The following is a 55,745-nucleotide window of genomic DNA, read 5'->3' as shown; positions in this document are numbered from 1 at the left end:
TGTTGGTCTCGTCTTCTTCGTAGCCGCTGTAGAAGTGGGCGCCGTCGAAGCCGGGCACCGAATCCTTGAGCGACAGACCCATCTCGGTGAGCTTGTCCTTGACCTCGTCCACCGACTTCTGACCGAAGTTGCGGATGTTCATGAGCTGCGTCTCCGAGAGCGAGACGAGCTCGCTGACGGTGTTGATGCCCTCACGCTTGAGGCAGTTGTACGAGCGGACCGAGAGGTCGAGATCTTCGATCGGCATCGACAGCTCCGAGCTGAGAACGGCGTCGACCGGCGCCGGGCCGATCTCGATGCCCTCTGCAGCCGTGTTCAGCTCACGGGCGAGGCCGAACAGCTCGGTCAGGGTGCGACCGGCAGAAGCGATGGCGTCGCGCGGGCTGATCGCCGGCTTGGTCTCGACGTCGACCACGAGGCGGTCGAAGTCGGTGCGCTCACCGGCACGGGTGGCCTCGACACGGTAGGTGACCTTCAGAACGGGCGAGTAGATCGAGTCGATCGGGATCTGGCCCGCTTCGCTGTACTCGTTGCGGTTCTGGGTGGCCGACACGTAGCCGCGGCCGCGCTCGATGGTCAGCTCGACCTCGAACTTCGCCTTGTCGTTCAGCGTGGCGATCACGAGCTCGGGGTTGTGGATCTCCACACCCGCCGGAGCCGAGATGTCGGCCGCGGTGACCTGGCCGGAGCCGGTCTTGCGGAGGTAGGCCGTGATCGGCTCGTCGTGCTCGCTCGAGACGACGAGACCCTTGATGTTCAGGATGATCTCGGTCACGTCTTCCTTGACACCCGGAACGGTGCTGAACTCGTGCAGAACACCGTCGATGCGGATGCTCGTCACGGCAGCGCCGGGGATCGAGGAGAGGAGGGTGCGGCGGAGCGAGTTGCCGAGCGTGTATCCGAAGCCCGGCTCGAGCGGCTCGATCACGAACCGCGAGCGGAACTCGGAAATGTTCTCTTCGGCGAGCGTAGGACGCTGTGCAATGAGCACTGTTTATTCCTTTCGGCTAAGTGTCCGCTATATGACACTTGCGTGAGTTAGGTATTGAGTTGTCGCACGTAATCGGCGACGACCGCTTCGCGGCCGCCGCCGATTGCGGCGGAAGAGAACGTGCTTAGACGCGGCGACGCTTGGGCGGGCGGCAACCGTTGTGCGCCTGCGGGGTCACGTCGTTGATCGAACCGACCTCGAGACCGGCGGCCTGAAGCGAACGGATCGCCGTCTCGCGACCCGAGCCCGGGCCCTTCACGAAGACGTCGACCTTCTTCATGCCGTGCTCCTGGGCCTGACGAGCGGCCGACTCTGCGGCGAGCTGTGCGGCGAACGGGGTCGACTTGCGCGAACCCTTGAAGCCGACGCCACCCGAGGATGCCCAGCTGATGACCGCACCGGTGGTGTCGGTGATCGAAACGATGGTGTTGTTGAACGTCGACTTGATGTGGGCCTGGCCCACGGCGATGTTCTTCTTCTCTTTCTTACGCGGCTTGCGAACGGCCGACTTGGGTGCTGCCATGATTTCTCCTGAATCCTAAAGGCGAGGCTGCTGGCGGAGGCCTAGCGAGCCTTCTTCTTGCCGGCCACGGTGCGCTTCGGGCCCTTGCGGGTGCGAGCGTTGGTCTTGGTGCGCTGTCCGCGGACCGGGAGGCCCTTGCGGTGGCGGATACCCTCGTAGCTGCCGATCTCGACCTTGCGGCGGATGTCGGCGGCGACCTCGCGTCGGAGGTCACCTTCAACCTTGAAGTTGCCTTCGATGTAGTCGCGGAGAGCGACGAGCTGGTCGTCGGACAGATCCTTGACGCGGATGTTGCCGTCGATCGAGGTGTCGGCAAGGGTCTTCAGTGCCCGAGTGCGGCCGACGCCGTAGATGTAAGTGAGTGCGACCTCCACGCGCTTCTCGCGCGGGATGTCAACGCCTGCTAGACGTGCCATTGTGGCTTTCTCCTGTGAGTGAGTGGAGGTGTGGGACGACTCCGGTGCTCCGGCCTCCAACCGGGGGTGTCCCCTGCTCGCGCAGGTTCTGGAATCGCCTTTTCATCGATGTTGAGTTGTGGAGCCGGGGTGTGCCGGCTGACTGCGATCAGCCCTGGCGCTGCTTGTGGCGCGGGTTCTCGCAGATGACCATGACCCGTCCGTTGCGACGGATGACCTTGCACTTGTCGCAGATCTTCTTGACGGAAGGCTTGACCTTCATAGTTGTTTCGTACCTTTGTTCGCTGTCCTCGTACCGCGCCAGGGGCTACCCGGTGGCGCGGCCGTTACTTACAGCAGCCTTTACTTGTAGCGGTAGACGATCCGGCCGCGTGTCAGGTCGTAGGGGCTCAGCTCTACGATCACCCGGTCCTCGGGGAGGATCCGGATGTAGTGCTGACGCATCTTGCCGGAGATGTGGGCAAGAACCTTGTGGCCGTTCGTCAGCTCGACGCGGAACATCGCGTTGGGCAGCGCTTCGACAACAGATCCTTCGATCTCGATGACACCGTCTTTTTTGGCCATAGCCTCACTGTCGCTAAAAGTATTGTTTGCTGGTCGTGCGTAGAGATGGTGACGGCACGCAAAAGCGCGCCCAAGACACCAAGGATCAATCTTAGGTGATTCAGCTGCGTTTCGCCAATCGGAGTGTATGATTCCGATTCGCCGGAGGAACGGACGCTACGCGATCGGCGTGGGAGTGATCCCGAAGGGGGCCAGCCCGGCGGCGCCGCCGTCGTGCGCGGTCAGCACCCAGATGCCGTCCTTGTGCACTGCGACGCTGTGCTCCCAGTGGGCGGCTGCTTTACCGTCTTCGGTGGCGACGGTCCAGCCGTCGTCCTTCACGTAGGTGTCCGGGCCGCCGAGTACGACCATCGGCTCGATCGCGACGACGAGACCCGGCTTCACTTCTGGGCCTTTGGCGCGCACGCGGTAGTTGAACACCGGCGGCTCCTCGTGCATCCGACGCCCGATGCCGTGTCCGATGTAGTCGGTCAGGATGCCGTACTCGCCTTGCGAGAGGATGTAGTCCTCCACGGCCTCCCCCACCTCGTTGAGGTGGCTCGCCGTCGTCAGTCTCGCGATGCCGCGCCAGAGCGACTGCTCGGTCACGTCCGAGAGCTTCTGACGTTCGGCGACGACCTCGGGGCGGGCCGGGTCGGGCAGGACGAAGCTGCGCGCCGCATCCCCGTTCCACCCGTCGAGGATGGCGCCGCTGTCGATCGACACGATGTCACCGGGCTGCAGTATGCGCCCACCGGGGATGCCATGTACGACCTCGTCGTTCACCGACGAGCAGATCGTGTGGTGGTAACCCTGCTCGAGCTTGAAGTTCGACGTGCCGCCGGCAGCGATGATCGCCTGCTCGGCGATGGCGTCGAGCTCGAGGGTCGACACTCCCGCCGCGATCGCGTTCTGCACGGCCTCGAGCGAGGCGGCGGTCGCGAGTCCCGGCGCCACCATCAGCCTGAGCTGTGCGGGCGACTTGTACAACGAGCGCTTGAAGACCAAGGAGCTCTATGCCACCGACTCGTCGGAGACGGCGTGACGCGCGCCCACCGGGTTGATGCCCCGTTCGGAGAGTGCGGCCTTGATACGGCCGGCGACCTCGTCCATGTCACCGAGACCGTCGACCTCGACGAGCAGGCCGCGGTCGCGGTAGACGTCGATCAGCGGGGAGGTCTCGCGCAGGTAGACCTGCTGACGGTGACGGATGGCGTCTTCGGAGTCGTCTGCGCGACCCTGCTCTTTGGCACGCTTCGTCAGGCGGGAGACGATCTCGTCCTGATCGGCGACCAGCTGGATCACGGCTTCGAGCTTCTGACCCTTGGACTCGAGCAGCTCGTCCAGGTAGCGCACCTGGTCGAGCGTGCGGGGGTAGCCGTCGAGGAGGAACCCGGCCTGCGCATCCTGCTGCTCGAGGCGGTTCTTCACGAGCTCGTTGGTGAGCGTGTCCGGAACGTAGTCGCCCGCATCCACGATCGCCTTGACCTGAACGCCGAGCGGCGTCTGGTTCTTGATGTTCTCGCGGAAGATGTCGCCGGTCGAGATATCCGGGATCCCGTACGCGCTGGTGATGCGGCCCGCCTGCGTGCCCTTGCCTGCCCCGGGGGGCCCCACGATCAGCATTCGGGTCATCGCAGCAACCCCTCGTAGTGCCGTTGCTGGAGCTGGGAGTCGATCTGCTTGACCGTCTCGAGTCCGACACCGACGATGATCAGGATCGAGGTGCCACCGAACATGAAGTTCTGACTCGCCCCGATGAGGGCGAACGCCACAAGGGGTATCAGTGCGATCAACCCCAGATAGATCGCACCGGGGAGGGTCACTCGGGTCAGCACGTAGTCGAGGTACTCGGCAGTGGGGCGACCTGCTCGGATGCCCGGGATGAAGCCGCCGTACTTCTTCATGTTGTCCGCGACCTCCTCGGGGTTGAAGGTGATGGCCACATAGAAGTACGTGAAGCCCACGATCAGGAGGAAGTACAGGAGCATGTAGAGCGGGTGGTCGCCCTTGGTGAGGTAGTTGGTGATCCACTGCACCCACGGGGCAGGTGCCTGACCCGCCGGCGGCTGGTTGAACTGCGCGATCAGTGCGGGCAGGTACAGCAGCGAGGACGCGAAGATCACGGGCACGACACCGGCCATGTTGACCTTGATCGGGATGTACGTGTTGTTGCCGCCGTACGTGCGTCTGCCGACCATCCGTTTGGCGTATTGCACAGGGATGCGCCGCTGCGACTGTTCGACGAACACCACCGCCATCACAATGAGCAGTCCGATGGCGATCACGATCAGCAGGGTCTCGATGCTCTGCGACTGCGCGATGGCGATCAGCGAGGTCGGGAACTGAGCCGCGATCGACGTGAAGATCAGCAGGGACATGCCGTTGCCGATGCCGCGCTCGGTGACGAGCTCGCCCATCCACATGATGAGGCCGGTGCCGGCGGTCATCGTGACGACCATCAGCATGATCGCGTACCAGGAGTCGTCGGTGATCAACTGGGTGCACTGCGAGACCGCCGTGGTGCCGAAGAGGGCGCCGCTGCGGGCGACGGTGATCAGCGTGGTGGACTGCAGGACGCCGAGCGCGATCGTCAGGTAGCGCGTGTACTGCGTGAGCTTGGCCTGACCGGCCTGGCCCTCCTTGTAGAGGGTCTCGAAGCGCGGAATGACCACGCGCAACAGCTGCACGATGATCGACGCGGTGATGTACGGCATGATGCCGAGCGCGAAGATCGAGAGTTTGAGGAGCGCGCCACCTGAGAACAGGTTGACGAGCGAGTAGAGACCGGAGGTGTCCTGGTTGGCGTTCAGACACGCTTGCACGTTGCCGAAGTCGACGAACGGCGCCGGGATGAACGACCCGAGACGGAACAGGGCGATGATGCCCAAAGTGAAGAAGATCTTCCGGCGAAGATCTGGCGTGCGGAAGATCCGCGCGACGGCGCTAAACAAGTTGCGTCCTGCTTTCCTGTAAGGAGTCAGCCGGGTGACCAGATGACCTGATCACCCGACTGCACTACTTTACGGGGTCGAACTGGGCCTCGCGGCCCACGCGACCCTGGTGGCTACTTGACGGAGCCCCCAGCGGCGACGATCTTCTGCTCAGCGGAGCCGGAGACCTTGTCGACCGTGACGTTCAGCTTAACCGCAATGTCACCGTTGCCGAGAACCTTGACCTTCTCGTTCTTACGAACAGCGCCCTTCGCGACGAGATCGGTGACAGTGACGTCACCACCCGACGGGTAGAGCTCCGCGAGCTTCTCCAGGTTCACGACCTGGTACTCGACGCGGAACGGGTTCTTGAAGCCGCGAAGCTTCGGAGCCCGCATGTGGAGCGGCAGCTGGCCACCCTGGAAGCCGGGGCGAACCGAGTAGCGCGCCTTCGTTCCCTTGGTACCACGGCCGGCCGTCTTACCCTTCGAGCCCTCACCGCGTCCGACACGGGTGCGGTCCTTCTTGGAACCGGCGGCGGGACGGAGGTGGTGGACCTTGAGCACGTGCTCGCGGTTCTCCGTGGCCTCGGCCTTCTTGGCAGGAGCCTTCGCGGCAGGCTTGTCAGCCTTGGCGACGGTCTCGTCCTTCGAAGCGGCAGCAGCCTTGGGAGCCGCAGCCTTCGCGGGCGCCTTGGTGGTGCTCGCCTTAGCGGTCGCCGGCTTGTCGGCAGCGGCCTTCGCCGGAGCCTTCTTGGCCGGAGCCTTCTTCTCGGCGGCCGGCTTGTCGGCGGCAGCGGCCTTGGTGGTTGTTTCCTTTTCGGCGGCGTTCTTAGCGTCGGCCATTAGTCAATCTCCTCGACCTTGACAAGGTGAGCGACCGTGTTGACGTAACCGCGGTTCTGCGAGTTGTCCTCGCGAACCACGACGTCACCGATGCGCTTCAGACCCAGGCTGCGAAGCGTGTCGCGCTGGTTCTGCTTCTCACTTACTTTGGACTTGATCTGCGTGATCTTCAGACGAGCAGCCATCAGGCACCTGCCTTAGCGGTCGCGGCGGCCTCGGCCAGCGCTGCCTCGGTACGAAGCAGGCGCGCCGGGGCGACCTGGTCGTAGTCGAGCCCGCGACGAGCGGCGACGGCGCGCGGCTCTTCGAGCTGCTGCAGCGCCTCGACGGTCGCGTGCACGATGTTGATCGTGTTCGACGAGCCGAGCGACTTGCTGAGGACGTCGTGGATGCCGGCGCACTCGAGTACGGCGCGCACGGGACCACCGGCGATAACACCGGTACCGGCAGCGGCGGGGCGCAGGAGCACCACACCGGCAGCGGCCTCACCCTGAACCGGGTGCGGGATGGTGTTGCCGACGCGAGGAACGCGGAAGAAGTTCTTCTTCGCCTCTTCGACGCCCTTCGAGATCGCCAGCGGCACCTCGCGGGCCTTGCCGTAGCCGACGCCCACCAGGCCGTTGCCGTCACCGACGACAACCAGGGCGGTGAAGCTGAAGCGACGTCCACCCTTCACGACCTTCGAGACGCGGTTGATGGTCACAACGCGCTCGAGGAACTGGCTCTTGTCAGCGTCGCGGCTGCCGCGATCGCGGTTGGGGTTGCGCTCACGGCCACCGCGACGAGCCTCACGAGGCTCGTTCTGCGTGCTGGTCGTGGATGCGGCGGTTTCCACCGGCGCCTCTGCGGCCACGGTCTGCTCCTTGTTGTTCTGTTCGTCGCTCACAGGTTCAATCCACCCTCTCGAGCTCCTTCGGCGACAGCTGCGACGCGACCTGCGTACTTGCTGCCACCACGGTCGAATACGACGGCTTCGACGCCGGCGCTCTTCGCGCGCTCGGCGACGAGCTCGCCGACCTTGCGGGCCTTGGCGGTCTTGTCACCGTCGAAGCTGCGGAGGTCGGCCTCCATGGTCGACGCCGACGCGAGGGTGTGACCCTTGCTGTCGTCCACGACCTGCACGAAGACGTGACGGGCCGAACGGTTGACGACCAGACGCGGACGGACCGCGGTGCCCTCGACCTTCTTGCGAAGGCGCGTGTGACGACGGTCACGCGCGGCGGACTTGCTCTTTCCTCTGGTTCCGAGAGCCATGGTTACTTACCAGCCTTTCCGGCCTTGCGACGGACAACCTCGCCGGCGTAACGCACACCCTTGCCCTTGTAGGGCTCGGGCTTGCGGATCTTGCGAATGTTGGCGGCGACCTCACCGACGGCCTGCTTGTCGATGCCACTGACGGTGAGCTTGTTGTTGCCCTCCACCGTGAGCGTGATGCCCGCGGGCGGCTCGACGTTGACCGGGTGCGAGAAGCCGAGCGCGAACTCGACGCCCGCGCCCTTCTGAGCCACGCGGTAACCGGTGCCGACGATCTCGAGGCCCTTGGAGTATCCCTCGGTGACGCCGATGATCTGGTTGTTGATCAGGGTGCGGGTCAGGCCGTGCAGCGAACGCGAAGAGCGCTCGTCGTCGGGGCGGGTGACGAGCACCTGGCCCTCTTCCAGCTTGACCTCGATCGGGCTGGCGACGGTGAGCGAGAGCTCACCCTTCGGGCCCTTGACGGTGACGGCCTGGCCGTCGATCTTCACATCGACCCCAGCAGGGACGTCGATGGGCAGTCTTCCAATACGCGACATGTCGAACTACCACACGTAGGCGAGGACTTCCCCACCCACGCCCTTCTTCTCAGCCTGCCGGTCGGTCAGAAGACCGGAGGAGGTGGACAGGATGGCGACGCCGAGCCCGCCGAGCACCTTGGGGATCTCGGTGGACTTCGCGTAGACGCGGAGTCCGGGCTTCGAGACGCGCTTGATGCCGGCGATGGAACGCTCGCGGTTCGGTCCGAACTTGAGGCTCAGCGTGAGGGTCTTGCCGACCCGCGCATCCTCGACGTCCCAGGCCGCGATGTAACCTTCGGCCTTGAGGATGTCGGCGATGTGCGCCTTGAGCTTCGAGTGCGGCATCGACACGGTGTCGTGGTGCGCCGAGTTCGCGTTGCGCAGTCTGGTCAGCATGTCTGCGACCGGATCTGTCATTGTCATTTGCAGTGTTTCCTTTGTTCACCAGGTTTCGTTCAGCCGTTACACGACTGACGACCTGTGGTGGTAGCGGGCCGGCCGGAACGACCGGCCCGACAGTGTGAGGACTAGTTGGCCTCGTTCGAACGGAACGGGAAGCCGAGCTGCTTGAGCAGCGCGCGGCCCTCGTCGTCGTTCTTCGCGGTGGTCACCACAGTGATGTCCATTCCGCGAACGCGGTCGATCTTGTCCTGGTCGATCTCGTGGAACATAGCCTGCTCCGTGAGACCGAAGGTGTAGTTGCCCGTGCCGTCGAACTGCTTGTCCGACAGTCCGCGGAAGTCGCGGATACGGGGAAGTGCGAGCGAGAGCAGGCGGTCGAGGAACTCCCACATCCGGTCCCCGCGCAGCGTGACGTGCGCGCCGATCGGCTGACCCTCGCGCAGCTTGAACTGAGCGATGGACTTGCGAGCCTTGGTGACCTGCGGCTTCTGGCCGGTGATCTTGGTGAGGTCGGCGACCGCACCGTCGATGATCTTGCCGTCGCGAGCTGCCTCGCCGACACCCATGTTGACGACGATCTTCACGAGACCCGGCACCTGGTGCGGGTTGGTGAAGCCGAGGTCCTTGGTCAGCTGGGCTGAGATCTCGTTCTTGTACTTCTGCTTGAGGCGCGGCTGGATTTTGCCAGCAGCGGTGGCAGTGTCCGTCATTACAGGTCCTTACCTGACTTCTTGGCGTAACGAACGCGGACCGTCTTGGAGACGCCGTCCTTCGTCACGGTCTCGGTGCGGAAGCCGACGCGGGTCGGCTTCTTGGTGTCGGGGTCGATCAGCGCGACGTTCGACACGTGGATCGGAGCCTCGTGCGTCTCGATGCCGCCGGTCTTCGTGCCACGCTGCGTCTGGCCGACGCGAACGTGCTTGGTCACGAAGTTGACGCCCTCGACGATGACGCGGTTCTTCTCGACCAGCACCTCGATGACACGACCCTGCTTTCCGCGGTCTCCGCCACGGGCCTGGCTCGCACCAGAGATGACCTGAACGAGGTCACCCTTCTTGATGTTCTTCGCCATGACTTAGATAACCTCCGGTGCCAGCGAGATGATCTTCATGAACTTCTTGTCGCGGAGTTCGCGACCGACCGGTCCGAAGATACGGGTGCCGCGGGGGTCACCGTCGTTCTTCAAGATCACTGCGGCGTTCTCATCGAACTTGATGTACGAGCCGTCGGCGCGACGGGTCTGCTTGACCACGCGCACGATGACAGCCTTGACGACGTCGCCCTTCTTGACGTTGCCGCCCGGGATCGCGTCCTTGACCGTGGCGACGATCGTGTCGCCCAGGCCGGCGTAACGACGACCCGAACCGCCGAGAACACGAATCGTGAGGAGCTCTTTGGCTCCCGTGTTGTCTGCGACCTTGAGTCGGGATTCCTGCTGAATCACTTGGCCTTCTCCAGAATCTCAACCAGGCGCCACCGCTTGGAGGCGCTCAGCGGACGGGTCTCGTTGATGAGAACGAGGTCGCCGATGCCGGCGGTGTTGTTCTCGTCGTGCGCCTTCACCTTGGAGGTGCGGCGGATGACCTTGCCGTACAGGGGGTGCTTCACGCGGTCTTCGACCTCGACGACGATGGTCTTGTCCATCTTGTCGCTGGTCACGTAGCCGCGGCGGGCCTTGCGGTATCCACGGACGAGGGCCTCGTCGGCCGCCGACTCCGCGGCCGCAGCCTTGGTGGTCTCAGCCATTACTTGGCCTCCTCAGTCTCGGCCTCGGCGGCGGCCGGAGCCGCCTCCTTCTTGGCCTTGGTGGTCTTCTTCTCGGCCTTCGGAGCGACCTCGGCGGGGGCCGGGGTGGCCCGGATGCCGAGTTCACGCTCACGGATGACCGTGTAGATGCGAGCGATGTCGCGCTTCACGGCGCGCAGGCGGCCGTGGCTCTCGAGCTGGCCGGTGGCCGACTGGAAGCGCAGGTTGAACAGCTCTTCCTTGGCCTTCTTCAGCTCGTCGACGAGTCGCTCGTCTTCGAAAGTGTCGAGCTCAGCGGATGCGAGCTCCTTGGATCCGATCGCCATTACGCGTCGCCCTCCTCGCGCTTGATGATGCGTGCCTTGAGGGGCAGCTTGTGGATTGCACGGGTCATGGCTTCACGAGCGAGTTCCTCGTTGACGCCCGAGACCTCGAAGAGGACTCGACCCGGCTTGACGTTGGCGACCCACCACTCGGGCGAACCCTTACCGGAACCCATGCGGGTCTCGGCAGGCTTCTTCGTGAGCGGACGGTCGGGGTAGATGTTGATCCACACCTTTCCACCACGCTTGATGTGACGCGTCATCGCGATACGAGCGGACTCGATCTGACGGTTGGTCACGTAAGCGGGGGTCAGTGCCTGGATACCGAACTCACCGAAGCTCACTTTCGTGCCACCAGTGGCCTGGCCGGAACGGCCGGGGTGGTGCTGCTTGCGGTGCTTGACTCTGCGTGGGATCAACATGGTTATGCCTCAACTCCTGCCGCCGCCGGCGCGGACTCGGCCGGAGCGTTGCTCCGGCCGCCGCGACGCGGACGGTCGTTGCGCTCGGGGCGGGTCGACTTGGTGTTCGCCTGCTCGCGAGCGAGTTCCTTGTTCGTGATGTCGCCCTTGTAGATCCACACCTTGACACCGATGCGACCGAAGGTCGTCTTGGCCTCGTAGAAGCCGTAGTCGATGTTCGCGCGGAGGGTGTGCAGGGGCACGCGGCCCTCGCGGTAGAACTCCGAGCGGCTCATCTCAGCGCCACCGAGGCGGCCCGAGACCTGGATGCGGACACCCTTGGCGCCGGCACGCTGGGCGCCCTGCAGGCCCTTGCGCATCGCGCGGCGGAAGGCCACACGTGCGGAGAGCTGCTCGGCGATGCCCTGCGCGACGAGCTGAGCGTCGGCCTCGGGGTTCTTGACCTCGAGGATGTTCAGCTGGATCTGCTTCTTCGTGAGCTTCTCGAGGTCGGCACGGATGCGCTCGGCCTCGGCGCCACGACGACCGATCACGATGCCCGGACGGGCGGTGTGGATGTCGACGCGGACACGGTCACGGGTGCGCTCGATCTCGATGCGCGAGACTCCCGCGCGGTCGAGCGACGTCTGAAGCAGACGACGGATCTTGACGTCCTCGGCGACGAAGTCGCTGTAACGCTGGCCCGGCTTGGTGCTGTCGGAGAACCAGCGCGACACGTGGTCGGTGGTGATTCCCAGACGGAAGCCGTATGGATTGACTTTCTGACCCATTACTTGCTCGCCTTCTTCGAAGCCTTGGCGTCCTGGACCTCATCCGGCGTCGCGAGGACGACCGTGATGTGGCTGGTGCGCTTGTTGATGCGGAAGGCCCGGCCCTGCGCACGCGGCTGGAAGCGCTTGAGGGTCGTGCCCTCGTCGACGAATGCGCTGCTCACGTACAGGTCCTGCTCGTCCAGGTAGGTGTTCGAAGCGTCGGCCTTGACTCGCGCATTCGCGATCGCCGAAGCGACCAGCTTGTACACCGGCTCGCTCGCACCCTGCGGGGCGAACTTCAGGATGGCCAGGGCCTCCTGAGCCTGCTTGCCGCGGATCAGGTTGACGACGCGACGAGCCTTCTGGGGGGTCACGCGGATGTGTCGCACGCGTGCGATCGACTCCACCATTTCTCTCCTCCTTACGTCACCGCGTTAGCGGCGACGACCCTTCTTGTCGTCCTTCACGTGTCCACGGAAGGTGCGGGTGGGCGCGAATTCGCCGAGCTTGTGCCCGACCATCGTCTCGGTGACGAACACCGGGATGTGCTTGCGACCGTCGTGCACCGCGATGGTGTGACCCAGCATGGCCGGGATGATCATCGAGCGGCGCGACCAGGTCTTGATCACGTTCTTGCTGTTGGCCTCGTTCGCCACAACGACCTTGCGAAGCAGGTGGTCGTCGACGAAGGGGCCCTTTTTGAGACTGCGTGGCATCTTCTACTCCTACTTACGCTTCTTGCCGGCGGTACGGCGACGAACGATGAGCTTGTCGCTTTCCTTGTTGGGGTGGCGGGTGCGGCCTTCCTTCTGGCCCCACGGGCTGACCGGGTGGCGTCCACCGGAGGTCTTGCCCTCACCACCACCGTGCGGGTGGTCGATCGGGTTCATGGCGACACCACGGACGGTCGGGCGGACGCCCTTCCAGCGCATGCGGCCGGCCTTGCCCCAGTTGATGTTCGACTGCTCGGCGTTGCCGACTTCGCCGATGGTGGCGCGGCAGCGGGCATCGACGTTGCGGATCTCACCCGACGGCAGACGGAGCTGCGCGTACGGGCCGTCCTTGGCGACGAGGCGAACCGAGGCACCGGCGGAACGGGCCATCTTGGCGCCGCCGCCCGGCTTCAGCTCGATCGCGTGGATCACGGTACCGGTGGGGATGTTGCGAAGGGGCAGGTTGTTGCCCGGCTTGATGTCCGCTCCGGCGCCCGACTCGACGATGTCGCCCTGCGACAGCTTGTTCGGGGCCAGGATGTAGCGCTTCGTGCCGTCCACGTAGTGGAGCAGCGCGATACGAGCGGTGCGGTTGGGGTCGTACTCGATGTGAGCGACCTTGGCGTTGACGCCGTCCTTGTCATTGCGACGGAAGTCGATGACGCGGTACTGACGCTTGTGGCCACCACCGATGTGACGGGTCGTGATGCGACCCTGGTTGTTGCGGCCACCGGTCTTCGACAGCGGACGGAGCAGCGACTTCTCAGGCGTCGAGCGAGTGATCTCGGCGAAGTCGGCAACGCTCGAACCGCGACGGCCGGGGGTCGTGGGCTTGTACTTACGAATAGCCATTGTCTGTTTTCCTCTAGATCCCGGCCTTAGCCAACTGCCGTGAAGATGTCGATGGAACCGGACTTCAGCGTGACGATGGCACGCTTCGTGTCCTTACGCTTCCCGGTGCCGAACTTGGTACGGCGGGTCTTGCCCTGACGGTTCAGGGTGTTGATCGACGCGACCTGGACCTTGAAGATGCTCTCGATTGCGAGCTTGATCTCGGTCTTGTTCGAACGGGGGTCGACGATGAAGGTGTACTTGCCTTCGTCGATGAGGCCGTAGCTCTTCTCGGAGACGACGGGGGCGATGATGACGTCGCGCGGGTCCTTGTTGACGGGCATTACGCGTTCACCTCTTCCTTCTTGGACTTCGACGCGATGAAGCCCTCGAGCGCGCCCTTGGTGAAGACGATGTCGTCGCTCACCAGCACGTCGTACGCGTTCAGCTGGTCGAAGTGCAGCACGTGCACGGTGGGGATGTTGCGGACGCTCTTGGCGCTCACCTCGTCGTCACGCTCGAGCACGATGAGAACGTGCTTCGAGGAGGCGACACCGGTGAGGTACTCGACGACGGCCTTGGTCGACGGGGTCTCACCGAGGGCGAGCGACTCGACGGCGTGAAGACGGCTGCCGCGGGCGCGGTCGCTGAGAGCTCCGAGCAGAGCGGCGGCGATCATCTTCTTGGGGGTGCGCTGCGCGTAGCTGCGGGGCACCGGTCCGTGGACGATGCCACCACCGGTCATCTGGGGAGCGCGGATCGAGCCCTGACGAGCGCGACCGGTTCCCTTCTGCTTGAACGGCTTGCGGCCGGCACCGGAGACCTCACCACGACGCTTGGTCTTGTGGGTACCCTGACGCGCGGCGGCGAGCTGGGCCACGACCACCTGGTGGATCAGCGGGATGTTGGTCTGGACGTCGAACAGGTCGGCGGGAAGCTCGACCGAGCCCGCCTTCTTGCCCTTGACGTCGAGGACGTCAATCGAGGTAGCCATACGACTAGGCCCCCTTCACTGCGTTGCGGACGAAAACGATGCGGCCGCGGGCGCCGGGAACGGCTCCCTTGACCAGCAGCAGGCCCTTCTCGGCGTCGATCGCCTGAACCTTGAGGTTCAGCACGGTCACGCGCTCGCCACCCATGCGACCAGCCATGCGCATGCCCTTGAAGACACGGCTCGGGGTCGAGGAGGCGCCGATGGAACCCGGCTTGCGGTGGTTGCGGTGAGCACCGTGCGAGGCGGAGACACCCTTGAAGTTGTGGCGCTTCATGACACCGGCGAAACCCTTACCCTTCGACGTTCCGACGACGTCGACCAGCTGGCCGGCCTCGAAGGTCGCGTCGACGGTCAGCTCCTGGCCGGCGCTGTAGTCAGCGGCATCGGCGGTGCGGACCTCGGTGAGGTGACGGCGCGGCGTGACGCCCGCCTTCTCGAAGTGACCGGCGGACGGCTTGTTGACCTTGCGCGGGTCGATCTGGCCGTAGGCGATCTGGACGGCGTTGTAGCCGTCGACCTCGGGGGTGCGGACCTGGGTCACGACGTTCGGCGTGATCTCGATGACGGTCACGGGGATGAGCTTGTTGTTCTCGTCCCAGACCTGCGTCATACCGAGCTTCTTGCCGAGGAGTCCCTTGGACGTCTTGGTATCGATGTTCGACATGGCACTCCCCCTTAGAGCTTGATCTCGATGTTGACGTCGGCCGGCAGGTCGAGACGCATGAGCGAGTCGACGGCCTTGGGCGTCGGGTCGATGATGTCGATCAGCCGCTTGTGCGTGCGCATCTCGAAGTGCTCGCGGCTGTCCTTGTACTTGTGGGGCGAACGGATGACACACACCACGTTCTTCTCGGTCGGAAGCGGCACGGGGCCGACAACGGTAGCGCCCGCACGGGTCACGGTGTCGACGATCTTGCGCGCCGAGGTGTCGATGACCTCGTGGTCGTACGACTTAAGCCGAATGCGGATCTTCTGTCCCGCCATGTCTGACTCACTCTCTTGTTATGGCGTCTTACGAGCCGAGGCTCGCATTGGACGCGGGCGACGAACGCTGGATAGCGGACGCCGCTGTGTTTGCAACCACTTTTCTTCTGTCAACCTCACCGACTGCGCCCCGCGATGAAGACATAGGTGACCTACGGCTTCTGAGGCTGTCGATTAAGCTTTGTCCTTCTACCCGCGGCCTAACCATCTGCCGCTGATCGATCGAACGACCTCGCGGTGGGCTATGCACTGCCTGGCAGTGATCCGTTCAAAGCACACGTCGGTGCACTCGTTCCGGAATGTTGAACTAGACAAGTTTGCCAGAGTATCGCCATTGCTGCAACCCGGGCGTGTCGCGTCGGCGTGTCGCGCACAGGAGAGGGGCCGGGCATACGCCCGGCCCCTCTCGAGTGGCGCCTCGCGCCGTCACTCCTTGCTGATGCCGATGGTCCGCTCAGGCGGTGCCTGAACTATCCGTTCGAGGCCCGGTCAGCGGTTCGGCTTGGTTTGCGAGGTCATGGTTACCCATACGCTCTCCCTTCGTCTGCGGGCCGTTCTGTTTGAACGGTTCACCCATTCTGCGCCGGGTGCGCGGCAAGGTAAACCCCTGGTGAACATCCGGAGGCTCGCGATCGGAATCGCACAGCGCAGACACAGAAAGCAGACACAGAAAAGGGCCGGACCCGAAGGCCCGACCCTTTTCTTCAGAAGTCTCGGAAGACTACTTGATGATCTTCACGACGGTACCGGCGCCGACGGTGCGGCCACCCTCACGGATGGCGAAGCCGAGGCCCTCCTCCATGGCGATCGGCTGGATGAGCTCGACCGTCATGTCGGTGGTGTCGCCGGGCATGACCATCTCGGTGCCCTCGGGCAGCGTGATGACGCCGGTGACGTCGGTGGTACGGAAGTAGAACTGCGGACGGTAGTTCGCGTAGAACGGGTTGTGACGTCCACCCTCGTCCTTCGAGAGGATGTAGGCGGTGCCCTCGAAGTTGGTGTGCGGCGTGACCGAACCCGGCTTCACGACGACCTGACCGCGCTCGACGTCCTCGCGCTTGGTTCCACGGAGGAGCAGACCACAGTTCTCGCCGGCCCATGCCTCGTCGAGCTGCTTGTGGAACATCTCGATACCGGTGACCGTGGTCTTCTGCGTCGGGCGGATGCCGACGATCTCGACCTCGGAGTTGATGGCGAGGGTTCCACGCTCGGCGCGGCCGGTGACGACGGTTCCACGACCGGTGATCGTGAAGACGTCCTCGATCGGCATCAGGAACGGCTTGTCCTTGTCGCGGATGGGGTCGGGGATGGAGTTGTCGACGGCATCCATGAGCTCGACGATCGACTCGACCCACTTCTCGTCGCCCTCGAGAGCCTTGAGGCCCGAGACGCGAACGACGGGGGCGTTGTCGCCATCGAAGTTCTGGCTGGAGAGCAGCTCGCGGACCTCGAGCTCGACGAGCTCCAGGATCTCCTCGTCGTCGACCATGTCGGACTTGTTCAGCGCGACGAGCAGGTACGGAACGCCGACCTGCTTGGCGAGCAGAACGTGCTCACGGGTCTGAGCCATCGGGCCGTCGGTGGCGGCGACCACGAGGATCGCGCCGTCCATCTGAGCGGCACCGGTGATCATGTTCTTGATGTAGTCGGCGTGCCCAGGGGCGTCAACGTGCGCGTAGTGGCGCTTCGGGGTCTCGTACTCGACGTGCGAGATGTTGATCGTGATACCACGCTGACGCTCTTCCGGAGCCGAGTCGATCGACGCGAAGTCGCGCTGCACGTTGGTCGCCGACGGGTACTTGTCAGCAAGCACCTTCGAGATAGCCGCGGTGAGCGTGGTCTTGCCGTGGTCGACGTGACCGATGGTTCCGATGTTGACGTGCGGCTTAGTCCGCTCGAACTTGGCCTTAGCCACTGGGTCCTCCTCAGGACTCTCGTGTAGAAACCCCGGCCGATGGTTTTCGGCCGGCAACTCTACGGGATTGGTTACCTATGTTAGTTGATACTGCTGCAGGGGAGGTGACCGAGGTCACTCGCCCTTGTTCTTCTGGACGATCTCGTCGGCGACAGCCTTCGGGACCTCCGCGTAGCTGTCGAACGTCATCGAGTAGACGGCGCGGCCCGAGGTCTTCGACCGAAGGTCGCCGATGTACCCGAACATCTCCGACAGCGGGACGTTGGCACGGATCACCTTGACACCGCTCGCGTCCTCCATCGACTGGATCTGGCCTCGACGTGAGTTGAGGTCGCCGATCACATCGCCCATGTACTCTTCCGGCGTGCGCACCTCGACGGCCATGAGCGGCTCGAGGAGCACGGGATTCGCCTTGCGCGCGGCCTCCTTGTAGGCCATCGAGCCGGCGATCTTGAACGCCATCTCCGAGGAGTCGACGTCGTGGGAAGCGCCGTCGACCAGGGTGGCCTTGACGCCGACGGTCGGGAAGCCGGCGAGGACGCCGACCTGCATGGCGTCCTGGATGCCGTGGTCGACCGAGGGGATGTACTCGCGCGGAACGCGGCCACCCGTCACGGCGTTGACGAACTCGTAGCTCGTCTCCGGGGTGACGTCCATCGGCTCGATGCTGATCTGGATCTTTGCGAACTGACCCGAACCACCGGTCTGCTTCTTGTGCGTGTAGTCGTACTTCTCGACGGCGCGGCGGATCGTCTCGCGGTAGGCCACCTGGGGCTTGCCGACGTTCGCCTCGACGTTGAACTCGCGCTTCATCCGGTCGACCAGGATGTCGAGGTGGAGCTCGCCCATTCCCTTGATGACCGTCTGACCGGTCTCCTGGTTCTGCTCGGTGCGGAACGTCGGGTCCTCTTCGGCCAGCTTCTGGATCGCGGTGCCCAGCTTCTCCTGGTCGGCCTTGGTCTTCGGCTCGATGGCGACCTCGATGACGGGCTCGGGGAACGTCATCGACTCGAGGACGACCTGGTTGTCCGGGTCGCACAGGGTGTCACCGGTGGTGGTGTCCTTGAGGCCGATCACCGCGTAGATGTTGCCGGCGGTGACGAAGTCGACCGGGTTCTCCTTGTTGGCGTGCATCTGGAAGATCTTGCCGATGCGCTCCTTCTTGCCCTTGGTCGAGTTCACGACGCCGGCACCGCTCTCCACGCGACCGGAGTAGACCCGGACGTAGGTGAGGCGGCCGAAAAACGGGTGGACGGCGACCTTGAACGCGAGGGCCGAGAACGGCTCGGTCGCGTCGGCGTGACGGAGGATGACCTTCTCTTCGTCGCGCGGGTCGTGTGCCTCGATGGCGGGCACGTCGAGCGGCGACGGGAGGTAGTCGATCACAGCGTCGAGCATCGGCTGGACGCCACGGTTCTTGAACGCGGAGCCGCAGAGGACCGGGTAGATCTCGCTGTTGACGGTCAGCTTGCGGATCGCAGCCTTGATCTCCGGAACGGTGATCTCTTCGCCGCCGAAGAACTTCTCGAGCAGCGCGTCGTCGGTCTCGGCGACGGTCTCGAGGAGGGCCTGACGGTACTCCTCGGCCTTCTCGACGAGGTCGGCGGGGATCTCTTCGATCGCGTACTTGGCGCCCATCTGGACGTCACCCTTCGCGTCGCCGCGCCAGGTGAGGGCACGCATCTCGACGAGGTCGACGACACCCTCGAAGTTCGACTCGGAGCCGATCGGCAGCTGGAGCACCAGCGGCTTGGCGCCGAGGCGCTTCACGATGGTCTCGACCGTGAAGTAGAAGTCGGCGCCGAGCTTGTCCATCTTGTTGACGAAGCAGATGCGCGGAACGTTGTACTTGTCGGCCTGACGCCACACGGTCTCGGACTGGGGCTCGACGCCCTCCTTGCCGTCGAAGACGGCGACGGCGCCGTCGAGGACGCGGAGCGAACGCTCCACCTCGACGGTGAAGTCCACGTGACCCGGGGTGTCGATGATGTTGATCTGGTTCTTGTTCCAGAAGCAGGTCACAGCGGCCGACGTGATGGTGATGCCGCGCTCCTTCTCCTGCTCCATCCAGTCGGTGGTCGACGCACCGTCGTGGGTCTCACCGATCTTGTGGTTGACGCCCGTGTAGAACAGGATGCGCTCGGTCGTAGTGGTCTTGCCGGCATCGATGTGGGCCATGATGCCGATGTTGCGGACCTTATGCAGGTCAGTGAGCACGTCCTGTGCCACAGGGTTCCTCCGAAAAGTTGAAAGTGGAAGGGGCGCCGGTCGGGTGCCGCACCCCAAGGGGTACAACACCCGAACCCGGCACTGTATTGCCTGACGCCGGTGTTACCAGCGGTAGTGCGCGAAGGCCTTGTTCGACTCGGCCATCTTGTGCGTGTCTTCGCGACGCTTGACGGCGGCGCCGAGACCGTTGGACGCATCCAGGATCTCGTTGGTGAGACGCTCGGTCATCGTCTTCTCGCGACGGCCCTTGGCGTAGCTGGTCAGCCAGCGCAGCGCGAGCGTGTTCGCGCGGTGCGGCTTGACCTCGACGGGGACCTGGTAGGTCGAGCCACCGACACGGCGGCTGCGGACCTCGAGGGTCGGGCGCACGTTGTCGAGCGCCTTCTTGAGCGTGGCGACGGCATCCTGGCCGTTCTTGGCTGCGACGCCTTCGAGCGCGTCGTAGACGATGCGCTCAGCGAGGCCCTTCTTGCCGTCGAGCAGGATCTTGTTGACGAGCTGGCTGACGATGGGGGCGCCGTATACGGGGTCGGCGACGACGGGGCGCTTCGGGGCTGGTCCCTTGCGAGGCATTACTTCTTCTCCATCTTCGCGCCGTAGCGGCTGCGAGCCTGCTTGCGGTTCTTCACGGCCTGGGTGTCCAGCGCGCCGCGAACGATCTTGTAACGAACACCCGGGAGGTCCTTAACACGACCGCCGCGGACGAGCACCATCGAGTGCTCCTGCAGGTTGTGGCCCTCGCCCGGAATGTAGGCCGTGACCTCGGTTCCGTTGGACAGCTTCACACGAGCCACCTTGCGGAGAGCCGAGTTCGGCTTCTTCGGGGTGGTGGTGTAGACGCGCGTGCACACGCCGCGCTGCTGGGGGTTGGCCTTCAGGGCGGGCGCCTTGGTCTTGGTGACCTTGGGGCTGCGGCCCTTCCGAACCAACTGCTGAATGGTTGGCACTGAATACTCCTTTTATGGACTGCACGGTGACAGCTGTTGCTTTTTTTCCCCGAGTCTCAGCGCGCCCTCGCGGGCATGTCGGGATTCAGGGGGACCGATCGACGCCCGCCTGTTCTGAACAAGACCAGGGTTCGTCATCGATATGCCGTGGGGGCGCGATTCTTCCGTGCGGTAGATTCGGCCCATCGGATGAGTACGTGCCTGCCGCTCGTGGGCATCCATTTCTGGGCACCGAACGAGCGCGCGACAGAGCGCACACCCGATAAATCTTAGCCTGTGGGCCGGTTCGGGTCAAATGGATGCGCGTCCCCTCGGCGCGCCTCCTTGCGTGCCGCTATCCCTGCAACCCCTGCTGTCCGCCGAAGTACGGCGAGAAGACCGCGCCCTGGTCGTCGAACGTGATCATTCCACGGATCGGGAAGGCGATCTCGCCGGTGGTCCCGATCCCGGTGGCACCGTCGGATGTTCTCGTCAGAGTGGCCGTCGCGGACACCTGACCGGTGCCAGAGCTCTCGACGGGCCAGCCACCCGTGGTCCAGGCCTGTTCGACGGAGAGGGCCGGACGGTCGTCGAGCCGCCAGTGCACCTCGCTGAGCGAGATGCCGTTCGCCGGGGCGAGCAGGAACGGGCACTGCAGCGGTTCCGCCTCCGTCGATGCGACGCAGGCATCCAGCCAGGCATCGACCGCCGCACGGGCTTGCGCCGTGCCGTCGGAGGAGAGCTGCGCGACGAAGGTCGTCGGCGTCAGCTTGGACCCGGTACGGATGGACGGGGCGTCGGCGTCCCAGAGGACGAACGACGTGCTCGGGGAGTGGGTCTTCACGGGGTAGGTGCCCGGGAAGGCCCGCAGTGTGACCGGCGTGCTGAGGGTCATGTTCGTCGGAGTCCTGCCGGCAATGGTGAAGGTCAGGCCGGCCGGACCGTCGACGACGACGTCGACCACGTCGGTCTCGACGTGCGCCAGCTTCCACAGGGAAAGGCCGGGAAGACCTCCCGCGCGCTCGAGGGAGAAGGACTGCCGATACTGCTCGTCACCGCGGTGGATGGTCGCCACGACCGTCGCCTTCGAACCGTGGATCACGGCCGGGGCGAGGGTGAAGGAGCGGATGCGATCCGTGGCGTGCGCGAACGCAGCATCGGTGAGGAGCACATCCGACGAGTTGGTCGTGATGCCGGCCACTCGCAGAGCGTCTGCCGCACGACCGTGCTCGAGGTCGGTCAGATAGCGGCCGACCAGCGACTTCGGCAGGTTCTGATAGGCGGCGACGGTTCGGAACGAGAGTGCGACGGCGGCCACGGTCACGAGGAGCGCGCCTCCGATGACCAGCCACCAGAACCAGCGGATGCGCGGAGTCGGCGCAGTCGGCACGGCATCGGCCATGGTGTTCCCCTCAGTCGGACGAGCCTGAGTGTATCGGCCGGAAACGCCGGGCCGCGGGCACCATTTCGGGGGTCCTGCGGTCCCATGTCCGGGGCCCACCGCGGGATTCCGCCGGGGCGACGGATGCGTCACTCGTCGTCGTCGCGCTCCCACGGCCACCGCGGGCGCCCACGATCGCGGAAGCGGCCCACGAGGACGAGCTGGTAGAGCAGCGTCACGACGAAGGCGGCGATTCCTGCGACGATCGCGTACAGGCTGCCCAGCTGGCCGAAAGCGAAGACGACGGCGCCCAGCGGCTGCGACGGTTCGCCCGCTCCCCCGGCGATTCCGCCCGCCGCGGCGTAGACGAGGTACGCGCCGACGCCGACGCCCAGCGCTGCGAGCGGGGAGATCCGCAGCCTGTCGGCATGTGGCCTGGTTCCGAGCGCGATCAGGAACACCAGGACGAGCACCGTGGCGGAGCCGATCATGACGGGGCCGACCAGCGGACCCGCATCCGGATCGTCGATGACGTCGGTGTCGGTGGCGAGCGAGATGAGTCCGAACGACGCGATCACGATCGCGAGGTAGAGGAAGGCCGCGAAGACCGCTACGGCGGCGGCATACCCACGATCGTCAAGCATCTGGCTCCGGGATCAGCCGCTCAGTACCCGCTCTGCTGCGGTGCGACGTACGCAGCGACGGCCTGGTTCTGGGCGTCCGCGAGCTGCTGGTCGTAGTCGGCCTGAGCCTCGGCGTTGCGCGCCTTCAGCGTGCGGCCGCGGGCGGCCAGCCAGGCGCCGGTCCAGACGGAGACCTCGCGGGCGACCACGCCGGCGAGGATCGCGAAGGGGTTCACCCACTGGCGGCCGATGAACAGCCCGGCCTCCTCGGCGGTCAGGCGCGTGAAGTCCTGGTCGAGGAGTGAGGACCCGACGTAGGAGGCGTACACCAGCACCGCGACGACGAGTCCGCCGAGGATGTAGGCCCACCAGCGCGCACGGTTGAGGATCTGGATGAGCACCACCATGCCCACGAAGAAGACGATGACCGGTCCCCGGAACGCCCACGACCCGAGGAAGCGTACGAACAGGTCGACGAACTCGCGGCCGGGCGTGAGCATCCCGCCGACCAGGGCGACGACGGCGGCCCAGAGAAGTGCGAAGACGACGGTGCCGACGAGGGCGATGAGGATGCCGAGCCCGCGATTGCTCCGCTTCTTGGGCGGCTCGGGGCGCTGCACGTAGATCGGGGTGACCGGCTGCGCGGCGTACGCGGGGGGCGCTGCGGCTGCTGCCGCTGCGGCGGCTGTTGCCGCTGTCGTCGGCTCCGGAGCCCAGGTGGCCTCGCCGGTGGCGGCGGGAGCTGCGTCGTAGGTGCGGGTCGCTGTTTCGTCGGCACCCGGATGCGCGGCCTGCTGGGCGGCGATGGTGACGGGTGCCGCAGACTCGGCGGGCGAAGCGGTGTCGATGGTCGCGCTGCCGGCGGCGGCAGCCGGGGTCTCACCCGTGTTCGAGCGGGCGACGGCGGCGGCGACATCGTCGTCGGAGGAGACGACCGGCTCGGGCTCGATGGCCGGAGCGGGGGTTGCGGCGGCGGATGCGGCGGGGCCCGTTGCGGGTTGGGACGCCGCCGCTTCGGCGGCGACCTCGCTGGGAGCTGCGTCGGCCTCGGGGTTGTTCACGTGACCGCGTGCCGGCACCGGGTCGGACGGCGGGTTGGCGATTCCGGGGTCGGTGTCGGGGGCGGAGCCGGCGGCATCCGGGACGGAAGTTGGCTCTTCCGGCGTCGCTTTGCTCATGGTGTCACTCCTCGATCGGCCTGGGTAGGCATCCACTGATGCTGACACTGTAGCAATCGGGCCCGCCGATGGAGGGGACGGCGGGCCGCTAACGCATGCTCTCCTTCTATTTGCCCGCGGGGGTCGTGTTGGCGGGCTTGAGGGTGTAGATGAAACCGCTGACCGTGCCATCGACACCCGGTCCGGTGCTCGACTCCTTGGTGACGAAACCCGTCACCAGGAACAGTCGCTGACCCGATTGCGTGCCCTTCAGGAACCCGAGAACGTTCGCATACGGTCCGTTGACCGTCACGGTGACGGGAGTGGCGGTGAAGTTCTCAGCGGTGATCAAGGAACTCACGACAGGGGGCACGCCGGCGACCTGAACAGGCGCCGTCGGAGCAGGGGTGGGCGTCGGCGTCGCTGCCGGCGTCGAGCTGTCGGTCGAGGCAGCGGCGGGAGCCTGCGCGGGGGCAGCGGGCGCCTCGACGGGCGTGTATGCCTGCCCGTCAGCGGCCGTCCACTTCGTGAAGATCACGCCGTTCGCACCAGCTATCGCGGTCAACTCATCGATGAATGCGGGCATCTGCACGTCGGCAGGAACGGAGGACGTAAGCCCGGCGAGCTTCTCTTTGAGCGCAGGCAGATCCTTGTACTGCTTCTGCAGCGTAGCCAGGACGATGGCGTTCTTCTGATTGAGCGCCTGTACTTCCGCGGTCTGCGCGTCGGCGGCCGAGGCGGCGGTCAGCTGCGGCTGGACGCCGACCACCCAACCGAGCGCCACGATGGCAACCATGGCGACTGCCGATCCGATGATCCAGAGACGGGTCTTGTCCATCACTACTTCTCCTTCGGTTCGAAGCGCTTTGCGAAGGCACGCTGATCGACGTGCAGAGTGACACCCGCCGTGTAGATGTTCGTGGTCTGGTCGAGAGTGATCGTCCCGGCAACCCCATCCGCGAATCCGGGGAGCTTCTCGAGCGAACGCAACCAGGCAGGCACGTCGGGGAGCGTGCTCGTCTCCGCGGTGAACGCGACCGTCGCCACGCGCGGCTTCTGCGTGGGGTCACTGGACTGCCCATAGAGGGCGAGCGGAGAGGACGAATCGACGTTGACCGTCTGCACGGTGACGCTGGGCGGCAGAATCGACTGGATACTGGCGAGGTACGGGCTCCAGTCGATCTCCGTCGAAGCGCCGACCTGCTGTGCGGCTTGCGCGGTCGCCACTTCGTTCTGAACGGTACGTGCATCCATGAACTTCTGCTGCTGCGCCAGGATGGAAACCGTCTGAGACTGCGTGACGAGAAGTTTCGCCTGTGCCGCCACGTTCAGTGCGAAGCCGCCTCCGACGGCCACGACCATCACGAGGACAGTCGCCAGCACGCCGTAGCCCAGTGCCCGCCGGGTTCCCTTGGAGCGGCGAGAGGCGCGCACCTCTGGGGGGAGCAGATCGACGCGCGGCTCGTCGCCCACGACGATGATGCTCGCTCCGCGCTTGGGCGGGGCCTTCTGCGTCTTCGGCTGAGGCTTTGCCTTGGTCGGCTTGCCGGCTTTCACGGCCGAGTCGCCTCTGCCGCCCTTGCCGGGACGCTTCGTGTCCTTCTCGGTCGGTTCGGTCGTGGCGTCGGTGGGACGCCGAAGGGTGATGCTCATGCTGCACTCCCTAGTGCGAGGCCGAGCGCCACTGCGAGGCTCGACCGGTTCTGGCGCAGCACGTCGGCGCTGAGGTTGCGCGACAGTGCGACGGTGTGGAAGGGATCCCCGACCTCGACAGGGAGGCGGGTCATCTCGCTCAGCGCGTCCGTGAGGCCGGGCAGTTGCGCCCCGCCGCCGGTTACGACGAGCTCTCGCACTGGAGCATCCGGATGCGTGTTCACGAAGTAGTTCACCGTGTTCCGAAGGCTGGTGAGGAGTTCGCTCGTGACCCGGTAGATGACCTCCACTACGCGCTGCTCCTCGACGCTTGTGACCTCGCGGGCGAGCCCGATGGTCGCTTTCAGCCGCTCGGCCTCTCCGGACTCGATCTCGAGCTCGAGCTTCAACGCCTGGGTGAGATCGGCTCCCCCGGTCGGGATGATGCGGACGAACTGCGGGACCCCGTCGGTGGCGATCACGACGCTGGTCGTGTTGGCCCCGATCTCGATCAGTGCGACGGTTCCAGGAACTCGGCGACGACCGAGGAGAACTCGTGTCAGGGCGAAGGGGATGAGGTCGACTTCGACGGTCGTCAGACCCGCGAGCTGCGTGGCTTTGACGTTGCCGAGCACCGCATCCTTCACCGCCGCGACGAGAAGGCCGTGGATCACCGGCCCGGCGTCGCTCTCGCTCTCGGAGATCGGGTAGAAGTCGAGCAGAGCATCTGCGACCGGTACGGGAAGCATCTCCTGCACCTGATAGGGAAGGGTCTCCCGGATGCGTGCGCGCGACATCTTGGGGACGGTCAGGTCGCGGGCGAGGACCCGTTGGTTGCCCATCCCGAGGACGACGTCCTTGCTCTTGAAGCCACCCTGGCTCCAGAGCTGCCGAAGGGCTGCTGCAACCGTGTTCGGCTCCAAGACCTCGCCGCGACTGACGGCGCCTTCGGGGAGTGGCACCTCGAAATGCCGCACCAGGGTCGGGCGTGCCTTGCCGGCGTCCGCCACTTCGACGGCACGAATCGTCGAGCTTCCGACGTCGATGCCTACGATGCTCGTGGCCATGCGATCTCCTTACCTATGCGATTCCGAGGAGCGACAGGTAGGCGCCCCACACTGTATTGCCGAAAAGAATTCCGATCCAGGCGCCCGCGAGCATCCAGGGACCGAAGGGGATACCGCTCTTGCGGCCGGCGCGACGCGACGCGACGAGAGCAAGGGCGAACAGTCCGCCCAGCAGGAAGGCCGCGAAGGCTCCCACGATGAGTGCGCCCCACCCGACGTAGCCGAGGAAGAGACCGAGCACGCCGGCGAGTTTGACGTCGCCGAGGCCCATTCCTCCTGGATAGGCGAACGCCATGACCAGGTACGCGACGAACAGCGCAACCGCACCGATCGCTGCTCGGAGCAGCGCGCCCCCGTCGGCGTCGATGGCGCCGGCCGTGCCGAGCAGCACTGCGCCGACGAGATAGGCAGGCAGGACGATCGAGTTCGGAAGACGCTTGACGTCCAGGTCGATCAGGGCGAGCGCGACGCTCACGCCGGCGAGATAGAGGAATGCGATGAGCTCGAGGATCGAAGCGATCAATGCCGGGGTGGAGGTAGCAGTCAGGATCTCCGGTAGACGCCAGAACGCGACGACCGCGAAGAACACGCTTGTCGCAGCCTCGACGAGCGGATACCGCTTCGAGATGGGAGTGCGGCAGTCGCGGCACTTGCCCCGCAGTGCCAGCCAGGAGAGAACGGGGATGTTGTCCCACGGCCGGATCGCATTGCCGCACTGCGGGCACGCGCTCGGCGGCGACACGATGGAAGCGCCGATCGGGACCCGGTAGACCACGACGTTGAGAAAGGAGCCGATGAGGAGGCCGAGCACGCCGACGGTCACGATCCCGAAAACGGTGGCCCAGAGAGCAGGGATGATGTCGATCATGGGATGGGCGTCCCGTCTGGCGAGAATGCCGTCTTGACCTCGACGAGCACGTTGACGCCATAGGTCGTCGACACCGGTGACAGGAACTTCGGCGGTGCGATATTGCGCAGGCGGGGGTCGTAGACGTACTGCTTCGTGTATCCGGTGGTGCCGTTCCCGGTTCCGACCGTTCCGCGGAACTTCTGGGCGATGGCTCCGGTCACCTGCAGCTGGCCGCGGTATCCCCCGGTTGTGTAGTTCTGCACCTGGAAGGCATGCGCGACCGAGAGGATCGCCGCCTCGATCTTGCGACCGTTGTTGTTCAGGAGCGATTTGCCTGATGAATCGACAGGGTTCCACACCCAAACCGCACCTGTTCCGACGAGCCCGAGGATGTCGTCCTGCGGGTCCTCCCGAACGAGGTCACCGGTCACATACACGTAGTGCGAGGCGGCGACGGTGATCGCGGCGTCGACAGTGCCCTGAACGAACACGTCGCCGGCCTGGCAGTCGTACGACTTGCCCATCGCCGTATCGTTGGGTACGTCTTCGTTCGTCCGGGGGAAATCGAGGCCGTTGCCCGCGTCGGTCGAGGTCTGCCCGACGCACTTGAACGAGTTGTTGTTCGGTGACTTGTTGGATGCCCAGTAGTTGGGGTCGGTCGACACCGTCTTGACCACACCTTGCACGTAGACGAGGTTGTGATCGAGGATCTTGTTGGTGATGGTGATGGTCTGACCGTTCGCGCCCGAAAGAGTGTTCGCGTTTGCGCTCAGCGACTTGTTCGGATCACCCGGTGTCCCGCAGTCGGCAGGTGCGCTGCCACCTGTCGGCGGGTCGCCGACGATCTGCGTCTTCTTCGTCCAGGGCGAGCGAACGGTCATGGTCCCGTCCGAGTTGAATTTGATCGTCGTCGGACCGGTGTAGAGGCAGCCCGGTCGCTGTACCGTCTGCGGCAGATCTGTACGCGTCTCCTGAATCATCTTCGAGTTCGTCGCCGGCATGCCGATCGGCTTCGCGTAGCCGACGCTGAGCGGTGCACCGACGCCGTCGGTCGGCGTATAGGTGGGCGAGCATCCGATGGTCGTGTAGCGCACGCCGTTCTTGAGGGTCGTGTTCGACGAGGTGACGGTCTGATCGAACTTGCCGCCGCAGATGTCGAGGGTGTCGTTCGAGTGCAGCGGCCCCTTGATCTCGTCGGCCTTGACGAACTGGATGACGCAGTTCGACGGTCGCGCGGACGACAGCTCCCAGGCGTGGGCGACCGTGCACCCCGTGCTCGAGTTGATGTCGGGGTCGAGCATCTCGTAGTCGGTGAAGTAGAGGAAGTCGATGAAACCCTGCTGCTTGAGGTCGGCGACGATGGTGCGGGTGACGTTGCCGACCTTGCCGGTCGAGCGAAGGCGCAGGATGCCGGTGGACGAGTACTTGGAGTTGTCGACCTCGTAGCGATAGAACGCGCGATTCGCGCCACCCACCGTGTCATTGCTTCCGGCGATCGATGCCCACGTTCCGGTCGGACCGACGCCGAAAGCCGGGTTGGCGAACGCCGTGGGCGGGAGTGTGACGGAGTTTCCGGGAACGTCTTTGCCGAACAACGCCGCGGGGTTGCCGTACTGAACATACGAGTAGTCGTTGGCGAGCCGGCTCTGGTAGTCGCCGATCCCCGCATACGCGGCAGAGATCGCGCCCGCCCAATCCTGGTCGTTGGTGGCCTTCGTGATCCCCGAGATAGCGACGCTCGTGACCGAGGTGACCAGGAGGATCATCACAGCGCCGATACCGACGACCATCGCCATCGCGAGGCCATCGTCACCGTTCTTCCGCCGCAGGCGGCGGAACCAGAAGTCGCGCATCACGAACCCGTTCCTGGTCGGGACAAGCCGAGATTCGGCATCCCCACCGTGTTCTGCAAGGTGATCGCCGGCAAGTTCGAGCCAGCGGACTGGACCTGAAGGGTCACCCGGATCGACCGAATCGACAGGAGGGTCGTCGCATCCTGGATTCCGTTCGCCGGCACTTGGATCGTGTCTCCCGTGGCAGTGAAGTAGGTGAAGAGCACCGATCCGGGAACGACCGAGTCGCTGAGGATCCGATCGGGCTGGGCTATCGCGTTGAAGGTCCAGTGGTTGTTCGTCAGGCCGGTCGCCGAGTACTTTCTTTCGACGAGCTGGTTCTGCGCGTTGACGAGGAACCGGACCTTGACCGGTGTCTCGCTCGACGAGTCGAGGTTCACGTATGCGTAGAGCGCGACCGACCTGGTCGACGTCCAGCCCGGATCGCCGATGATCGCGGGGTCGTTCGGGTAGACCCCGACCGCAGGGTTCTGCAGCGGGTTCTCCGTCGCCGCGCGGATCATGCGGGCCATCTCGTTCATCCCGTCGGAGGCCGAGCGGGTGTCCTGATTGATCTTGTTGTTCTCCGACGAGCCGCGCGAGACGCTCACGAACATGGCGAGCACGACCGCCGAGACAAGGCTGAAGAGGAAGACCACGACAGTGATCTCGACCAGGGTGATGCCCTGCTCGTCGGCGGCGAGCCGGCGGGCGCGGGAGCGGAGTAGCGACCGGATCATTGGATCACCCGAGGATCGATGGTGAAGACACCGGGCGTGACGACATTGACCGGGCTCCCCGACGGAAGCGCGATCTGAGTCAGGGGAACCACCGAGGTCTTGGCGCCGGAACTGCTTCCCGAGTAGAGGATCCAACTGCCGAACGGGAGCGCGAGATTGACGTTGCTGGTGCTGACCTTGGTCGTGAAGGTGTACGTCATCGGAACAGCGCATCCCGGGTCACCGGTCAGGGGGTCGGCGGTCGCGGACACCGCTGTCAGGAATTTGCCCGACATGTTGGAGACGTTCACGACGCCCATCCGCACATTGACGGTGTCGGGGTCACCTGGCTGTGTGGCGACGTGCTGGTCGTCCAGCCGCTGACCGACGACGCCCGCCAGGTTCGGAGTCTTCCACTGTCCAGGATCAGGCGAGATGCAATCGGGCGCCTTGGCGCCGCCCGGCGTGAGCGATGGGGCCACGTAGGTTCCCGCGAACACGTCGTACCCACCAGTGAACGGATGCAGCAGATACGGGACCGTTTTCGACACCGGAACGGTGACGGGCGTCGAATAGATTGAATTCTCACTGGCCCAGTTGACGACCAGGTTGCTCGGGAACCAGATCCCGGAAGTGCCCACGTTCCCGGCGAAGACGGCGCTGATATTGCTCGCCTTGTCGAATTGGAAGTCGGCCTCCACCGAGTCGCCCGCGACGACCGGCTTGGTCTGGGTCTCGGTCGTCTTCTGCTTCTCGTTCACGTAGTTGCCGGCCGTGGTGCTGATCTTGACGTCGTAGTTGCCCGGAGGTACCTTCAGCGCGTAGCTGCAGCCTTGGACGTCCGTCGCGGCCGGGCCGGGAATGACGGGCTGAGCGCCGTTGGGGTTCACAGCGGCCGGAGTCACCGAGACGGTGATCCCGGGAATGCCCGCACCACTGACACCCGTGACGGAGACCAGGATCGTTCCCATCGACGGGTCGTTGATTCGGCCGTTCGGGGCGATCAGGGTGTCCGCCTGCACTTCGGGAATGACCTGGCTGCGACCCTGCCAGTCGACGCGCACATTCACGTGCTTGTACTGGAGGGCGCCGTCGGCGGTGCCGCAGGCGCCGTCGCCGCCGCCGGTGGTGACCCAGGCCACGGAACGGGTGATGGTGTATCTCAGCCCGTCGACGACGACGTCGGTCTGAGCGGGGACGATGGTCATCACGTCGTTGATGGAGCGGGCGACGTCGATGTCTTGAGCTGCGAGGTTCGCGGCGACTTCACGCGAACGGGAGTCTTTGGTGAGGGTGAGGCTGCTGGTGAGAGCCGCGGCGACGCCGACGGCGATGATCATGAAGATCATCATTGCGACCATGACCTCGATGATGGTGAATCCTGCCTCGCGGTCGGCGGGCTGGTTCAGACGGGCACGGAGCGAGTTCACGATTCACCTCCTCGGGTGTTGGGAATCGATGGTGGTGCGGGTGGAGCTGGGTGTGTGGCGGGGCTCTGACGACGGGTCGGGTGTGCCGCCAGGGCCTTTTACGCCTCAGGTGGGGCGCCGCTTGTGCGACGCCCCACCTTCGGATTGGTGGAGAAGTACTACTTCTTGGTGAACACGCCTGCGGCGGAACAGGTGCCTTCAGCGACGCCGGTGGAATCGCTGGCGCCGAATGTCGCGCCGGTCACGCTCTTCGCCTCGATGCAGAAGGAGTTGGAAGTACCGGTCAGGGTGGGGATGTCGCCTGCAGCGGAGTAGTTCGGGTCACCATTCGTGCCGGTGGCCGGAGCCGTGTATCCGTAGGTCGAGAGATCTTCGGTGGCTGACGGGAATGCGCCGTTCTTAGCCGTCGAGAACGCGACCACTGCGGTCTTGTAGTTCGAGATGTCGGACTTGACTGCGCTGTCCTTCGCGCTGTTCTGGATGCCCAGGTAGACCGGGATGGCGATCGCGGCGAGGATGCCGATGATGATCACAACGACGAGAAGTTCGATGAGCGTGAAGCCCTTCTCGTCCTGTTCGAGGAGTCCCTTGCGGCGAGCGTTCAGTTTGCCCATGAGTCGGAAGTACATTGCGGTGTCCATTCAGTCGGGTGCGGGTGTTGCGGTCGGGATGAACGGCTGCGAGCTTTCCGTTCGGTGCTTGATGCTATTTGCCAGAAGATTCCCGGCAGAATCCCACGTGTGGGGGTGTTTTTGTTCAGTTGTTACCCCAGTTAGAGGGAGGAAATGCGCAACACGTGCCCAGGTTGGGGGCGTTTTACTTGACGAGCGTGGCAATCTGGAAGATCGGCATGTAGAGCGCCACGACCATCCCGCCGATGACGACGCCGAGGAAAGCGATCATCAACGGCTCGATCATGGCGGTCAGCTGCTCCGTCGCAGACTCGACCTCCTGGTCGTAGAAATCGGCGATCTTGTCGAGCATCATCTCGAGCGAGCCGGAGTCTTCGCCCACGGCGATCATCTGGATCACCATCGCTGGGAAGACGGGCTGGTTCGCCAGCGGAGCCGCGATGGATTCGCCCTGTCGCACCGATTCGGCGACCTTGACGAGTGCATCCTCGATGACCCAGTTCCCGCTCGTCTCACCGACGATTCTGAGCGCTTGGAGGATGGGTACGCCGGAGCCGATCATGTTCGAGAAATTGCGACTGAAGCGCGCGACGGCGATCTTCTTCAGCAGCGGCCCGAACACCGGCAGCTTCAGCTTGATCGGATCTATTCGCCGGCGGACCTTCTCTTCATTCTTGTTCCGGCCCCACCAGATGGCCACGACGACGATGATGATGATCAGTGTCGGAGCCAGCCACACCATCGCGTGCGAGAGCACGACGAGGATCTGGGTCGGAAGCGGCAGCTGCCCGCCCATCTGGGAGAACATCTTCTCGAAGACGGGCACGATGAACAGCAGCATGGCGATGACGGCGACCAGCGACATGATCAAGACGATCACCGGATAGGTCAGCGCCGACTTGATCGTCCCCCGCAGCTTGACTTCCTTCTCGAAGTTCGTCGCGATGGACTCCAGCGATTGATCGAGGAAGCCGCCGGTCTCGCCGGCGCGCACCATGTTGATCATCAACGGCGGGAACACTTCCCCGTGTTTACGCATCGAGTCCGAGATCGAGACGCCCGTCTCGACGTCGTCGCGCACCGTGCCCAGGATCTTCGCGAGCTTCTTGTTCTCCGTCTGCTCGGCCAGGATGTTGAGCGTACGCAGCAGGGAGAGCCCCGACCCGATCATGGTCGCCATCTGACGGCTCATAATGGCGAGGTCCTTCAGCTTGACGCCGGAACCGAAACTGATGTTGAGGTCGCGATTGAGCCCCGTGCCCTCGGCCGCCTCGTTGATCGACACAGGCGACAGCCCCATGGTGCGGAGCCGTGAGGCGACCGCGGACTCGCTGGGCGCATCCACCCGCCCTTTGACGATCTTGCCTTCGGCGTCGCGCCCCTTGTAGGCGTACGCGGTCGGTCCAGCCATGGGTTACCTCACCATTCCTGAGAAGTTGTCGCCGAAGTCGGGCCCGCTGGCCGCGATGGCGCGCGCTGACGCCTCGGTGGGCGACTCGACGCGCTGGATGAGACGGTGGATGCCCTCGACGTCGTGCGCCTTCTCGAGGGCGGCCCTGCGGGTGATCGTGCCGTTGTTGACCAGGTCGGCCAGATGCTGGTCCATCGTGTGCATCCCGGAGTCGCGGCCCGCCTGCATCATGGACGCGATCTGGTAGGTCTTGCCTTCGCGGATGAGGTTGGCGATGGCCGGGGTCATCATCAGTACCTCGGTGGCCACGGCCCGACCCTTGCCGGATGCGCGTTTGATGAGGGTCTGGCAGACGACTCCCTGCAGGGTGGCGGCGAGCTGGGCGCGCACCTGGTCCTGCTGGTGGGGCGGGAAGACGTCGATGACGCGGTCGATCGTCTGCGGCGCATCCTGGGTGTGCAGGGTCGCGAAGACGAGGTGGCCGGTCTCGGCAGCGGTGAGGGCGACGGAGATCGTCTCCAGGTCGCGGAGCTCACCGATGAGGATGACGTCGGGGTCCTGGCGCAGCACGTGCTTGAGCGCATTGTTGAAGCTGTGAGTGTCATGGCCGACTTCGCGCTGGTTGACGATCGACTGCTTGTGCACGTGCATGAACTCGATCGGGTCCTCGACCGTCACGATGTGGTCGGCGCGGGTGCTGTTGACCAGGTCGATGAGGGCGGCGAGGGTGGTCGACTTGCCGGAGCCCGTCGGGCCGGTGACCAGCACCAGACCTCGGGGCAGCTGCGAGAATCCGCCGATGCTCTCGGGCACGCCGAGTTCGCGCAGCTGCTTGATCTCGGTGGGGATGAGACGGAACGCCGCGCCGACAGAACCGCGCTGCTGGTAGAGGTTCACGCGGAAGCGGGAGTTCGCCGAGATGGTGAACGCGAAGTCGAGTTCGAGCTCCCTCTGGAACACCTCGAGCTGACGCGGGGTCAGGAGGCTGGTGAGGGCGGCGAAGGTGCGCTGCGTGTTCCACGGCTCCGTGGACCCGGCGGCCGTGAGAGAGCCGTCGATGCGGACCATCGGGGCGGCGCCCACCGTGACGTGGAGGTCGGAAGCCCGCTGGTAGACGACCTCGCGCAGGGCGGCGACGAGTTCGGGGTCGGCCTTCTGCAGCGCCTCGCGCTCGGCCGGCGACAACGTCTCGTCGATGGGCACGGCGGGGCGGGATGCGGGTTGCTCGGCCGGCGCGCCGACCTCCGCGATCTGCGCGGCACGGCGACCCTCCGGCACGAGACGCGGGCCGGCGAGCGCGGCCGCGGCGGGGGCGGGAGCCAGAACGGGAGCCGGTTCGGGGACGGTCGGCGAGAACACGGGAGGCTCGAACGCCGGCTCGAAAGCCGGCTCGAATACCGGCGTCGCCGCCGGTGCCGGCACCGTCGCGGTGGGCCCGGTCAGGCCGAACCGTGCGGCGATCCCTTCACGCGGAGCGGCGGCCACCGGAGCCGGCTCCGGGATCGGCACCGGCGTTCCCGGCGCCCACCCGTCGGCCGCGGATCCCGGCGGAATCACCGGGATCTCGTAGACGGGCTTCGCCTGCGGCGCTCCCCACTGCTGACCGTTCGCTGCGTCCGTGTCCATGCGCCCTCCTAGGCGACCACTCTGAGGATTTCTTCGACCGAGGTGAGGCCGAGCTTGGCTTTCTCCCAACCGTCCTGCCGCAGGGTGAGCATCCCCTGCTCCTGTGCAGTCCGGGCGATCTCGGCGCTCGAGGCGCGGGTGACGGCGAGGCGTTCGATCTCCTCGGTCACCGCCATGACCTCGTGCACGGCGATGCGGCCGCGGTAACCGGTGTTGGAGCAGGTGGCGCACCCGACAGGCGCGTACACGACGGGCATCTCCGCCTCGTCGAGACCGAACCGCAGGTGCCGCAGCTCCGCGCCCGAGTACTGCGCGGGCTGCTTGCAGCGGTCGCAGAGCCGGCGGGCCAGACGCTGGGCGACCACGCAGTCGAGCGCAGACCCGACGAGGAACGGCTCGATGTCCATCTCGGTGAGACGGGTGACCGCGCTCGGCGCATCGTTGGTGTGCAGGGTCGAGAGCACGAGGTGGCCGGTGAGGGAGGCTTCGATCGCGATCTGTGCGGTCTCGTGGTCGCGGATCTCGCCGAGGAGGACCACATCCGGGTCGCTCCGCAGGATCGAGCGCAGCGCGCTGGCGAAGGTGAGCCCCGCCTTCGGGTTGACCTGCACCTGGTTGATGCCGGGCATCCGGTACTCCACCGGGTCTTCGACGGTGATCACGTTGATCTCCGGGCGGGCGACCGCGTTGAGCGTCGTGTACAGGGTCGTCGACTTGCCGGATCCGGTGGGACCGGTGACCAGGATCATCCCGTACGGCTTCGAATACGAAGTGCGGTAGGTCTCGAAGTTGCGCTCGAGCAGATTCAGGTCGCGCAGTGTCATGCCGGTGTTGGTGTTGTCGAGGATGCGCATGACGACCTTCTCGCCCCACACCGTCGGCAGCGTGGCGACGCGCAGGTCGATCTGCCGGCCGCCGTGCACGACCGACATGCGGCCGTCCTGCGGCTTGCGGCGCTCGGCGATGTCGATGTCGCTCATGATCTTGAGGCGGGAGATGACGCCGTTCTGGATGCTCTTGGGCGCGCTCTGCATCGCGTGCAGCACACCGTCGATGCGGTACCGCACCCGCACGTCGTGCTCCGCCGGCTCGATGTGGATGTCGGAGGCGTGATCCTGGATGGCCTGGCTGACCAGCAGGTTCACGAAGCGCACGATCGGTGCGTCGTCCTCGGCGTCGCCGCCGATGCTGAGGTTGACGTCCTCGGAGGGGGCGTTCTCCTCCTCGAGCGTGGTCGTCAAGTCGCTGAGCTCGTCGTCGGCGCGGATGTAGCGGTCGATCGCTGCGAGCAGGTCGGCGCTCTCCGCCACTGCGGGTGCGATCTGCATGCGGGCTGCCGCCCGGACGTCGTCGACGGCGAACACGTTGCCCGGGTCCGCCATGGCCAGGATGACCGCGCCGTCGGCGAATCCGATGGGAAGCACCATGTGCCGGCGGCAGATGGCGCCGTTGACGAGGGAGACGGCCGTGCGGTCGACCGGGTAGTCGACGAGTTCGACGAACGGGATGCCGGCCTGCGCTGCACGCGCCTTCGCCAGCTGCACCTCGGTGATCGCGCCGCGAGACAGGAGTTCGCGAACGGCCGCATCGTCGGCGGCGGGCTCGCTGGTCACCGCATCGAGGTACTCGATGGGCAGATGGCCATGAAGAATCAGAATCTCGGTCATAGAGGCCACGGGGGTACCTCCTCGGGCAAGGACGATGCCGAGGGTCGGGTCTCGGCACGGTGCAGCGGGGGTGGAACGTTGCTTCTTCGGGTGGAAGCGTTGTCACACTATGCGCAGGCGTCACTGCCGCACATCCCCCGTTTCCGGTGCCACGCGCACGGGGGTCAAGCGATGAGGCGCGCCGAGAATCGACGAAAACCGTCAATTCGGGGTCGTCTCGGCTCTCGTGACGCCCCTCGGCATCAGGCCGAGCTCGTCAGCGGCGCGGGATGTCGGCGCGGCGGCTCGCGAGATAGACGAGCACGCCGGCGACGACCGCGGACCCCATCGTCGTCAGCCAGAACGGCAGGGTCGTGGCCGCCAGGCCGGTGGATGCGCGCACCACGCCGACCACGAACGACACGACCGCGACGACCAGCAGCACGCCCGCGGCGCCGACCATCGCTCGTCCTGCGGTGTCGGTGTATTCGAGGAGCTGGCGCCACATGGTCCCCATTCTCCCGCATCCGGAACCAGGGCCCGACCACCGCGGGAGAACGAGAACGGCCCCCGGAGCCGAAGCGCCGGGGGCCGTTCTGGTACGGGTGACCTAGTTGTAGGTTCCCGGGGTGTAGTCGTCAGAGCTGAAGCTGTCGAAGTCGACGAAGCTCAGGTCGTTCTCGCTGAAGGCCGAGTCGTCGGCGAAGATGCGGTTCGGGTAACGCTCCGCCTTCGCCTCCTCGGTGGCTTCGACCGTGACATTGCGGTACCGAGGCAGGCCGGTACCGGCCGGGATCAGCTTTCCGATGATCACGTTCTCCTTCAGACCGATCAGCGGGTCGGACTTGCCCTCCATGGCCGCCTGCGTCAGAACGCGGGTGGTCTCCTGGAAGGACGCGGCCGACAGCCACGACTCGGTTGCGAGCGACGCCTTGGTGATACCCATGACCTCCTGGCGAGCAGACGCGGTCTTCTTGCCCTCGGTCAGAGCGGCACGGTTGACCTCGTTGTACTTCGAGCGGTCGACCAGCTCGCCGGGCAGCAGGTCGGTGTCGCCGTGCTCGACGACGGTGACCTTGCGCAGCATCTGGCGGACGATGACCTCGATGTGCTTGTCGTGGATCGGCACACCCTGCGAGCGGTACACGCCCTGCACACCACCGACGAGGTGCTTCTGCACCTCGCGGACACCCTTGACTCGAAGAACTTCCTTCGGGTCGACGGCGCCGACGATGATCTGCTGGCCGAGCTCGACGTGCTGACCGTCCTCGACGAGGAGGGTCGAACGCTTGAGCACGGGGTAGGCGTGCGGCTCGTCACCGCTGTCGGGGGTCAGGATCACCTTGCGGCTACGATCCGTGTCCTCGATGGTGATGCGGCCGGCGGCCTCGGCGATCGGGGACGCACCCTTGGGGGTACGGGCCTCGAACAGCTCCTGCACGCGGGGCAGACCCTGCGTGATGTCGTCGGCGGAGGCGGAACCACCCGTGTGGAAGGTACGCATCGTGAGCTGGGTTCCCGGCTCACCGATCGACTGGGCCGCGATGATGCCGACGGCCTCGCCGATGTCGACGAGCTTGCCCGTGGCGAGCGAGCGGCCGTAGCAGGCAGCACACACACCGACGGCCGACTCACACGTCAGAACCGAGCGAACCTTGATGTCGGTGACGCCGGCAGCGACCAGGCGGTCGATGAGCACGTCTCCGACGTCGTCTCCGGCCTTCGCCACGACGGTGCCCTCGGGGGACACTGCGTCGGCGGCGAGCGTACGGGCGAACACCGAGTTCTCGACGTTGGCGTCGCGAACCAGCACTCCGTCGGCACCGGCGGCAGCGATCGGCAGATCGAGGCCCTTGGTGGTGCCGCAGTCGTCCTCACGGATGATGACGTCTTGCGAGACATCCACCAGACGACGGGTCAGGTAACCCGAGTCGGCGGTACGGAGGGCCGTGTCGGCCAGACCCTTGCGGGCACCGTGCGTCGCGATGAAGTACTCCGCCACCGACAGACCCTCGCGGTACGAGGAGATGATCGGGCGGGGGATGATCTCACCCTTCGGGTTGTTCACCAGACCACGCATACCGGCGATGTTGCGAACCTGCAGCCAGTTACCACGGGCGCCCGACGTGACCATGCGGTTGATGGTGTTGTCGGCCGGGAAGTTGGCGCGCATGGCCTCGGCGACCTCGTTGGTCGCCTCGGTCCAGATCTTCACCAGTTCCTGACGACGCTCGAGGTCGGTCGTGAGACCCTTCTCGAACTCGGCGGTGACCTTGGCGGCCTTCTTCTCGTAGCCCGCCACGATCTGCGGCTTGTTCGGCGGCGTGAGGATGTCGCTCAGCGACACCGTCACACCGGACCGGGTGGCCCAGTAGAAACCGGCGTCCTTGATGCGGTCCAGCGCAGCCGCGACCTCGACCTTCGGGTAGCGCTCGGCGAGCGCGTTCACGATGCCGGAGATCACGCCCTTGTCGGCGACCTCTTCCACGTACGGGTAGTCCGCCGGAAGCGTCTCGTTGAAGAGCGCGCGACCGAGGGTCGTCTCGACGATGGCGGTGACGCCCTCGACGCCCTTGTCAGCGGCGTCGGACGGCACGTAGTCGTTCAGACGGATCTTGACCTTGGCGTTGAGGTGCAGCGAACCCTGGTCCTTGGCGAGGATCGCCTCGGAGACCGACGAGAACGCACGGCCTTCACCCTCGGCGCCTTCGCGCACGGTGGTGAGGTGGTGCAGACCGATGATCATGTCCTGCGAGGGCAGGGTGACCGGACGGCCGTCCGACGGCTTCAGGATGTTGTTCGAGGCGAGCATCAGGATGCGGGCCTCGGCCTGGGCCTCGACCGAGAGCGGCAGGTGCACAGCCATCTGGTCGCCGTCGAAGTCTGCGTTGAACGCAGCACACACGAGCGGGTGCAGCTGGATGGCCTTGCCCTCGACGAGCTGAGGCTCGAAGGCCTGGATGCCGAGACGGTGCAGGGTCGGTGCGCGGTTCAGCAGAACGGGACGCTCGCGGATGATCTCCTCGAGCACATCCCACACCTGCGGGCGCGAACGCTCGACCATGCGCTTGGCTGCCTTGATGTTCTGAGCGTGGCTCAGGTCGATCAGGCGCTTGATCACGAACGGCTTGAAGAGCTCCAGAGCCATCTGCTTGGGCAGACCGCACTGGTGCAGCTTCAGCTGCGGGCCGACGATGATGACCGAACGGCCCGAGTAGTCGACTCGCTTGCCGAGCAGGTTCTGGCGGAAGCGACCCTGCTTTCCCTTGAGCATGTCGCTCAGGGACTTGAGGGCGCGGTTGCCGGTGCCGGTGACGGGGCGACCGCGGCGGCCGTTGTCGAACAGCGCGTCGACGGCCTCCTGCAGCATCCGCTTCTCGTTGTTCACGATGATCTCGGGAGCCCCGAGGTCGAGCAGACGGCGCAGACGGTTGTTGCGGTTGATCACGCGGCGGTACAGGTCGTTCAGGTCGCTCGTCGCGAAACGGCCACCGTCGAGCTGCACCATCGGGCGGAGCTCCGGCGGGATGACCGGGACGACGTCGAGCACCATCGCAGCCGGCGAGTTGCCGGTGGCGAGGAACGACGAGACGACGCGCAGGCGCTTGATGGCGCGGATCTTCTTCTGACCCTTGCCGTTGGCGATCTGGTCGCGCAGCAGCTCGGCTTCGGCCGCGAGGTCGAAGGAGAGCAGGCGGCGCTTGATCGCCTCGGCGCCCATGTACGCCTCGAAGTACAGGCCGAAGCGGTCGACGAGCTCGTTGAAGTCCGCGTCCTCCGGCTTGAGGTCGCCGACCTTGAGGGTGCGGAACGACTCCCACACACGCTCGAGACGGGCGATGTCCTCGTCGTAGGACTTGCGGATCTGGCCCATTTCCTTCTCGGCCGTGTCCTTGACGCGACGCTTCTGGTCGGCCTTGGCGCCTTCCTCCTCCAGTGCGGCGAGGTCGGTCTCCAGGCGCTGCAGACGGTCCGCGATGCGGGCGTCGCGCTGGTCGGACAGCGTCTTGATCTCGAGGCGGAGCTCGTTCTCGAGGCCGGGCATGTCGGCGTGACGGCCCTCCTCATCGACCTCGATCACCATGTAGGCGGCGAAGTAGATGACCTTCTCGAGGTCCTTCGGCGCCATGTCGAGCAGGTAGCCGAGACGGGACGGAACACCCTTGAAGTACCAGATGTGGGTCACGGGAGCGGCGAGCTCGATGTGGCCCATGCGCTCGCGGCGCACGGAGGACTTGGTGACCTCCACGCCACAGCGCTCACAGACGATGCCCTTGAAGCGCACGCGCTTGTACTTGCCGCACGAGCACTCCCAGTCACGGCTCGGCCCGAAGATCTGCTCTCCGAAGAGGCCGTCCTTCTCGGGCTTCAGCGTGCGGTAGTTGATGGTCTCGGGCTTCTTGACCTCGCCGTACGACCAACGACGGATGTCGTCAGCAGTGGCCAGGCCGATACGCAGTTCATCGAACGTTGTTGCGTCGATCAATTTTCCTTCTTTCCTGGAAAAGATGTGTCAGTAGGGTCTGGCTGCTTAGATCTCGTCGATCGACGACGACTCGAAGCGCGAGGAAATGTTGATGCCGAGCTCTTCGGCGGCACGGAACGCTTCGTCGTCCGCGTCGCGCAGGCTGACCTGCTGGCCGTCGGCCGAGAGGACCTCGACGTTCAGGCAGAGCGACTGCATTTCCTTGATGAGAACCTTGAAGGACTCCGGGATGCCCGGCTCCTGGATGTTCTCGCCCTTGACGATGGCCTCGTAGACCTTGACGCGGCCGAGGATGTCATCCGACTTGATGGTCAGGAGCTCCTGCAGCGCGTACGCCGCACCGTAAGCCTCGAGGGCCCACACCTCCATCTCACCGAAGCGCTGTCCACCGAACTGTGCCTTACCACCGAGCGGCTGCTGGGTGATCATGGAGTACGGTCCGGTCGAACGGGCGTGGATCTTGTCGTCGACCAGGTGGTGCAGCTTCAGGATGTACATGTAGCCGACCGAAACCGGGTCGGGGTACGGCTCGCCGGAACGGCCGTCGAACAGCTGCGTCTTACCGGAGGATCCGATCAGACGGTCGCCGTCGCGCGTGACGTTCGTGGAGTCGAGTAGACCCTCGATCTCAGCCTCTGCGGCACCGTCGAACACCGGGGTCGCAACCTTGGTGTTCGGCTCGGCGCGGTGAGCGGCCTCGGGCAGACGGGCGGCCCACTTGGGCTTGCCCTTGACCTCCCAGCCCTGCTTGGCGATCCAGCCGAGGTGAATCTCGAGCACCTGCCCGAAGTTCATGCGGCCGGGGACACCCAGCGGGTTGAGGATGACGTCGACCGGCGTGCCGTCGGCGAGGAAGGGCATGTCTTCGACCGGAAGGATCTTGGAGATGACACCTTTGTTGCCGTGGCGGCCGGCGAGCTTGTCGCCCGCGGTGATCTTGCGCTTCTGGGCGATGTAGACCACGACGCGCTGGTTGACGCCCGAGCCGAGCTCGTCGTCGCCGTCCTGCGAGTCGAAGACCTTGACACCGATGATCGTTCCCTCTTCACCGTGAGGAACCTTGAGCGAGGTGTCGCGCACCTCGCGGCTCTTCTCGTTGAAGATCGCGCGCAGCAGGCGCTCCTCGGCGCTCAGCTCGGTCTCGCCCTTCGGCGTGACCTTGCCGACGAGGATGTCGCCGGGGCGCACCTCGGCGCCGATGCGGATGATGCCGCGCTCGTCGAGGTCGGCCAGGAGGTCCGGGCTGACGTTCGGCAGGTCGCGGGTGATCTCTTCCTTGCCCAGCTTGGTGTCGCGAGCGTCGACCTCGTACTCCTCGATGTGGATCGAGGAGAGGGTGTCGTCCTTCACCAGGTTCTGGCTGAGGATGATCGCGTCTTCGTAGTTGTGGCCCTCCCACGGCATGAACGCCACGAGGAGGTTCTTGCCGAGCGCGAGCTCGCCGTTCTCGGTGGCCGGGCCATCGGCGATGACCTCGCCCGCTTCGATCCGGTCGCCTTCGGAGACGATCACGCGGTGGTTGTACGACGTGCCCTGGTTGGAGCGGTCGAACTTGCGCAGGTAGTACGTCTTGGTGCCGCCGTCGTCGAGCTGGATGGTGACCGCGTCAGCGGAGACCTCCGAGACCACACCGGCCTTCTCGTTGATGAGCACGTCACCGGCGTCGATGGCTGCGTAGCCCTCCATACCGGTTCCGACGAGCGGGCTCTCCGAGCGGACCAGCGGCACCGCCTGGCGCTGCATGTTCGCACCCATGAGGGCGCGGTTCGCGTCGTCGTGCTCGAGGAACGGGATGAGCGAGGTCGCGACCGACACCATCTGGCGCGGCGAGACATCCATGTAGCCGATCTCCTCGGCGGGGATCAGGTCGACCTCGCCACCCTTCTGACGGGCCAGCACGCGGTCTTCTGCGAAGTGGTTGTCAGCGGTCAGCGGAGCGTTGGCCTGGGCGACGATGAAGTCGTCCTCCTCGCTCGCGGTGAGGTAGTCGATCGTCTCGGTGACCTTGCCGCCGACGACGCGACGGTAGGGGGTCTCGATGAAACCGAACGAGTTGATGCGCGCGAAGGACGCGAGCGAACCGATCAGGCCGATGTTCGGGCCTTCCGGGGTCTCGATCGGGCACATGCGGCCGTAGTGCGACGGGTGGACGTCACGAACCTCGACGCCGGCACGCTCACGGCTCAGACCACCCGGGCCGAGCGCCGAGAGGCGGCGCTTGTGGGTCAGACCCGCGAGCGGGTTGTTCTGGTCCATGAACTGCGAGAGCTGCGAGGTTCCGAAGAACTCCTTGATCGCGGCGACGACGGGGCGCACGTTGATCAGGGTCTGCGGGGTGATGGCCTCGATGTCCTGCGTGGTCATGCGCTCGCGGACGACGCGCTCCATGCGGGACAGACCGGTGCGCACCTGGTTCTGGATGAGCTCGCCCACCGCGCGGATGCGACGGTTGCCGAAGTGGTCGATGTCGTCCACGTCGAGGCGGATGTCGACGGGCTTGCCGTCGCGCACGCCCTTGAAGGTGGTCTGGTTGTCGTGCAGCGAGACGAGGTACTTGATCGTGGCGATGATGTCGCCCACGGTCAGCACGGAGTCGCTCAGCGGCGCGTCGATACCGAGCTTGCGGTTGATCTTGTAGCGGCCGACCTTGGCGAGGTCGTAGCGCTTCGGGTTGAAGTAGAAGTTGTCGAGGAGCGCACGTGCGGCCTCGGCAGCGACCTGCTCACCCGGACGCAGCTTGCGGTAGATGTCCTTGAGCGCCTCCTCCTTGGTGAGGATGGCGTCCTTCTCGAGGGTCAGCTCGATCGACTGGAAGCCCTTGAACTCCGAGAGGATCTCTTCGGAGCTCAGACCGAGTGCCTTGAGGAACACGGTGACGGACTGCTTGCGCTTGCGGTCGATGCGAACGCCGACCTGGTCGCGCTTGTCGATCTCGAACTCGAGCCAGGCGCCGCGGCTCGGGATGATGCGCGCCGAGTAGATGTCCTTGTCGGAGGTCTTCTCGGGGGTGCGCTCGAAGTAGACGCCCGGGGAGCGGACGAGCTGCGACACGACGACACGCTCGGTGCCGTTGATGACGAAGGTGCCCTTCTCGGTCATCAGGGGGAAGTCACCCATGAAGACGGTCTGCGTCTTGATCTCACCGGTGAGGTGGTTCATGAACTCGGCCTCGACGTAGAGAGGCGCGGAGTAGGTCTTGCCCTTCTCCTTGCACTCGTCGATCGAGTACTTCTTCTCTTCGAGGAAGGGGTTCGTGAACGAGAGCTGCATGGTCTCGCCGAGGTCTTCGATCGGAGAGATCTCCTCGAAGATCTCCTCGAGACCGGTGTTGCTCGGCAGATCCTGACGGCCCTGAGCCTCACCCTCCGCGACGCGAGCCTTCCAGGCGTCGTTTCCGACGAGCCAGTCGAAGCTCTCGGTCTGCAGAGCCAGAAGGTCTGGAACAGTGAGGGTGTCTGTGATCTTTGCGAACGAGAGACGAGATGCGTTTCGTCCGTTCTTGGGTGATGTATTGGTGGTTGCGTTGCGCGCAGCAGCCAAGGAAATAACCTCCGTTGGGCCCCGTCGGGCCTCAAGTTACTGTCGGTCTGGGTAGGTATTGTTGTGGACGAGAACTCCCAGGAAGCGGCGCCTATCTGACCTCGAAGGCCCAGGCGCGCACGAAGATAATTCGGAGCCGACCGCAATATGAAGGCAGGAGATTGTCTGGGAGCGCAAAAGACAACTATATGTCAAATGGGCGCGCCGTGTCCAGTCTTTTCTTGACCGATCGCGCCGACTCCTGTATAACCTCGCCCCCATCCGTCCTATTCCGGCTTCAGGGCGTACAGGGAATCAACCGTCGCAAGGATCGCCTCGTCTCTCGGAATGGGCGTCCAGCCCAGTATTCTCCTGGCCTTTTCGGCGGTGCCGCGTCTCACCACCCCCATGTCGCCGACGTTGTTGCGCACCGATCGGCTGAACGGAGCGAGCGTGCGCAATACCCAGTCAGGTATCAGCTTCGTGGAGATCCGCTTGCCCGAGGGACCGAGATGCCCGCGGATCAGGAGGGCGAGCTCCTGCGCTGAGATGGGGTCGCCCGACAGAGCGAGGAACCGCTCGCCGGCAGCATCCGGATGCGTCATCGCCAGCCGGTGCAGCGTCGCGACGTCGCGCACATCCACGATCCCGAAGCTGACCCGCGGCACACGCGGGAGGCGCCCGTCCGCAACCGTCTTGACGAGCCGGACGGAACTCGAGTAGTCCCTTCCCAGCAGCGGGCCGAGCACGCCGACCGGGTTGATCGTCGAGAGCTCGAGTCCGCCGCCCTCCCGGTCGATGAAGTCCCAGGCCGCCCGTTCGGCGATCGTCTTGGACTTCACGTACGAACTGATCGGCACGCCGCTGTCGAGCTCGGTCCAGTCCTCCTCGGTGAACGGGCGGTCGGTGGGTTCGTGGCCGTAGCCGATCGCGGCGAACGACGAGGTGAGCACGACCCGCCCGACCCCCGCATCCCGTGCCGCGGTCAGCACGCGCAGTGCGCCGTCGCGTGCCGGGACGATCAGCTCGTCTTCGTCCTTGGGCTCCGCGGTGGGAAAGGGGGATGCGACGTGCAGCACGAAGTCGCATCCTGCGACCGCATCGGCCCAGCCGTCGTCGGAGGTGAGTTCGGCGACGGCGAAGGTCAGCTCCTCCCCCGGCTCGACGCCGCCCACCCTCAGTTGCGCCCTCACATCGGCGGCACGTGCGGGGGTGCGCACGGTGGTCCTGACCGCGTAGCCCGCGGCAAGCAGGTCGAGCACGCAGCGCGCACCGATGAATCCCGACCCGCCGGTCACCAGCACCTGTTGTGTCATGGGTCGATCCTCCCCCGGCCGACCATCGCGCGGAAGGGTCGCGCGGGGAAAGGTCAGGAGCGCACGAGAGCGATGGCTTGGGCGCGCGTACGAACGTCGAGCTTGGCGAAGAGCGAGTTGATGTGGGTCTTGACCGTGGCGACACTGACGAAGAGGCGGGAGGAGATCTCGCCGTTGCTGAGACCTTCGGCGACGAGGTCGAGCACCTCGGCCTCGCGCGGTGTCAGCTGCGGGAAGCGGGTGCTCGTACTGATGCCGGTGCCTGTGCCGGTGTCGGCGCCTGTGCCTGTGCCACCTCCGGCTCCGGTGAGGCTGTTCACGAGCAGCGCACCGACCTCCGGGGCGAAGGTCGACTGGCCGCGGGCGACGGCTCTCACAGCCGCGGCGAGCTCGGCCCGGCCCGCGTCCTTCGTGAGGTAGCCGCGGGCTCCGGCGCGGAGGGCACCGAGGATCGAGTCGTCATCGGCGAAGGTGGTCAGCACCAGCACCGCTACGCCGGGGTGGTCGCGCACGATGCGTCCGGTTGCTGCGACTCCGTCGAGCACGGGCATCCTGAGGTCCATCAGGATCACATCGGGACGCTCGCGTGCCACCAGTTCGACCGCCCGCTCCCCGTCCGGCGCCTCGCCGACGACCTCGATGTCGGGTAGCAGCGACAGCACGGTGACGAGGCCGTCGCGGATGATCGCCTGATCGTCGGCGACCACCACGCGGATCCGTGGCTCGGGGGCTGTCACGGTGTCACCTCCGTGATCGATGTCCTGGCGCGCGAAGTGTCCGAGAGGGGCGCCTCGGCCACGACGGTGAACCGGTCGCCGACCACGCCCGCCGTCGCCGCGCCGCCGTGCGGGAGGGCGGCGAAGCGTTCGCGCATCCCCTCGAGTCCGTGGCGTCCGCCGGAGCCGGCGAGTTCCGGATGCGCGCCATCGCCGAGCGGGTTGGACACGGTGAGGCGCACTCGACCGTCCGTCCAGTCGAGAGCGGCACGCACGGGCTCGCCGGGCGCATGCTTGCGGACGTTGCTCAGCGCCTCCTGCAGGGCGCGCTGCACTGCGGACGCCGAGGCGGGGTCGAGGGGCGACGGACGGCCGGTGACGGTGAGGTCGACCACGCCGCCGAGGGAGCGGTGCGCAGCCAGGAGATCGTCGAGGGTCGCTGCGAAGGCGGCGGGGGCGATCGGTTCGGACTCCGCGGTGCGACCGTCGGCGGGATGGGCGGGGCCGGGGCCGGCCGGGTCGGCGCCGGTTGCGGCCGGTGCCGGATCGCGGAGGGCGGCGACCGCGCGACGGGCCTCGCCGAGGCCGTCCGCGGCAAGCCGGCGCGCATCCGTCACCCGTTGCCGCGCAGCGTCGGCGTCGCCTGCCTCGAGCAACGCCTCCACGGCATCAAGCTGGATCACGAGACCACCGAGGCTGTGGGCGAGCACGTCGTGGATGTCGCGGGCGACCGCCTGGCGCTGGCCGAGCAACTCGGCCCGGGCCGTCTCCTCGCGCATCGCGAGCTCACGCTCGCGCAGCAGTACGGCCTGCAGCTCCGACTGACGGAACTGCCGTCGGCTCAGGCCCGCGAACACCGCGAGCACGACCCCGCCGATCATGGCCAGCACGGCGGGAACCTCGGAACCGAAGGGGACCGCTCCGACCGCGATGAGCACGATCGTGATAAGGGCGAGGCCGAAACCGAGAAGGACGGAGCGGTCGACCCTGCTGACCACGACCATCACCGCGATGGCGGCCGGGACGACGGCGAGACCGTTCGTCGGCGCGGCCACGAGACCTCCGGCGAGCGCCGCGACCACACTCAGACCGAGGTCGAGGCTGCGCCAGCCGAGCGCTCCGGCCAGGCCGCGCAGAATCCAGGCCGAGACGGAGATCACAGCGAGCACGAGCACCCAGGTCGGGCGGGTGCTCCAGTCGTCCTTGAACAGGGCGAACCCGATGGCGGCACCGCCGATCGCGGAGAGCACGAAGCCCAGCCAGCTCGGCGGTGTCGAAGTGTTCACGGAACCATCATCCTGCGTCGGAGGGGTGGAGGGTACGCGGACGGTCGATCTCAGGCCGGGCCGAGGCGGATGCGTCGCGCGGCAGTGCCGCCCGGCAGTGCCGCGCGGATCACAACGCAGTGAGGGCGGCGTGCCGGTCGAGGCGGGCGGCGAAGACGGCGGTGCGGGCGGCACGGTTGGCGGCGAGCATGATGACGATCACACCGGTCGACGCGGCCAGATGCGATCCGGCCATCCCGGCGAGCACGTCGATGCCGACGCGGACGGCGATCACGGCGATCCACAGCGCGATCCCCCAGGCGCCGGTACGCGACTCGTAGGTGGCGACACCCCGGTCGCGGCCCAGGTGGAGCGGCTCGGCGAGCGGACGGAAGTGAGCGATCGCGCCCATCCACGCCCCGATACCGAGCGAGATGACCAGCTCGACGGCCAGCACGGACAGGTCGAGCGGGGTGAGGGCGGTCGGCTTCGTGGTCTGAACCAGCAGGACGACGCCGACGAGTCCCATGATCGCCGGCAACTTCCACATGCGGCCGATGGAGACGGGACGCCAGGTCATCTGGCGGAAGCCGATCCAGCCGATGAGCACGAGGATGAGGAGGGCGTTGCCGATCGTCTGGATGGTCATGAATGGTGCCTTTCGAAGTCTCGGGGTTCGTAGAACCGGTGCTCTTCGAGTCTTCCGTCGTCGCCGGTGCGACGGCACAACCCGCGGGTGGGGATCGGGTGGAGACGGGGTGGAGATCGCGCGGGCGCTGCGCAGCGCATCCGGGCCCGGTTAGGGTTGATGCCGTGGCAGAGAATCCGGCGGTCATCCTCAAGGAGAGCGGCTACCGGGCCGTCATCGAGCCGGACCGATTCGTGCCGGGCGCGTACCAGCTCGTCGTCGACGGCACGCCGCAGTCGCACGTGAACCTCGACGACCCGACGCAGCTGTTCTTCGAGTACGTGCAGCGGATGGGCAACGTCATCGACCTCATCGGCGAGCCCGGCCAGCCGATCACCGCCGTTCACCTCGGCGCGGGCGCCCTGACCTTGCCGCGCTACGTCGCGTACACCCGGCCCGGATCACGACAGCAGGTGGTCGAGCTGGAGAGCAACCTGGTCGACCTCGTCCGCGAGCACCTTCCGCTGCCGCGGTATGCGCAGATCCGTGTGCGGCACGGGGATGCGCGTGAAGTGCTCGGCAAGTTCCCCGCCGGCCTGCGCGGCTCGGTCGACCTGCTCGTGATCGACATCTTCAGCGGCGCGCGCACTCCAGCGCACGTGACCAGCGCCGAGTTCTACGGTGCGGCCGTGAGCCTGCTCGCGCCCGACGGGATCGTGCTGGTGAATGTGGCCGACGGTCCGCCCCTGAACTTCGCGAAGAGCCAGGTGGCTACGCTCGGCTCGGTGGTGAAGAACGTCGCGGCCCTGGCGGAGACCCAGGTTCTCAAGGGACGGCGCTTCGGCAACGTGGTGCTGGTCGGGTCGAACGCGTCGCTTCCGCTCGACTGGCTGCCGCGCATCCTGGCCGGTGGACCGCATCCCGCCAAGGCGGTCGCCGGCGCCGAGCTCACGGCATTCGCGGCGGGCGCGCCGATCGTGACGGACGCCACCAGCGTGCCATCGCCGCCGCCGGCACGCTCCATCTTCCAGACCGGCACGCGCCGCGACTAGCCGCCTCGCGCCTCCCGCTCGCGCCGCTCGCAATCGAGTACGCCCGAAGTCTCCTTCTGAGCGTGCGAAAAGGGGAATTCGGGCGTACTCGAGTGTTTCTGGGGGGATGGGGACGGTTCGAGTGGCCGGGAGCCGGCGGGACGGCGACGGGTGCGACGGACTTTTGCGGCCCCGCTCGGCGAGTCATCCTTCGGGACCGAGAATTCGACGACATTCGGTGGATTCGCCTGCGCAAGCCTGAACCGACGCCGAAGCGCGGGGGCGCGGGGGCGGTCGTCAGGCGTGGCGGAAGGTGAGGCGGTGGCCGGGGCGGAGCTGGGCGATGAGGTCCAGGGATGCGGAAGCGACCACGGCGATGACGGGGTAGCCGCCCGTGACCGGGTGGTCGGCGAGGAGCACGGTGGGCCGGCCGTCCGGTGAGACCTGGACCGCCCCCGAGACCATCAGCTCGCTCGGGAGCTCGCTGGTGTCGGCGCGCTCGAGGAGCGGCGTCGGGTGCGGGTCGCGGCCGGCGAGGTGGGCGGGCTGACGAACGGCGTCGAGGCGTGCGCCGACGCGGTTGCTCTCGGCGCTGAACTCCCACTCGTGCGCGAAGAACGCGTCGACCGCGGCCGGGGTGAATCGGTCGGCCCGTGGTCCGAGGTGCGCCCGCACCTCGACGGCAGCGCTGGCGGGAGGGTCGACCGGCAGGAAATCGAGCAGGGGGATCTCGGCCACCGGATGCGCGCCGACGGGCAGCACGTCCCCGGCGGCGAGAGGGGCGGGGCCGAGCCCGGAGAGCAGGTCGCTCGACCGCGAGCCGAGCACCGGCGGAACATCGATGCCGCCGCGCACGGTCAGGTAGCTGCGCACGCCGGCGGTGGGCGGCCCGACTCGCAGTGTGTATCCCGCCGGGGCGAGCACGGCGAGGTGGGAGTCGACCGGATGCCCGTCCAGCTCGAGCGGGCCGAACGCTCCCGTGACCGCGAACCAGGCGGGGTCGTCGAAGCGTGCGGCGAACCCGCCGAGCAGGATCTCGACGCCCGCGCATCCCTCGTCGTTGCCGAGCAGGCGGTTGCCGAGGCGCAGGGCGGCCCGGTCCAGCGCGCCCGACGGACTCACTCCGATGCCGGCGCGACCCGGGCGTCCGAGGTCTTCGATCACCGCGAGCGGACCGGGGTCCAGGATGCGCAGACTCACGGCGTCTCCACGAACCGCACCGTCGTGCCCGGGGCGAGCAGGGCGGGAGGGTCGGCCGCTGGATCCCAGAGCAGCGCATCCGTCGACCCGATGAGCTGCCAGCCGCCCGGGCTCGAACGCGGGTAGACACCGCTGAACTCGGCGGCGAGCGCGACGGATCCGGCCGGCACGGCCGTGCGCGGAGTCTGGCGGCGCGGAACGGTCAGCCGGTCGTGGTCGGTGACGAGGTAGCCGAATCCGGGCGCGAATCCGCAGAACGCGACGCGCCACTCGGAGGACGTGTGGAGGGCGACGACGTCGGCCACGGGCATCCCGAGCAGGGCGGCGACCTCGGCGAGGTCCTCGCCGTCGTACCGCACCGGTAGCTCGACCGTGCTCCGCGCCGAGGTGATCGTCGGCCCGGCGGCGCCGGTCTGCATCAGCCACCCGTGGGCGACGCTCAGCGGCAGGACGGCGGGATCGACGGTCAGGCCGATGGTGCGGGCGGCGGGCACGAGGTCGACGACTCCCGCGGGGCGGGATGCGTCGAGCGCCTCGTAGAGGGCGAGCACGGCATCCAGGTCGTCCAGCTCAACGAGCAAGGCCGCCTCGCCGAGGGGCAGGATGCGCCGGGCAACGGTCATCGGAACGCCGCCACCTGCACCCCGGCCTCGGCGAGCGCCGAGCGCACGGCCCCGGCCATGGCGACGGCGCCCGGGGTGTCGCCATGGACGCAGAGCGAGTCCACCTCGACCCGGAGCTCCGTACCGTCGTCGGCGACGACCACGCCGTCGGTCGCCAGGCGCACCGCCCGAGCGGCGATCGCGTCGTCGCCGGCGAGCACGGCGCCCGGGCGTCCGCGCGGAACGAGGGTGCCGTCGGCGAGGTAGCCGCGGTCGACGAAGGCTTCGCGCACGAAGGCGAGTCCCGCATCCTCTGCGGCGCGGGATACTTCGGAACCGGCGAGACCGAGGATCGCAAGGGACGGATCGAACGCGGCGACCGCTTCGACGACTGCGACGGCCTGCGCGCGATCGGACACGATCCGGTTGTAGAGGGCGCCGTGCGGCTTCACGTATTCGACCGACGTTCCCGCGATCCGTGCCAGGCCGCTCAGTGCCGACAGCTGATAAAGCACTTCGTCGCGGAGCTCGGCCGCGGGAACGTCCATCGCACGTCGGCCGAAACCCGCGAGATCACGATAGGAGACGTGCGCCCCGACCGTGACGCCGTTCTCGGCGGCGAGCCGGCAGGTCGACAGCATGGTCGAGGCGTCGCCGGCGTGGAATCCGCAGGCCACGTTCGCGCTCGTCACGAGCCGCAGCATCGCCGCGTCGTCGCCCAGCGTCCACGCGCCGAAGGACTCGCCGAGGTCGGCATTGAGGTCGATGGAACGGTCCACGCTCCCAGTCTGACGGATGCGCGCGCACGTCGCCGCTCGGCCGTGCCGTCGCTCGCTACTTCGCAGCCGCCCGGGCGCGGTGCGCCCGCACCTTGGCGCGGTTGCCGCAGCGCTGCATGGAGCACCAGCGCCGGTTTCCGCTTCGGGAGGTGTCGAGGTAGACCAGCCGGCAGTCGTCGGCCGAGCATTCCCGGATGCGTCCCCCCGCGTGCGGCCCGAACAGCCGCACGGCGTCGCGCGCGATCGTGCCGAGCGCCTGGTGCGGACGCGCGTTGCTGCGACCGGCCTGGCGGGCCCCTCCGGCGAGCACGGGCGGGATGTCGGGGGTCGCCGCGAACAGATTGATCACGTCCACCAGGTCGGGGTCCAATGGTTCGGCCAGGCTCGCCTGACGCGCGAGGCGGCCGATCGCCTCCCGCAGGGTCCTGGCGTCGGTGAGCTCCCGTTCGCCGGCGGTCGGGGCGACCTCAGGGAACCGGGCCGTCAGCCACTCGTTGAGCTCCCCGGCATCGCGCACGGTCTCCCCATCAGGAGTGTCGCGATCGAGTCCACTCATGTAGGCGAAGTCGAGCGCGACCGACCCCGCGTCGAACCACCAGTGCAGGCCGTCGACCGAATCGACCCATTGACCTGTACCTCGGGGGAGTATCGATTCCGTCGCCACGTAACCAATGTAATCGGTTACCTGGATGGGGACCGACCACCCCTGCCGGACGCACCCGCGATGCCGGATGCAGGCGTGGAGCGTGTCGGCGCGTGTCCATAATGGTCGGGTGACGACAACGCGCCCCGATCCCGCCCGCACGCTCGACGGAGAGACGGTGCGCCTACGGGCGCTTCGGCACCAAGACCTGCCCGAGCTGTTCGCCGCGATCGGGCATCCCGCTGTCTTCGCCGGCGGCTGGGGTGGTGGCCCGGCCGCGTACCGCCCTGACCTGGACAGCTGGCGCGAGCTCATGGAGCGCTACCTGCAATGGGATGCCGGCAACGTGTACGCCGTCTGCCTCCGCAGCGACGGCGACCGGATCGTCGGCACCAGCACGCTCGGCGATTTCGACCTCGAGAACGGATCCGCGCACATCGGCTGGACCGCGTACGCGCCGGAGGTCTGGGGAACCCGCGTCAACGCGGAGGCCAAGCGACTCCTGCTCGGCATCGCCTTCGAGCACGGCTTCGAGCGGGTGAGGCTGCAGGCGGATGTGCTGAACTCACGTTCCCGCGCAGCCATCGAGCGCCTCGGGGCGCGGGCGGAGGGCATCCTGCGCCACACCCAGCGCCGGGCGGACGGCAGCTGGCGCGACACCGCGGTCTACTCGGTGCTTCGCGAGGAATGGCCGGAGGTGCGCGAGCGCCTGGATGCGCGGCTCGCCTCCAGCCTCGACCGGGAGGACGCGCGAAGCTAGGAGCCGTTCTCGGCGACGGTGCTGCGCTCCGTCTCACTCGCGGCCGTGGCGGCGGTGCGCCGTTTCGCGGCCGTGACCTCGCGGTGCTGCCACGAGATCAGGTTCGCAGCGTCGAAACGGCGTGAGCACGCCCCGCAGGCCAGCGGGCGCGCGGGCTTGCGATAGCGGTAGTGCGTGTGACCGTTCGGGCAGGTTCCCACCCAGGGAGCCAGTTCGTCGGCGATCGCGCCGCCGTGCAGCCGCTTGCCCTCGTAGCCGAGCTCGATCGCGATGGAACGCCAGCGCGGACCGTGCCCCGCCCGCGCACCGGCCAGAGCGTGCGCGACCTCGTGCAGCAGGATCTGGTGGATCTCGTCGTCGTCGTAGCGCGAAGCGAGGTAGCGCGAGACCGTGATGCGCTTGGCCGTGTAGTTGCAGAGCCCTGCACGCGTCTTGGCGTTGTCGAAGTCGAAGCTCCACACGCCGGTGTCGAGGTGCAGGGCGATGAGCGCATTGGCCCAACGGCGCACCCGGTCGAGTTCAGCCATCAGCGACCGGCGATCTCGGACAGGGTGGGGGCCGGCGGGACGTTCATGTCCCGCATCCTACGCGGTGGTCCCGACACGGTTGAAGGGCTCGCGGAGGTCAAGCGCGCGGCTCGTCGCCGGCCGTCTTCGACCGATCCACGAAAGACTGCACCACCGCCACGGCGATCAACGAGCTCTCGATGTCGGTCTTGGATGCGCCCAGCTTCTCCCGCAGGAAGACCGCCGCGGTCACATCCGCGAGCGCGTTCTCGTAGTCCTTCGCGTCGAAATGGCATTTGCCCCGGCTCTGCACGGCGAAAGCCTCGAGGGCGGTCCAGTCGTGCGCCCTGGCCTCGTCGACGCATCCGGTGAGCTCGGTGATCGCCTCGTCGAACTTGCCCTGGTACTGCAGCACCTGCGCACGACGAACGCGGGCGCCGAGCAGCTGCTCCCGATCGCCGGTGAACCGGGCTTGACGCACGGCCTCGTTGGCCACGACGAGCGCCTCGTCGAGGCGGTCGAGCAAGCGCAGGAGCACGGCCTTCTCGTTGAGTGCGCTCAGGCTGCGCAGACTGCCGAGTTCGTCGAGCCGCAAGCCCGCGGCCCGGAGGTCGACGCGCTCGCGCAGGGTGGACGGATCGTATCCGAGGATGATACTCAGTGGTTCAGCTCCAGGTCGATGGATCGGTGTCCAGACTATCCCGGCTGCTTGAAGGACTGCGCGGGGACCAGCGGCACCTCGATCAGCTTGTCGTCTCCCGACCGCGGTCGTCCGCGCCCGTCGGTGTTGTTGGTGAGGATCCAGAGCACGTCTCCGTGCGCGACGACGTCGCGGATGCGGCCGAACGTCCCGTCGAAGAAGGGCTTGACGGTCACAGGGGCGGCTCCCCCCGTCGACCAGACCGTCCACAACCGCTCGCCACGCAGGGCGGCCAGGAAGATGGTGTCCCCCACGATGGCCAGGCCGCTCGGGCTCGCCTCGCTCGTCGACCACTGGTAGACGGGATCCGTGTACTTCGGATCCTTTCCGATGCCCTCCACGGCCGGCCAGCCGTAGTTGGATCCGGGCGTGATGATGTTCAACTCGTCCCAGGTGTTCTGCCCGAACTCGCTCGCCCACATCGTGCCGTGCGAATCCCAGCCGATCCCCTGCGGATTGCGGTGCCCGTACGACCACGTCGGCGATCCGGGGAACGGGTTGTCACTCGGCACGCCGCCCTCCGGGGTCAGCCGCAGGATCTTGCCGCTCAGCGCATTGACGTCCTGCGCGCTCGGGGAGTTTCCGGCGTCGCCCGAAGTGATGTAGAGCATCCCGTCTGGCCCGAATGCGATGCGTCCGCCGTCGTGGTTGCCGGCCTTCGGGATGCCCGTGATCACGTCGACGGGGGCGCCGATCGAGTAGCTTCCGGGAACGCCGTCGAGGGGCATCCGCACGACCCGGTTGTCACTGGCGGTGGTCTCGTAGGCGTAGAGGAACGTCGGCGACGACTCCTTCTGCACGGCCAGGCCGAGAAGCCCACCCTCACCGTTGTGCACGACGCCGGGAACCCTGCCTGCCACCCGCGTGCCTCCCTGGGGCAGCCGCTCGAGGATCGTCCCGTCGTCGCGCTCGCTGATCAGCGCGGAACCACTCGGCAGGGGGACGACCGACCACGGCGCGTCCAGCCCGGTCTCCAGGGTGGTCGTCGCGTCTCCGGGCTGCCAGGGGATCGCGGGAATGGCGGGGAGACTGCTCGACGGCGTCGGCCGGGGCGAGGGGGTGCGGGTCGCCGTGGGCTGCACGGGCGGAGTCGCCGAGCAGGCGCCGAGCAGAGCGATGACGGCGGTGCAGGCCACGACCGCGCTGACGGAACGACGTGCACGCATCAGACCCTCCCCGAACCTCGACGTGCACGCCATGGTAACGCCACCCGGTTCGAGAACCGTGAGTCGCGGGGGGGGGGGGGGGGGGGGGGGGGGGGGGGGGGGGTGGGGGGGGGGGGGGGGGGGGGGGGGGGGGGGGGGGGGGGGGGGGGGGGGGGGGGG

At 66.4% G+C, this 55,745-nt stretch carries 62 protein-coding genes (1 of these 62 running past the window's edge); 2 read left to right on the top strand and 60 right to left on the bottom strand.

The window, feature by feature from the left end; translation table 11 throughout:
* From ACFVV0_RS10085 to ACFVV0_RS09825, 53 genes are all read right to left on the bottom strand, one after another.
* Window positions 1-991 carry the 5' portion of a DNA-directed RNA polymerase subunit alpha gene (locus tag ACFVV0_RS10085; protein ID WP_387061970.1) on the bottom strand. Its footprint begins 5 nt before the window's first position, so the window shows 991 of its 996 coding nt (coding positions 1-991); the start codon lies at window positions 989-991; its stop codon lies beyond the left edge, outside the window.
* Between the two features lie 124 nt (window positions 992-1,115).
* Window positions 1,116-1,514: a 30S ribosomal protein S11 gene (gene rpsK, locus ACFVV0_RS10080; protein WP_055821293.1), complete on the bottom strand. Its 399-nt coding sequence runs from the start codon at window positions 1,512-1,514 to the stop codon at window positions 1,116-1,118.
* A 41-nt stretch (window positions 1,515-1,555) separates the two neighbouring features.
* Window positions 1,556-1,930, bottom strand: a complete 375-nt coding sequence (rpsM, locus tag ACFVV0_RS10075) for a 30S ribosomal protein S13 (protein WP_387061967.1) — start codon at window positions 1,928-1,930, stop codon at window positions 1,556-1,558.
* Window positions 1,931-2,078: 148 nt separating this feature from the next.
* Entirely contained in the window at window positions 2,079-2,192 is a 114-nt protein-coding gene (gene rpmJ, locus ACFVV0_RS10070; protein ID WP_021759549.1) for a 50S ribosomal protein L36, read from the bottom strand.
* An 80-nt stretch (window positions 2,193-2,272) separates the two neighbouring features.
* Entirely contained in the window at window positions 2,273-2,494 is a 222-nt protein-coding gene (infA, locus tag ACFVV0_RS10065; protein WP_021759551.1) for a translation initiation factor IF-1, read from the bottom strand.
* Window positions 2,495-2,650: 156 nt separating this feature from the next.
* Entirely contained in the window at window positions 2,651-3,481 is an 831-nt protein-coding gene (gene map / locus ACFVV0_RS10060) for a type I methionyl aminopeptidase (RefSeq protein ID WP_387061963.1), read from the bottom strand.
* A gap of 6 nt (window positions 3,482-3,487) precedes the next feature.
* Complete coding sequence (locus tag ACFVV0_RS10055) at window positions 3,488-4,108, bottom strand: adenylate kinase (RefSeq protein WP_387061960.1); 621 nt, start codon at window positions 4,106-4,108, stop codon at window positions 3,488-3,490.
* Window positions 4,105-5,427: a preprotein translocase subunit SecY gene (gene secY, locus ACFVV0_RS10050; RefSeq protein WP_387061956.1), complete on the bottom strand. Its 1,323-nt coding sequence runs from the start codon at window positions 5,425-5,427 to the stop codon at window positions 4,105-4,107. Before secY ends, ACFVV0_RS10055 begins: the two co-directional genes overlap by 4 nt.
* A gap of 113 nt (window positions 5,428-5,540) precedes the next feature.
* Complete coding sequence (rplO, locus tag ACFVV0_RS10045; protein ID WP_387061953.1) at window positions 5,541-6,251, bottom strand: 50S ribosomal protein L15; 711 nt, start codon at window positions 6,249-6,251, stop codon at window positions 5,541-5,543.
* On the bottom strand, window positions 6,251-6,436 hold the full coding sequence (rpmD, locus tag ACFVV0_RS10040; RefSeq protein ID WP_055894815.1) for a 50S ribosomal protein L30: 186 nt from the start codon (window positions 6,434-6,436) through the stop codon (window positions 6,251-6,253). Before rpmD ends, rplO begins: the two co-directional genes overlap by 1 nt.
* Entirely contained in the window at window positions 6,436-7,137 is a 702-nt protein-coding gene (gene rpsE / locus ACFVV0_RS10035) for a 30S ribosomal protein S5 (protein ID WP_387061950.1), read from the bottom strand. Before rpsE ends, rpmD begins: the two co-directional genes overlap by 1 nt.
* Complete coding sequence (rplR, locus tag ACFVV0_RS10030; protein WP_387061948.1) at window positions 7,134-7,505, bottom strand: 50S ribosomal protein L18; 372 nt, start codon at window positions 7,503-7,505, stop codon at window positions 7,134-7,136. The genes rpsE and rplR overlap by 4 nt, the downstream gene beginning before the upstream one ends.
* Window positions 7,506-7,507: 2 nt before the next feature.
* The gene (rplF, locus tag ACFVV0_RS10025) at window positions 7,508-8,044 is read right to left on the bottom strand and encodes a 50S ribosomal protein L6 (protein WP_387061945.1); all 537 of its coding nucleotides are present in this window, start codon (window positions 8,042-8,044) and stop codon (window positions 7,508-7,510) included.
* 6 nt (window positions 8,045-8,050) lie between these two features.
* The gene (rpsH, locus tag ACFVV0_RS10020; protein ID WP_387061942.1) at window positions 8,051-8,449 is read right to left on the bottom strand and encodes a 30S ribosomal protein S8; all 399 of its coding nucleotides are present in this window, start codon (window positions 8,447-8,449) and stop codon (window positions 8,051-8,053) included.
* Between the two features lie 104 nt (window positions 8,450-8,553).
* Window positions 8,554-9,138, bottom strand: coding sequence for a 50S ribosomal protein L5 (gene rplE / locus ACFVV0_RS10015; RefSeq protein ID WP_387061939.1), 585 nt, complete (start codon window positions 9,136-9,138; stop codon window positions 8,554-8,556).
* Window positions 9,138-9,500, bottom strand: a complete 363-nt coding sequence (gene rplX / locus ACFVV0_RS10010; protein ID WP_387061936.1) for a 50S ribosomal protein L24 — start codon at window positions 9,498-9,500, stop codon at window positions 9,138-9,140. The genes rplE and rplX overlap by 1 nt, the downstream gene beginning before the upstream one ends.
* Window positions 9,501-9,503: 3 nt before the next feature.
* Window positions 9,504-9,872, bottom strand: a complete 369-nt coding sequence (gene rplN, locus ACFVV0_RS10005) for a 50S ribosomal protein L14 (RefSeq protein ID WP_271175706.1) — start codon at window positions 9,870-9,872, stop codon at window positions 9,504-9,506.
* The gene (gene rpsQ, locus ACFVV0_RS10000) at window positions 9,869-10,174 is read right to left on the bottom strand and encodes a 30S ribosomal protein S17 (protein ID WP_387061933.1); all 306 of its coding nucleotides are present in this window, start codon (window positions 10,172-10,174) and stop codon (window positions 9,869-9,871) included. The genes rplN and rpsQ overlap by 4 nt, the downstream gene beginning before the upstream one ends.
* Window positions 10,174-10,500, bottom strand: coding sequence for a 50S ribosomal protein L29 (gene rpmC, locus ACFVV0_RS09995; protein ID WP_387061930.1), 327 nt, complete (start codon window positions 10,498-10,500; stop codon window positions 10,174-10,176). The genes rpsQ and rpmC overlap by 1 nt, the downstream gene beginning before the upstream one ends.
* Complete coding sequence (rplP, locus tag ACFVV0_RS09990; protein WP_271175709.1) at window positions 10,500-10,919, bottom strand: 50S ribosomal protein L16; 420 nt, start codon at window positions 10,917-10,919, stop codon at window positions 10,500-10,502. The genes rpmC and rplP overlap by 1 nt, the downstream gene beginning before the upstream one ends.
* Window positions 10,920-10,921: 2 nt before the next feature.
* Complete coding sequence (gene rpsC, locus ACFVV0_RS09985; RefSeq protein ID WP_387061926.1) at window positions 10,922-11,689, bottom strand: 30S ribosomal protein S3; 768 nt, start codon at window positions 11,687-11,689, stop codon at window positions 10,922-10,924.
* The gene (gene rplV / locus ACFVV0_RS09980; RefSeq protein WP_387061923.1) at window positions 11,689-12,081 is read right to left on the bottom strand and encodes a 50S ribosomal protein L22; all 393 of its coding nucleotides are present in this window, start codon (window positions 12,079-12,081) and stop codon (window positions 11,689-11,691) included. Before rplV ends, rpsC begins: the two co-directional genes overlap by 1 nt.
* A gap of 24 nt (window positions 12,082-12,105) precedes the next feature.
* Window positions 12,106-12,387: a 30S ribosomal protein S19 gene (gene rpsS / locus ACFVV0_RS09975; RefSeq protein WP_387061920.1), complete on the bottom strand. Its 282-nt coding sequence runs from the start codon at window positions 12,385-12,387 to the stop codon at window positions 12,106-12,108.
* Window positions 12,388-12,396: 9 nt separating this feature from the next.
* Window positions 12,397-13,236, bottom strand: coding sequence for a 50S ribosomal protein L2 (gene rplB / locus ACFVV0_RS09970; RefSeq protein WP_387061917.1), 840 nt, complete (start codon window positions 13,234-13,236; stop codon window positions 12,397-12,399).
* 26 nt (window positions 13,237-13,262) lie between these two features.
* Window positions 13,263-13,559, bottom strand: a complete 297-nt coding sequence (gene rplW, locus ACFVV0_RS09965; protein ID WP_387061914.1) for a 50S ribosomal protein L23 — start codon at window positions 13,557-13,559, stop codon at window positions 13,263-13,265.
* Complete coding sequence (gene rplD, locus ACFVV0_RS09960) at window positions 13,559-14,209, bottom strand: 50S ribosomal protein L4 (RefSeq protein ID WP_387061911.1); 651 nt, start codon at window positions 14,207-14,209, stop codon at window positions 13,559-13,561. Before rplD ends, rplW begins: the two co-directional genes overlap by 1 nt.
* Window positions 14,210-14,213: 4 nt before the next feature.
* Window positions 14,214-14,873, bottom strand: a complete 660-nt coding sequence (rplC, locus tag ACFVV0_RS09955) for a 50S ribosomal protein L3 (protein WP_387061908.1) — start codon at window positions 14,871-14,873, stop codon at window positions 14,214-14,216.
* An 11-nt stretch (window positions 14,874-14,884) separates the two neighbouring features.
* Window positions 14,885-15,193, bottom strand: coding sequence for a 30S ribosomal protein S10 (gene rpsJ, locus ACFVV0_RS09950; RefSeq protein WP_005050520.1), 309 nt, complete (start codon window positions 15,191-15,193; stop codon window positions 14,885-14,887).
* A gap of 721 nt (window positions 15,194-15,914) precedes the next feature.
* Window positions 15,915-17,108, bottom strand: coding sequence for an elongation factor Tu (gene tuf / locus ACFVV0_RS09945; RefSeq protein ID WP_387061905.1), 1,194 nt, complete (start codon window positions 17,106-17,108; stop codon window positions 15,915-15,917).
* A 114-nt stretch (window positions 17,109-17,222) separates the two neighbouring features.
* Window positions 17,223-19,337 carry an elongation factor G gene (gene fusA / locus ACFVV0_RS09940; RefSeq protein WP_387061902.1) on the bottom strand — a complete coding sequence of 705 codons (2,115 nt, stop codon included), beginning with the start codon at window positions 19,335-19,337 and terminating at the stop codon, window positions 17,223-17,225.
* 102 nt (window positions 19,338-19,439) lie between these two features.
* Window positions 19,440-19,910 (bottom strand): 30S ribosomal protein S7, encoded by a 471-nt coding sequence (gene rpsG, locus ACFVV0_RS09935; RefSeq protein ID WP_163287610.1) that lies wholly within the window; start codon window positions 19,908-19,910, stop codon window positions 19,440-19,442.
* Window positions 19,910-20,284, bottom strand: a complete 375-nt coding sequence (gene rpsL / locus ACFVV0_RS09930) for a 30S ribosomal protein S12 (RefSeq protein WP_055787040.1) — start codon at window positions 20,282-20,284, stop codon at window positions 19,910-19,912. Before rpsL ends, rpsG begins: the two co-directional genes overlap by 1 nt.
* Before the next feature lie 334 nt (window positions 20,285-20,618).
* Window positions 20,619-21,665: a hypothetical protein gene (locus ACFVV0_RS09925; protein ID WP_387061899.1), complete on the bottom strand. Its 1,047-nt coding sequence runs from the start codon at window positions 21,663-21,665 to the stop codon at window positions 20,619-20,621.
* 128 nt (window positions 21,666-21,793) lie between these two features.
* Window positions 21,794-22,288, bottom strand: a complete 495-nt coding sequence (locus ACFVV0_RS09920) for a DUF6121 family protein (RefSeq protein ID WP_387061896.1) — start codon at window positions 22,286-22,288, stop codon at window positions 21,794-21,796.
* 20 nt (window positions 22,289-22,308) lie between these two features.
* Window positions 22,309-23,445 (bottom strand): hypothetical protein, encoded by a 1,137-nt coding sequence (locus ACFVV0_RS09915; protein WP_387061894.1) that lies wholly within the window; start codon window positions 23,443-23,445, stop codon window positions 22,309-22,311.
* A gap of 106 nt (window positions 23,446-23,551) precedes the next feature.
* Window positions 23,552-24,262 carry a hypothetical protein gene (locus ACFVV0_RS09910; RefSeq protein WP_387061891.1) on the bottom strand — a complete coding sequence of 237 codons (711 nt, stop codon included), beginning with the start codon at window positions 24,260-24,262 and terminating at the stop codon, window positions 23,552-23,554.
* 2 nt (window positions 24,263-24,264) lie between these two features.
* Window positions 24,265-25,077, bottom strand: a complete 813-nt coding sequence (locus ACFVV0_RS09905; RefSeq protein ID WP_387061888.1) for a hypothetical protein — start codon at window positions 25,075-25,077, stop codon at window positions 24,265-24,267.
* Entirely contained in the window at window positions 25,074-26,123 is a 1,050-nt protein-coding gene (pilM, locus tag ACFVV0_RS09900; protein WP_387061885.1) for a type IV pilus assembly protein PilM, read from the bottom strand. The genes ACFVV0_RS09905 and pilM overlap by 4 nt, the downstream gene beginning before the upstream one ends.
* Before the next feature lie 13 nt (window positions 26,124-26,136).
* Window positions 26,137-26,991 (bottom strand): prepilin peptidase, encoded by an 855-nt coding sequence (locus ACFVV0_RS09895; protein ID WP_387061882.1) that lies wholly within the window; start codon window positions 26,989-26,991, stop codon window positions 26,137-26,139.
* Complete coding sequence (locus ACFVV0_RS09890; protein ID WP_387063513.1) at window positions 26,988-28,826, bottom strand: hypothetical protein; 1,839 nt, start codon at window positions 28,824-28,826, stop codon at window positions 26,988-26,990. The genes ACFVV0_RS09895 and ACFVV0_RS09890 overlap by 4 nt, the downstream gene beginning before the upstream one ends.
* Window positions 28,826-29,545 (bottom strand): type II secretion system protein J, encoded by a 720-nt coding sequence (locus ACFVV0_RS09885; protein WP_387061879.1) that lies wholly within the window; start codon window positions 29,543-29,545, stop codon window positions 28,826-28,828. The genes ACFVV0_RS09890 and ACFVV0_RS09885 overlap by 1 nt, the downstream gene beginning before the upstream one ends.
* Window positions 29,542-30,954: a prepilin-type N-terminal cleavage/methylation domain-containing protein gene (locus ACFVV0_RS09880; RefSeq protein WP_387061876.1), complete on the bottom strand. Its 1,413-nt coding sequence runs from the start codon at window positions 30,952-30,954 to the stop codon at window positions 29,542-29,544. Before ACFVV0_RS09880 ends, ACFVV0_RS09885 begins: the two co-directional genes overlap by 4 nt.
* A 158-nt stretch (window positions 30,955-31,112) precedes the next feature.
* Window positions 31,113-31,583: a type II secretion system protein gene (locus ACFVV0_RS09875; protein WP_387061873.1), complete on the bottom strand. Its 471-nt coding sequence runs from the start codon at window positions 31,581-31,583 to the stop codon at window positions 31,113-31,115.
* 187 nt (window positions 31,584-31,770) lie between these two features.
* A complete protein-coding gene (locus ACFVV0_RS09870) occupies window positions 31,771-32,997 on the bottom strand; it encodes a type II secretion system F family protein (protein WP_387061870.1) in 1,227 nt (408 codons plus the stop codon).
* Window positions 32,998-33,000: 3 nt separating this feature from the next.
* Entirely contained in the window at window positions 33,001-34,623 is a 1,623-nt protein-coding gene (locus ACFVV0_RS09865) for a type IV pilus twitching motility protein PilT (RefSeq protein ID WP_387061868.1), read from the bottom strand.
* Between the two features lie 8 nt (window positions 34,624-34,631).
* Complete coding sequence (locus tag ACFVV0_RS09860; protein ID WP_387061866.1) at window positions 34,632-36,299, bottom strand: GspE/PulE family protein; 1,668 nt, start codon at window positions 36,297-36,299, stop codon at window positions 34,632-34,634.
* A gap of 247 nt (window positions 36,300-36,546) precedes the next feature.
* Entirely contained in the window at window positions 36,547-36,777 is a 231-nt protein-coding gene (locus tag ACFVV0_RS09855; protein WP_387061864.1) for a hypothetical protein, read from the bottom strand.
* 102 nt (window positions 36,778-36,879) lie between these two features.
* On the bottom strand, window positions 36,880-40,755 hold the full coding sequence (locus ACFVV0_RS09850) for a DNA-directed RNA polymerase subunit beta' (protein ID WP_387061862.1): 3,876 nt from the start codon (window positions 40,753-40,755) through the stop codon (window positions 36,880-36,882).
* 45 nt (window positions 40,756-40,800) lie between these two features.
* Complete coding sequence (rpoB, locus tag ACFVV0_RS09845) at window positions 40,801-44,295, bottom strand: DNA-directed RNA polymerase subunit beta (RefSeq protein ID WP_387061859.1); 3,495 nt, start codon at window positions 44,293-44,295, stop codon at window positions 40,801-40,803.
* A 266-nt stretch (window positions 44,296-44,561) separates the two neighbouring features.
* Window positions 44,562-45,590 (bottom strand): SDR family oxidoreductase, encoded by a 1,029-nt coding sequence (locus tag ACFVV0_RS09840; protein WP_387061857.1) that lies wholly within the window; start codon window positions 45,588-45,590, stop codon window positions 44,562-44,564.
* Between the two features lie 53 nt (window positions 45,591-45,643).
* Entirely contained in the window at window positions 45,644-46,327 is a 684-nt protein-coding gene (locus tag ACFVV0_RS09835; RefSeq protein ID WP_387061854.1) for a response regulator, read from the bottom strand.
* Window positions 46,324-47,592: a sensor histidine kinase gene (locus tag ACFVV0_RS09830; protein WP_387061851.1), complete on the bottom strand. Its 1,269-nt coding sequence runs from the start codon at window positions 47,590-47,592 to the stop codon at window positions 46,324-46,326. Before ACFVV0_RS09830 ends, ACFVV0_RS09835 begins: the two co-directional genes overlap by 4 nt.
* Window positions 47,593-47,701: 109 nt before the next feature.
* A complete protein-coding gene (locus tag ACFVV0_RS09825) occupies window positions 47,702-48,220 on the bottom strand; it encodes a hypothetical protein (RefSeq protein ID WP_387061848.1) in 519 nt (172 codons plus the stop codon).
* A 164-nt stretch (window positions 48,221-48,384) separates the two neighbouring features.
* Here ACFVV0_RS09825 and ACFVV0_RS09820 point away from each other — a divergent pair, with 164 nt between their 5' ends.
* Window positions 48,385-49,251, top strand: a complete 867-nt coding sequence (locus tag ACFVV0_RS09820; protein WP_387061845.1) for a spermidine synthase — start codon at window positions 48,385-48,387, stop codon at window positions 49,249-49,251.
* Window positions 49,252-49,527: 276 nt separating this feature from the next.
* On the opposite strand, the gene ACFVV0_RS09815 is transcribed toward ACFVV0_RS09820, so the two are convergent.
* The 4 genes from ACFVV0_RS09815 to ACFVV0_RS09800 all read right to left on the bottom strand — a co-directional run bounded on the left by ACFVV0_RS09815 (window position 49,528) and on the right by ACFVV0_RS09800 (window position 52,475).
* Window positions 49,528-50,430, bottom strand: coding sequence for a biotin-dependent carboxyltransferase family protein (locus ACFVV0_RS09815; protein ID WP_387061842.1), 903 nt, complete (start codon window positions 50,428-50,430; stop codon window positions 49,528-49,530).
* Window positions 50,427-51,053, bottom strand: coding sequence for an allophanate hydrolase subunit 1 (locus ACFVV0_RS09810; RefSeq protein ID WP_387061839.1), 627 nt, complete (start codon window positions 51,051-51,053; stop codon window positions 50,427-50,429). Before ACFVV0_RS09810 ends, ACFVV0_RS09815 begins: the two co-directional genes overlap by 4 nt.
* Complete coding sequence (locus tag ACFVV0_RS09805; protein ID WP_387063510.1) at window positions 51,050-51,799, bottom strand: LamB/YcsF family protein; 750 nt, start codon at window positions 51,797-51,799, stop codon at window positions 51,050-51,052. The genes ACFVV0_RS09810 and ACFVV0_RS09805 overlap by 4 nt, the downstream gene beginning before the upstream one ends.
* Before the next feature lie 67 nt (window positions 51,800-51,866).
* A complete protein-coding gene (locus tag ACFVV0_RS09800) occupies window positions 51,867-52,475 on the bottom strand; it encodes a CGNR zinc finger domain-containing protein (protein ID WP_387061836.1) in 609 nt (202 codons plus the stop codon).
* A gap of 109 nt (window positions 52,476-52,584) precedes the next feature.
* Here ACFVV0_RS09800 and ACFVV0_RS09795 point away from each other — a divergent pair, with 109 nt between their 5' ends.
* On the top strand, window positions 52,585-53,214 hold the full coding sequence (locus tag ACFVV0_RS09795; RefSeq protein WP_387061833.1) for a GNAT family N-acetyltransferase: 630 nt from the start codon (window positions 52,585-52,587) through the stop codon (window positions 53,212-53,214).
* Here ACFVV0_RS09795 and ACFVV0_RS09790 read toward each other — a convergent pair.
* The 3 genes from ACFVV0_RS09790 to ACFVV0_RS09780 form a co-directional block, all read right to left on the bottom strand.
* A complete protein-coding gene (locus ACFVV0_RS09790) occupies window positions 53,211-53,741 on the bottom strand; it encodes a SprT-like domain-containing protein (RefSeq protein WP_387061831.1) in 531 nt (176 codons plus the stop codon). The genes ACFVV0_RS09795 and ACFVV0_RS09790 overlap by 4 nt on opposite strands.
* A gap of 97 nt (window positions 53,742-53,838) precedes the next feature.
* Window positions 53,839-54,315 carry a tetratricopeptide repeat protein gene (locus tag ACFVV0_RS09785; protein WP_387061828.1) on the bottom strand — a complete coding sequence of 159 codons (477 nt, stop codon included), beginning with the start codon at window positions 54,313-54,315 and terminating at the stop codon, window positions 53,839-53,841.
* A gap of 101 nt (window positions 54,316-54,416) precedes the next feature.
* Window positions 54,417-55,586 (bottom strand): PQQ-dependent sugar dehydrogenase, encoded by a 1,170-nt coding sequence (locus ACFVV0_RS09780; RefSeq protein ID WP_387061825.1) that lies wholly within the window; start codon window positions 55,584-55,586, stop codon window positions 54,417-54,419.
* Window positions 55,587-55,745 lie beyond the last annotated feature (159 nt).

This window comes from Leifsonia sp. NPDC058230, assembly GCF_042882245.1.
Taxonomy (GTDB): Bacteria; Actinomycetota; Actinomycetes; order Actinomycetales; family Microbacteriaceae; genus Leifsonia.
The sequence above is the reverse complement of the archived record's forward strand: the minus strand, read 5'-3'. Positions and strand labels throughout refer to the sequence as shown.

Excerpts from the sequence above, each read along its gene's own strand:
- rpsK (WP_055821293.1), bottom strand. The coding sequence starts at position 1,514 with ATGGCAGCACCCAAGTCGGCCGTTCGCAAGCCGCGTAAGAAAGAGAAG.
- rpsM (WP_387061967.1), bottom strand. The coding sequence starts at position 1,930 with ATGGCACGTCTAGCAGGCGTTGACATCCCGCGCGAGAAGCGCGTGGAG.
- rpmJ (WP_021759549.1), bottom strand. The coding sequence starts at position 2,192 with ATGAAGGTCAAGCCTTCCGTCAAGAAGATCTGCGACAAGTGCAAGGTC.
- infA (WP_021759551.1), bottom strand. The coding sequence starts at position 2,494 with ATGGCCAAAAAAGACGGTGTCATCGAGATCGAAGGATCTGTTGTCGAA.
- ACFVV0_RS10055 (WP_387061960.1), bottom strand. The coding sequence starts at position 4,108 with ATGACCCGAATGCTGATCGTGGGGCCCCCCGGGGCAGGCAAGGGCACG.
- rplO (WP_387061953.1), bottom strand. The coding sequence starts at position 6,251 with ATGGCCGACGCTAAGAACGCCGCCGAAAAGGAAACAACCACCAAGGCC.
- rpmD (WP_055894815.1), bottom strand. The coding sequence starts at position 6,436 with ATGGCTGCTCGTCTGAAGATCACGCAGATCAAGTCCAAAGTAAGTGAG.
- rplR (WP_387061948.1), bottom strand. The coding sequence starts at position 7,505 with ATGGCTCTCGGAACCAGAGGAAAGAGCAAGTCCGCCGCGCGTGACCGT.
- rplF (WP_387061945.1), bottom strand. The coding sequence starts at position 8,044 with ATGTCGCGTATTGGAAGACTGCCCATCGACGTCCCTGCTGGGGTCGAT.
- rpsH (WP_387061942.1), bottom strand. The coding sequence starts at position 8,449 with ATGACAATGACAGATCCGGTCGCAGACATGCTGACCAGACTGCGCAAC.
- rplE (WP_387061939.1), bottom strand. The coding sequence starts at position 9,138 with ATGACGGACACTGCCACCGCTGCTGGCAAAATCCAGCCGCGCCTCAAG.
- rplX (WP_387061936.1), bottom strand. The coding sequence starts at position 9,500 with ATGGCGAAGAACATCAAGAAGGGTGACCTCGTTCAGGTCATCTCTGGT.
- rpsQ (WP_387061933.1), bottom strand. The coding sequence starts at position 10,174 with ATGGCTGAGACCACCAAGGCTGCGGCCGCGGAGTCGGCGGCCGACGAG.
- rpmC (WP_387061930.1), bottom strand. The coding sequence starts at position 10,500 with ATGGCGATCGGATCCAAGGAGCTCGCATCCGCTGAGCTCGACACTTTC.
- rplP (WP_271175709.1), bottom strand. The coding sequence starts at position 10,919 with ATGTTGATCCCACGCAGAGTCAAGCACCGCAAGCAGCACCACCCCGGC.
- rpsC (WP_387061926.1), bottom strand. The coding sequence starts at position 11,689 with ATGGGTCAGAAAGTCAATCCATACGGCTTCCGTCTGGGAATCACCACC.
- rplV (WP_387061923.1), bottom strand. The coding sequence starts at position 12,081 with ATGGTGGAGTCGATCGCACGCGTGCGACACATCCGCGTGACCCCCCAG.
- rpsS (WP_387061920.1), bottom strand. The coding sequence starts at position 12,387 with ATGCCACGCAGTCTCAAAAAGGGCCCCTTCGTCGACGACCACCTGCTT.
- rplB (WP_387061917.1), bottom strand. The coding sequence starts at position 13,236 with ATGGCTATTCGTAAGTACAAGCCCACGACCCCCGGCCGTCGCGGTTCG.
- rplW (WP_387061914.1), bottom strand. The coding sequence starts at position 13,559 with ATGCCCGTCAACAAGGACCCGCGCGACGTCATCATCGCCCCCGTCGTC.
- rplD (WP_387061911.1), bottom strand. The coding sequence starts at position 14,209 with ATGGCTACCTCGATTGACGTCCTCGACGTCAAGGGCAAGAAGGCGGGC.
- rplC (WP_387061908.1), bottom strand. The coding sequence starts at position 14,873 with ATGTCGAACATCGATACCAAGACGTCCAAGGGACTCCTCGGCAAGAAG.
- rpsJ (WP_005050520.1), bottom strand. The coding sequence starts at position 15,193 with ATGGCGGGACAGAAGATCCGCATTCGGCTTAAGTCGTACGACCACGAG.
- rpsG (WP_163287610.1), bottom strand. The coding sequence starts at position 19,910 with ATGCCTCGCAAGGGACCAGCCCCGAAGCGCCCCGTCGTCGCCGACCCC.
- ACFVV0_RS09925 (WP_387061899.1), bottom strand. The coding sequence starts at position 21,665 with ATGGCCGATGCCGTGCCGACTGCGCCGACTCCGCGCATCCGCTGGTTC.
- ACFVV0_RS09920 (WP_387061896.1), bottom strand. The coding sequence starts at position 22,288 with ATGCTTGACGATCGTGGGTATGCCGCCGCCGTAGCGGTCTTCGCGGCC.
- ACFVV0_RS09915 (WP_387061894.1), bottom strand. The coding sequence starts at position 23,445 with ATGAGCAAAGCGACGCCGGAAGAGCCAACTTCCGTCCCGGATGCCGCC.
- ACFVV0_RS09910 (WP_387061891.1), bottom strand. The coding sequence starts at position 24,262 with ATGGACAAGACCCGTCTCTGGATCATCGGATCGGCAGTCGCCATGGTT.
- ACFVV0_RS09905 (WP_387061888.1), bottom strand. The coding sequence starts at position 25,077 with ATGAGCATCACCCTTCGGCGTCCCACCGACGCCACGACCGAACCGACC.
- pilM (WP_387061885.1), bottom strand. The coding sequence starts at position 26,123 with ATGGCCACGAGCATCGTAGGCATCGACGTCGGAAGCTCGACGATTCGT.
- ACFVV0_RS09895 (WP_387061882.1), bottom strand. The coding sequence starts at position 26,991 with ATGATCGACATCATCCCTGCTCTCTGGGCCACCGTTTTCGGGATCGTG.
- ACFVV0_RS09890 (WP_387063513.1), bottom strand. The coding sequence starts at position 28,826 with ATGCGCGACTTCTGGTTCCGCCGCCTGCGGCGGAAGAACGGTGACGAT.
- ACFVV0_RS09885 (WP_387061879.1), bottom strand. The coding sequence starts at position 29,545 with ATGATCCGGTCGCTACTCCGCTCCCGCGCCCGCCGGCTCGCCGCCGAC.
- ACFVV0_RS09875 (WP_387061873.1), bottom strand. The coding sequence starts at position 31,583 with ATGTACTTCCGACTCATGGGCAAACTGAACGCTCGCCGCAAGGGACTC.
- ACFVV0_RS09870 (WP_387061870.1), bottom strand. The coding sequence starts at position 32,997 with ATGGCTGGACCGACCGCGTACGCCTACAAGGGGCGCGACGCCGAAGGC.
- ACFVV0_RS09865 (WP_387061868.1), bottom strand. The coding sequence starts at position 34,623 with ATGGACACGGACGCAGCGAACGGTCAGCAGTGGGGAGCGCCGCAGGCG.
- ACFVV0_RS09855 (WP_387061864.1), bottom strand. The coding sequence starts at position 36,777 with ATGTGGCGCCAGCTCCTCGAATACACCGACACCGCAGGACGAGCGATG.
- ACFVV0_RS09840 (WP_387061857.1), bottom strand. The coding sequence starts at position 45,590 with ATGACACAACAGGTGCTGGTGACCGGCGGGTCGGGATTCATCGGTGCG.
- ACFVV0_RS09825 (WP_387061848.1), bottom strand. The coding sequence starts at position 48,220 with ATGACCATCCAGACGATCGGCAACGCCCTCCTCATCCTCGTGCTCATC.
- ACFVV0_RS09810 (WP_387061839.1), bottom strand. The coding sequence starts at position 51,053 with ATGACCGTTGCCCGGCGCATCCTGCCCCTCGGCGAGGCGGCCTTGCTC.
- ACFVV0_RS09790 (WP_387061831.1), bottom strand. The coding sequence starts at position 53,741 with ATGGCTGAACTCGACCGGGTGCGCCGTTGGGCCAATGCGCTCATCGCC.
- ACFVV0_RS09780 (WP_387061825.1), bottom strand. The coding sequence starts at position 55,586 with ATGCGTGCACGTCGTTCCGTCAGCGCGGTCGTGGCCTGCACCGCCGTC.